The organism is Streptomyces sp. DH41 (assembly GCF_029813785.1).
In the GTDB taxonomy this organism is placed as follows: Bacteria; Actinomycetota; Actinomycetes; order Streptomycetales; family Streptomycetaceae; genus Streptomyces.
In genome coordinates, this window is record NZ_JARVKY010000031.1 from 1 (window position 1) to 57,384 (window position 57,384).

52 protein-coding genes and 1 riboswitch (1 of these 53 only partly in view) are annotated in these 57,384 nt (G+C 72.3%); of the genes, 42 read left to right on the forward strand and 10 right to left on the reverse strand.

From position 1 onward, the window contains the following. Positions 1-61: 61 nt before the first annotated feature. Positions 62-565 (reverse strand): transcriptional regulator BldD, encoded by a 504-nt coding sequence (bldD, locus tag QC283_RS34435; protein WP_279565701.1) that lies wholly within the window; start codon positions 563-565, stop codon positions 62-64. A gap of 296 nt (positions 566-861) precedes the next feature. Between bldD and pyrR the strand changes: the two genes are divergently transcribed. The 14 genes from pyrR (at position 862) to QC283_RS34505 (ending at position 17,544) form a co-directional block, all read left to right on the forward strand. Then, the gene (pyrR, locus tag QC283_RS34440) at positions 862-1,491 is read left to right on the forward strand and encodes a bifunctional pyr operon transcriptional regulator/uracil phosphoribosyltransferase PyrR (RefSeq protein ID WP_279565702.1); all 630 of its coding nucleotides are present in this window, start codon (positions 862-864) and stop codon (positions 1,489-1,491) included. Positions 1,492-1,605: 114 nt separating this feature from the next. Continuing rightward, on the forward strand, positions 1,606-2,586 hold the full coding sequence (locus tag QC283_RS34445) for an aspartate carbamoyltransferase catalytic subunit (protein WP_279565703.1): 981 nt from the start codon (positions 1,606-1,608) through the stop codon (positions 2,584-2,586). A 4-nt stretch (positions 2,587-2,590) separates the two neighbouring features. Beyond that, complete coding sequence (locus QC283_RS34450) at positions 2,591-3,877, forward strand: dihydroorotase (protein ID WP_279565704.1); 1,287 nt, start codon at positions 2,591-2,593, stop codon at positions 3,875-3,877. After that, a complete protein-coding gene (locus QC283_RS34455) occupies positions 3,874-4,440 on the forward strand; it encodes a PH-like domain-containing protein (RefSeq protein ID WP_279565705.1) in 567 nt (188 codons plus the stop codon). The genes QC283_RS34450 and QC283_RS34455 overlap by 4 nt, the downstream gene beginning before the upstream one ends. Next, positions 4,437-5,594, forward strand: coding sequence for a glutamine-hydrolyzing carbamoyl-phosphate synthase small subunit (gene carA / locus QC283_RS34460; protein ID WP_279565706.1), 1,158 nt, complete (start codon positions 4,437-4,439; stop codon positions 5,592-5,594). Before QC283_RS34455 ends, carA begins: the two co-directional genes overlap by 4 nt. Beyond that, positions 5,587-8,895, forward strand: a complete 3,309-nt coding sequence (gene carB, locus QC283_RS34465; protein WP_279565707.1) for a carbamoyl-phosphate synthase large subunit — start codon at positions 5,587-5,589, stop codon at positions 8,893-8,895. The genes carA and carB overlap by 8 nt, the downstream gene beginning before the upstream one ends. Before the next feature lie 79 nt (positions 8,896-8,974). Beyond that, a complete protein-coding gene (locus QC283_RS34470) occupies positions 8,975-10,081 on the forward strand; it encodes a quinone-dependent dihydroorotate dehydrogenase (protein ID WP_279565708.1) in 1,107 nt (368 codons plus the stop codon). Continuing rightward, on the forward strand, positions 10,078-10,932 hold the full coding sequence (pyrF, locus tag QC283_RS34475; protein WP_279565709.1) for an orotidine-5'-phosphate decarboxylase: 855 nt from the start codon (positions 10,078-10,080) through the stop codon (positions 10,930-10,932). The genes QC283_RS34470 and pyrF overlap by 4 nt, the downstream gene beginning before the upstream one ends. Before the next feature lie 223 nt (positions 10,933-11,155). After that, complete coding sequence (locus tag QC283_RS34480) at positions 11,156-11,479, forward strand: integration host factor (RefSeq protein ID WP_003977346.1); 324 nt, start codon at positions 11,156-11,158, stop codon at positions 11,477-11,479. Positions 11,480-11,516: 37 nt separating this feature from the next. Then, positions 11,517-12,110 (forward strand): guanylate kinase, encoded by a 594-nt coding sequence (gene gmk, locus QC283_RS34485; protein ID WP_210961445.1) that lies wholly within the window; start codon positions 11,517-11,519, stop codon positions 12,108-12,110. 81 nt (positions 12,111-12,191) lie between these two features. Beyond that, the gene (gene rpoZ, locus QC283_RS34490) at positions 12,192-12,464 is read left to right on the forward strand and encodes a DNA-directed RNA polymerase subunit omega (protein ID WP_018570191.1); all 273 of its coding nucleotides are present in this window, start codon (positions 12,192-12,194) and stop codon (positions 12,462-12,464) included. Between the two features lie 123 nt (positions 12,465-12,587). Then, positions 12,588-13,790 carry a bifunctional phosphopantothenoylcysteine decarboxylase/phosphopantothenate--cysteine ligase CoaBC gene (gene coaBC / locus QC283_RS34495; protein WP_279565710.1) on the forward strand — a complete coding sequence of 401 codons (1,203 nt, stop codon included), beginning with the start codon at positions 12,588-12,590 and terminating at the stop codon, positions 13,788-13,790. 240 nt (positions 13,791-14,030) lie between these two features. Then, complete coding sequence (gene metK / locus QC283_RS34500; protein ID WP_279565711.1) at positions 14,031-15,239, forward strand: methionine adenosyltransferase; 1,209 nt, start codon at positions 14,031-14,033, stop codon at positions 15,237-15,239. A 154-nt stretch (positions 15,240-15,393) separates the two neighbouring features. Further along, complete coding sequence (locus tag QC283_RS34505) at positions 15,394-17,544, forward strand: primosomal protein N' (RefSeq protein WP_279565712.1); 2,151 nt, start codon at positions 15,394-15,396, stop codon at positions 17,542-17,544. A 180-nt stretch (positions 17,545-17,724) separates the two neighbouring features. Here QC283_RS34505 and QC283_RS34510 read toward each other — a convergent pair whose 3' ends face one another. Continuing rightward, on the reverse strand, positions 17,725-18,276 hold the full coding sequence (locus QC283_RS34510; RefSeq protein ID WP_279565713.1) for a hypothetical protein: 552 nt from the start codon (positions 18,274-18,276) through the stop codon (positions 17,725-17,727). Between the two features lie 304 nt (positions 18,277-18,580). Between QC283_RS34510 and fmt the strand changes: the two genes are divergently transcribed. Together fmt and QC283_RS34520 are read left to right on the forward strand one after the other, a co-directional pair. After that, positions 18,581-19,513, forward strand: a complete 933-nt coding sequence (gene fmt / locus QC283_RS34515) for a methionyl-tRNA formyltransferase (RefSeq protein WP_279565714.1) — start codon at positions 18,581-18,583, stop codon at positions 19,511-19,513. A gap of 110 nt (positions 19,514-19,623) precedes the next feature. Beyond that, positions 19,624-21,051, forward strand: a complete 1,428-nt coding sequence (locus tag QC283_RS34520) for an RsmB/NOP family class I SAM-dependent RNA methyltransferase (RefSeq protein ID WP_279565715.1) — start codon at positions 19,624-19,626, stop codon at positions 21,049-21,051. A gap of 78 nt (positions 21,052-21,129) precedes the next feature. On the opposite strand, the gene QC283_RS34525 is transcribed toward QC283_RS34520, so the two are convergent. Further along, positions 21,130-21,255, reverse strand: coding sequence for a hypothetical protein (locus tag QC283_RS34525; protein ID WP_279565716.1), 126 nt, complete (start codon positions 21,253-21,255; stop codon positions 21,130-21,132). A gap of 77 nt (positions 21,256-21,332) precedes the next feature. Between QC283_RS34525 and QC283_RS34530 the strand changes: the two genes are divergently transcribed. From QC283_RS34530 to QC283_RS34590, 13 genes are all read left to right on the forward strand, one after another. Further along, positions 21,333-23,018, forward strand: a complete 1,686-nt coding sequence (locus QC283_RS34530) for a S1 family peptidase (RefSeq protein ID WP_279565717.1) — start codon at positions 21,333-21,335, stop codon at positions 23,016-23,018. A gap of 317 nt (positions 23,019-23,335) precedes the next feature. Continuing rightward, positions 23,336-25,687, forward strand: coding sequence for a tetratricopeptide repeat protein (locus QC283_RS34535; protein ID WP_279565718.1), 2,352 nt, complete (start codon positions 23,336-23,338; stop codon positions 25,685-25,687). 10 nt (positions 25,688-25,697) lie between these two features. Further along, the gene (locus QC283_RS34540; RefSeq protein WP_279565719.1) at positions 25,698-27,197 is read left to right on the forward strand and encodes a VWA domain-containing protein; all 1,500 of its coding nucleotides are present in this window, start codon (positions 25,698-25,700) and stop codon (positions 27,195-27,197) included. Continuing rightward, complete coding sequence (locus QC283_RS34545) at positions 27,194-28,132, forward strand: hypothetical protein (protein WP_279565720.1); 939 nt, start codon at positions 27,194-27,196, stop codon at positions 28,130-28,132. Before QC283_RS34540 ends, QC283_RS34545 begins: the two co-directional genes overlap by 4 nt. Next, positions 28,129-29,334 (forward strand): ABC transporter substrate-binding protein, encoded by a 1,206-nt coding sequence (locus QC283_RS34550; RefSeq protein ID WP_279565721.1) that lies wholly within the window; start codon positions 28,129-28,131, stop codon positions 29,332-29,334. The genes QC283_RS34545 and QC283_RS34550 overlap by 4 nt, the downstream gene beginning before the upstream one ends. Positions 29,335-29,482: 148 nt before the next feature. Continuing rightward, positions 29,483-30,169, forward strand: a complete 687-nt coding sequence (gene rpe, locus QC283_RS34555) for a ribulose-phosphate 3-epimerase (protein ID WP_055415908.1) — start codon at positions 29,483-29,485, stop codon at positions 30,167-30,169. 78 nt (positions 30,170-30,247) lie between these two features. Beyond that, positions 30,248-31,291 carry a sugar-binding transcriptional regulator gene (locus QC283_RS34560; protein ID WP_279565722.1) on the forward strand — a complete coding sequence of 348 codons (1,044 nt, stop codon included), beginning with the start codon at positions 30,248-30,250 and terminating at the stop codon, positions 31,289-31,291. A gap of 76 nt (positions 31,292-31,367) precedes the next feature. After that, complete coding sequence (locus QC283_RS34565; protein WP_279565723.1) at positions 31,368-31,721, forward strand: barstar family protein; 354 nt, start codon at positions 31,368-31,370, stop codon at positions 31,719-31,721. Positions 31,722-31,829: 108 nt separating this feature from the next. Further along, positions 31,830-33,272 (forward strand): GuaB1 family IMP dehydrogenase-related protein, encoded by a 1,443-nt coding sequence (locus tag QC283_RS34570; protein ID WP_279565724.1) that lies wholly within the window; start codon positions 31,830-31,832, stop codon positions 33,270-33,272. Between the two features lie 66 nt (positions 33,273-33,338). Next, the gene (locus QC283_RS34575; protein ID WP_279565725.1) at positions 33,339-33,599 is read left to right on the forward strand and encodes a hypothetical protein; all 261 of its coding nucleotides are present in this window, start codon (positions 33,339-33,341) and stop codon (positions 33,597-33,599) included. A 300-nt stretch (positions 33,600-33,899) separates the two neighbouring features. Beyond that, entirely contained in the window at positions 33,900-35,378 is a 1,479-nt protein-coding gene (locus QC283_RS34580; protein ID WP_279565726.1) for an amino acid permease, read from the forward strand. A 54-nt stretch (positions 35,379-35,432) separates the two neighbouring features. Further along, positions 35,433-35,885, forward strand: a complete 453-nt coding sequence (locus QC283_RS34585; protein WP_055415902.1) for an Lrp/AsnC family transcriptional regulator — start codon at positions 35,433-35,435, stop codon at positions 35,883-35,885. Positions 35,886-36,240: 355 nt separating this feature from the next. After that, positions 36,241-37,473 (forward strand): MFS transporter, encoded by a 1,233-nt coding sequence (locus tag QC283_RS34590; RefSeq protein WP_279565727.1) that lies wholly within the window; start codon positions 36,241-36,243, stop codon positions 37,471-37,473. Here the strand turns inward: QC283_RS34590 and QC283_RS34595 are convergent. Continuing rightward, positions 37,421-37,966 carry a Repetin gene (locus tag QC283_RS34595; RefSeq protein ID WP_279565728.1) on the reverse strand — a complete coding sequence of 182 codons (546 nt, stop codon included), beginning with the start codon at positions 37,964-37,966 and terminating at the stop codon, positions 37,421-37,423. The genes QC283_RS34590 and QC283_RS34595 overlap by 53 nt on opposite strands. Before the next feature lie 397 nt (positions 37,967-38,363). On the opposite strand from QC283_RS34595, the gene QC283_RS34600 reads away from it, so the two are divergent. Then, positions 38,364-39,152, forward strand: a complete 789-nt coding sequence (locus QC283_RS34600) for a carbon-nitrogen hydrolase family protein (protein WP_279565729.1) — start codon at positions 38,364-38,366, stop codon at positions 39,150-39,152. A 50-nt stretch (positions 39,153-39,202) separates the two neighbouring features. Then, positions 39,203-40,900: a flavin monoamine oxidase family protein gene (locus QC283_RS34605; protein ID WP_279565730.1), complete on the forward strand. Its 1,698-nt coding sequence runs from the start codon at positions 39,203-39,205 to the stop codon at positions 40,898-40,900. 38 nt (positions 40,901-40,938) lie between these two features. Here QC283_RS34605 and QC283_RS34610 read toward each other — a convergent pair whose 3' ends face one another. Both QC283_RS34610 and QC283_RS34615 read right to left on the reverse strand, forming a co-directional pair. Beyond that, a complete protein-coding gene (locus tag QC283_RS34610) occupies positions 40,939-41,865 on the reverse strand; it encodes an LLM class F420-dependent oxidoreductase (protein ID WP_279565731.1) in 927 nt (308 codons plus the stop codon). Between the two features lie 103 nt (positions 41,866-41,968). Next, positions 41,969-42,664, reverse strand: a complete 696-nt coding sequence (locus tag QC283_RS34615; RefSeq protein WP_279565732.1) for a DUF5995 family protein — start codon at positions 42,662-42,664, stop codon at positions 41,969-41,971. 174 nt (positions 42,665-42,838) lie between these two features. Between QC283_RS34615 and QC283_RS34620 the strand changes: the two genes are divergently transcribed. Further along, entirely contained in the window at positions 42,839-43,999 is a 1,161-nt protein-coding gene (locus QC283_RS34620) for a glycoside hydrolase family 6 protein (RefSeq protein WP_279565767.1), read from the forward strand. Here QC283_RS34620 and QC283_RS34625 read toward each other — a convergent pair. Continuing rightward, positions 43,981-45,393 (reverse strand): uracil-xanthine permease family protein, encoded by a 1,413-nt coding sequence (locus QC283_RS34625; RefSeq protein ID WP_279565733.1) that lies wholly within the window; start codon positions 45,391-45,393, stop codon positions 43,981-43,983. The genes QC283_RS34620 and QC283_RS34625 overlap by 19 nt on opposite strands. A 175-nt stretch (positions 45,394-45,568) precedes the next feature. Between QC283_RS34625 and QC283_RS34630 the strand changes: the two genes are divergently transcribed. Then, positions 45,569-46,027 (forward strand): acyl-CoA thioesterase, encoded by a 459-nt coding sequence (locus tag QC283_RS34630; protein ID WP_279565734.1) that lies wholly within the window; start codon positions 45,569-45,571, stop codon positions 46,025-46,027. On the opposite strand, the gene QC283_RS34635 is transcribed toward QC283_RS34630, so the two are convergent. Beyond that, the gene (locus QC283_RS34635) at positions 45,987-47,198 is read right to left on the reverse strand and encodes an MFS transporter (protein WP_279565735.1); all 1,212 of its coding nucleotides are present in this window, start codon (positions 47,196-47,198) and stop codon (positions 45,987-45,989) included. The two genes, QC283_RS34630 and QC283_RS34635, sit on opposite strands and share 41 nt — an antisense overlap. Positions 47,199-47,329: 131 nt before the next feature. Here QC283_RS34635 and QC283_RS34640 point away from each other — a divergent pair, with 131 nt between their 5' ends. Continuing rightward, a complete protein-coding gene (locus QC283_RS34640) occupies positions 47,330-48,541 on the forward strand; it encodes an ROK family transcriptional regulator (protein WP_279565736.1) in 1,212 nt (403 codons plus the stop codon). A gap of 112 nt (positions 48,542-48,653) precedes the next feature. Here the strand turns inward: QC283_RS34640 and QC283_RS34645 are convergent, their stop codons facing one another. Together QC283_RS34645 and QC283_RS34650 are read right to left on the reverse strand one after the other, a co-directional pair. Further along, complete coding sequence (locus tag QC283_RS34645) at positions 48,654-49,088, reverse strand: hypothetical protein (protein ID WP_279565737.1); 435 nt, start codon at positions 49,086-49,088, stop codon at positions 48,654-48,656. Between the two features lie 290 nt (positions 49,089-49,378). Beyond that, on the reverse strand, positions 49,379-51,760 hold the full coding sequence (locus tag QC283_RS34650; protein ID WP_279565738.1) for a chitinase C-terminal domain-containing protein: 2,382 nt from the start codon (positions 51,758-51,760) through the stop codon (positions 49,379-49,381). 216 nt (positions 51,761-51,976) lie between these two features. After that, positions 51,977-52,107, forward strand: a riboswitch (FMN riboswitch). Between the two features lie 151 nt (positions 52,108-52,258). Between QC283_RS34650 and QC283_RS34655 the strand changes: the two genes are divergently transcribed. From QC283_RS34655 to QC283_RS34690, 8 genes are all read left to right on the forward strand, one after another. After that, positions 52,259-52,861 carry a riboflavin synthase gene (locus QC283_RS34655; protein WP_279565739.1) on the forward strand — a complete coding sequence of 201 codons (603 nt, stop codon included), beginning with the start codon at positions 52,259-52,261 and terminating at the stop codon, positions 52,859-52,861. Continuing rightward, complete coding sequence (locus tag QC283_RS34660; protein ID WP_279565740.1) at positions 52,858-53,502, forward strand: nicotinamide mononucleotide transporter family protein; 645 nt, start codon at positions 52,858-52,860, stop codon at positions 53,500-53,502. The genes QC283_RS34655 and QC283_RS34660 overlap by 4 nt, the downstream gene beginning before the upstream one ends. Continuing rightward, positions 53,499-54,788, forward strand: a complete 1,290-nt coding sequence (locus QC283_RS34665; RefSeq protein ID WP_279565741.1) for a bifunctional 3,4-dihydroxy-2-butanone-4-phosphate synthase/GTP cyclohydrolase II — start codon at positions 53,499-53,501, stop codon at positions 54,786-54,788. Before QC283_RS34660 ends, QC283_RS34665 begins: the two co-directional genes overlap by 4 nt. 21 nt (positions 54,789-54,809) lie before the next feature. After that, a complete protein-coding gene (gene ribH, locus QC283_RS34670) occupies positions 54,810-55,295 on the forward strand; it encodes a 6,7-dimethyl-8-ribityllumazine synthase (protein WP_279565742.1) in 486 nt (161 codons plus the stop codon). A 34-nt stretch (positions 55,296-55,329) separates the two neighbouring features. Further along, positions 55,330-55,602: a phosphoribosyl-ATP diphosphatase gene (locus tag QC283_RS34675; protein ID WP_122617146.1), complete on the forward strand. Its 273-nt coding sequence runs from the start codon at positions 55,330-55,332 to the stop codon at positions 55,600-55,602. Between the two features lie 47 nt (positions 55,603-55,649). Continuing rightward, positions 55,650-56,534 (forward strand): ATP phosphoribosyltransferase, encoded by an 885-nt coding sequence (gene hisG, locus QC283_RS34680; RefSeq protein WP_279565743.1) that lies wholly within the window; start codon positions 55,650-55,652, stop codon positions 56,532-56,534. Positions 56,535-56,580: 46 nt separating this feature from the next. Further along, on the forward strand, positions 56,581-57,048 hold the full coding sequence (locus tag QC283_RS34685) for a PH domain-containing protein (protein WP_279565744.1): 468 nt from the start codon (positions 56,581-56,583) through the stop codon (positions 57,046-57,048). Positions 57,049-57,252: 204 nt separating this feature from the next. Beyond that, positions 57,253-57,384, forward strand: partial view of a hemolysin family protein gene (locus QC283_RS34690; RefSeq protein WP_279565745.1) — the 5' end (the start) only. It continues 1,200 nt past the right edge of the window; the window shows 132 of its 1,332 coding nt (coding positions 1-132); its start codon is at positions 57,253-57,255; the stop codon falls past the right edge of the window.

Sequence of the window (57,384 nt, forward strand, 5' to 3'; positions counted from 1 at the left end):
GGCCGGAACCGCTTGGTTCCGGCCACCCCCGGCGGCACGTTTCTGCTGGGGCGGGTGCGCCTCAGGCGTCCTCGTGGGACGCCACCGCGCGGCGCGCGTCCGCGTCCAGCACACCCCAGCTGATCAGCTGCTCGGTGAGGACCGAGGGCGACTGGTCGTAGATGACGGCGAGCGTGCGCAGGTCGTCCTGACGGATCGAGAGCACCTTGCCGTTGTAGTCACCGCGCTGCGACTGGATCGTGGCCGCGTAACGCTGCAGCGGGCCCGCCTTCTCGGCCGGCACCGTGGCCAGCTGCTCCAGGTCCAGGACCAGCTTCGGCGGCGGCTCGGCGGCCCCGCCCGGAGTGGTGCCGGGCAGCAGCTCCTGCACGGGAACGCCGTAGAAATCCGCCAGCTCGGCGAGGCGCTGCACGGTCACGGCACGGTCGCCGCGCTCGTACGAACCGACCACGACGGCCTTCCAGCGGCCCTGGGACTTCTCCTCGACACCGTGGAGGGAAAGGCCCTGCTGGGTGCGGATGGCCCGGAGCTTGGCCCCGAGCTGTTTGGCGTATTCGCTGGACATATGGCTCCCCGGACAAGGTGTCGACGCGGCTGCTGTGTTGCGTGCCGCGCGGCTGGTAACTCACTGTGAGGTTACGCAGCGTTACTCTCCTGCGTCAAGCCGAATGGTCCGCACCGACTCTTCCGTGGTATCCGAGATCGGCTACTCCGAGCGGGTGACGCGGATGCGGCAGAAGAGTGACGGGGGAGTGTCGCGGGCGCCGTCGGAGCGCCTCCGTGAGCCTGATACCGTAGGTGGCGCATATTCGACGTCCTTTAACGTCCGTCCCGTGAGGCGGAGAAGGAGGTCCGTTTCTTATGGACAAGCAGCAGGACGAACAGCAGGACGCGCGACCGAACGCGCTCCAGAGTGATCCGCGGGACACGCGGTCCGACGCGCGGCCCGTTCTCGAAGGGCCCGACATCGCGCGGGTCCTGACCCGTATCGCCCACGAGATCGTCGAACGCGCCAAGGGCGCCGACGACGTGGTGCTCCTCGGCATTCCGACCCGGGGCGTCTTCCTCGCCCGCCGGCTCGCCGACAAGCTCGAGCAGATCACCGAACGCAAGATGCCGGTCGGCTCGCTCGACATCACCATGTACCGCGACGACCTGCGCATGCACCCGCCGCGTGCCCTGGCCCGCACGGAGATCCCCGGTGACGGCATCGACGGCCGCCTGGTCGTCCTCGTCGACGACGTGCTCTTCTCCGGCCGCACCATCCGCGCCGCCCTCGACGCGCTGAACGACATCGGCCGCCCGCGCGCGGTGCAGCTCGCCGTGCTCGTCGACCGGGGCCACCGCGAACTGCCCATCCGCGCCGACTACGTCGGCAAGAACCTCCCGACGTCGCTGCGGGAGACGGTCAAGGTCCAGCTCGCCGAGGAGGACGGTCGCGACACCGTGCTGCTCGGTGCCAAGCCGGCCGCCCCGGGCGCCCACCCCTAGCACCTCGCGTACGCGCCCAGCCGTGCCGTACGCCCGCTCGGTGTGCCCGCACGCACGCCCGGCCGCCCGAATTATCCCGCTCTTCCGCATGAATCGCCCTACGGAGCCTGACAGATGCAGCGTCATCTCATCTCGGCCGCCGACCTCACCCGCGACGACGCCGTCCTGATCCTCGACACCGCCGAGGAGATGGCCCGGGTCGCCGACCGGCCGATCAAGAAACTGCCGACCCTGCGCGGCCGTACCGTCGTCAACCTCTTCTTCGAGGACTCGACGCGGACCCGGATCTCCTTCGAGGCCGCGGAGAAGCGGCTGTCCGCGGACGTCATCAACTTCACCGCCAAGGGATCGAGCGTCTCCAAGGGCGAGTCCCTCAAGGACACCGCCCAGACGCTGGAGGCCATGGGCGTCGACGCCGTCGTCATCCGGCACGGCGCCTCCGGGGCCCCGTACCGGCTGGCCACCTCCGGCTGGATCGACGCCCACGTCATCAACGCCGGCGACGGCACCCACCAGCACCCCACCCAGGCCCTGCTGGACGCCTTCACCATGCGCCGCCGCCTGGTCGGCCGCGACACCGGCCTCGGCAAGGACCTGGACGGGCGCAGGATCACGCTCGTCGGCGACATCCTGCACAGCAGGGTCGCCCGCTCCAACGTCGACCTGCTGCACACCCTGGGTGCCGAGGTGACCCTCGTCGCCCCGCCCACCCTGCTGCCGGTCGGCGTCGAGACCTGGCCCTGCGAGGTCTCCTACGACCTCGACTCGACCCTGACCAAGTCCGACGCGGTGATGCTGCTGCGCGTGCAGCGCGAGCGCATGAACGCCGCGTTCTTCCCGACCGAGCGCGAGTACTCCCGCCGCTACGGCCTCGACGGCGACCGCATGGCGAAGATGCCCGGCCACTCCATCGTGATGCACCCCGGCCCGATGGTCCGCGGCATGGAGATCACCGCCGAGGTCGCCGACTCCGACCGCTGCACCGCCGTCGAGCAGGTCACCAACGGCGTCTCCATCCGGATGGCCGTCCTGTACCTGCTGCTCGGCGGCAACGAACCCGCCGTCTCCCACGCCCGTCCCACCGAGGAGAAGTAAGAACATGAGCAAGACCCTGATCCGCGGTGCGAAGGTGCTCGGCGGCGAGCCGCAGGACGTGCTGATCGACGGGGCCGTCATCGAGGCGGTCGGCCAGAACCTCTCCGCCGAGGGCGCCGAGGTCGTCGAGGCCGACGGCAAGGTGCTGCTGCCCGGCCTGGTCGACCTGCACACCCACCTGCGCGAGCCCGGCCGCGAGGACTCCGAGACCGTCCTCACCGGTACCCGCGCGGCGGCGAGCGGCGGCTACACCAACGTCTTCGCCATGGCCAACACCTTCCCGGTCGCCGACACCGCCGGCGTCGTCGAGCAGGTCTGGCGGCTCGGCAAGGAGTCCGGCTACTGCGACGTGCAGCCCATCGGCGCCGTCACCGTCGGCCTGGAGGGTGCCAAGCTCGCGGAGCTGGGCGCCATGCACGAGTCCGCGGCCGGCGTCACCGTCTTCTCCGACGACGGCAAGTGCGTCCACGACGCCGTGATCATGCGCCGCGCCCTGGAGTACGTGAAGGCCTTCGGCGGCGTCGTCGCCCAGCACGCCCAGGAGCCCCGGCTCACCGAGGGCGCCCAGATGAACGAGGGCGTCGTCTCCGCCGAGCTGGGTCTCGGCGGCTGGCCCGCCGTCGCCGAGGAGTCGGTCATCGCCCGGGACGTGCTGCTCGCCGAGCACGTCGGCTCCCGCGTCCACATCTGCCACCTGTCGACGGCCGGCAGCGTCGAGATCGTCCGCTGGGCCAAGTCCCGCGGCATCGACGTCACCGCCGAGGTCACCCCGCACCACCTGCTCCTCACCGACGAGCTGGTCCGGTCGTACAACCCGGTCTACAAGGTCAACCCGCCGCTGCGCACGGAGCGCGACGTGATGGCGCTGCGCGAGGCGCTCGCCGACGGCACGATCGACATCGTCGCCACCGACCACGCCCCGCACCCGCACGAGGACAAGGACTGCGAGTGGGCCGCCGCCGCCATGGGCATGGTCGGCCTGGAGACCGCGCTGTCGGTGGTGCAGGAGACCATGGTGGACACGGGCCTGCTGGACTGGGCCGGCGTCGCCGACCGGATGTCCTTCAAGCCCGCGCAGATCGGACAGGCCACCGGGCACGGCCGTCCCGTCTCGGCTGGTGAGCCCGCCAACCTCACCCTCGTCGAGGCGGCATACCGTGGTCAGGTGGACCCCGCGGGCTTCGCCTCGCGCAGCCGCAACACCCCCTACGAGGGTCGTGAGCTGCCGGGCCGTGTGACGCACACGTGGCTGCGGGGCAAGGCCACGCTCGTCGACGGGAAGCTCACGTGACACCTTTCATCCTGCTGGCCGCCGAGAAGGAATCGGCGGAAGTGACCGACTGGGCCGCCCGCCTCGGCTGGGTCGTCGGCCTCGGCCTGTTCGTCGCCCTCGTCTACTGGCTGATGCGCGAGGGCTGGAAGTGGCGCAGCACCCTCCAGGGCGACCTGCCGGAGCTGCCCAGCGCGCCGGACGCCCCCGGCCCGCCCAGAATGAGCCTGAGTGGCCGCTATCACGGCTCCACCACCGCCGGACAGTGGCTGGACCGCATCGTGGCGCACGGCCTGGGCACCCGCAGCCGGGTCGAGCTGACACTGACGGACGCGGGACTGGACGTCGTACGCCCCGGCGCGGACGACTTCTTCGTCCCCGTCGCCGCACTGCGCGAGGCCCGGCTCGACAAGGGCATCGCCGGCAAGGTCCTCACCGAGGGCGGCCTCCTGGTCGTCACCTGGGAGCACGGCGACAAGATGATCGACTCCGGCTTCCGCTCCGACCACGCGGCCGAGCACAACGACTGGGTCGAGACCCTGAACGACATGATCAACAAGACGGAAACGGAAGGCGCACGATGACGACCTCCACCCGGGGAGCTGTGAAAACTCCCGCCGTACTCGTCCTGGAGGACGGCCGGATCTTCCGCGGCCGTGCCTACGGGGCCGTGGGGGCCACGTTCGGCGAAGCCGTGTTCTCCACCGGCATGACCGGCTACCAGGAGACCCTCACCGACCCGTCGTACCACCGCCAGGTCGTCGTGATGACCGCCCCGCACGTCGGCAACACCGGCGTCAACGACGAGGACATGGAGTCCAAGAGGATCTGGGTCTCCGGCTACGTCGTGCGCGACCCCGCGCGCGTGCCCTCCAACTGGCGCTCGACGCGCACGCTGGACGAGGAACTGGCCGTCCAGGACGTCGTCGGCATCTCCGGCATCGACACCCGCGCCCTCACCCGCCACCTGCGTGAGCGCGGCGCCATGCGCGTCGGCATCTTCAGCGGCGAGGCCGTCCAGGACGACGCCACGCTGCTGGCACGCGTCAAGGAAGCCCCCGAGATGACCGGCGCCGACCTCTCCGCCGAGGTCGCCACCACCGAGGCGTACGTCGTCCCGGCGATCGGTGAGAAGAAGTACACCGTCGCCGCCATCGACCTCGGCATCAAGGGCATGACCCCGCACCGCATGGCCGAGCGCGGCATAGAGGTGCACGTCCTGCCCGCCACGGCGACCGTCGAGGACGTCTACGCCGTCAACCCCGACGGCGTGTTCTTCTCCAACGGCCCCGGCGACCCCGCCACCGCCGACCACCCGGTCTCGGTCATGCGCGGCGTCCTGGAGCGCGGCACCCCGCTCTTCGGCATCTGCTTCGGCAACCAGATCCTGGGCCGCGCCCTCGGCTTCGGCACCTTCAAGCTGAAGTACGGCCACCGCGGCATCAACCAGCCGGTGCAGGACCGTACGACCGGCAAGGTCGAGGTCACCGCGCACAACCACGGCTTCGCCGTCGACGCCCCGCTCGACAAGGTCTCCGACACCCCCTACGGCCGCGCCGAGGTCTCCCACGTCTGCCTCAACGACAACGTGGTGGAGGGCCTCCAGCTCCTCGACCGGCCGGCCTTCAGCGTCCAGTACCACCCCGAAGCGGCGGCCGGCCCGCACGACGCCGCCTACCTGTTCGACCGCTTCACGTCTTTGATGAGCACAGTCTCGATGGAGGGCCAGCGTGCCTAAGCGCACCGATATCCAGTCCGTCCTGGTCATCGGCTCCGGCCCGATCGTCATCGGCCAGGCCGCCGAGTTCGACTACTCCGGTACCCAGGCGTGCCGCGTGCTCAAGGCCGAGGGCCTGCGCGTCGTCCTGGTGAACTCCAACCCGGCGACGATCATGACCGACCCGGAGATCGCCGACGCCACCTACGTCGAGCCGATCACCCCCGAGTTCGTCGAGAAGATCATCGCCAAGGAGCGGCCCGACGCGCTGCTGCCCACCCTGGGCGGCCAGACAGCCCTGAACACCGCGATCTCCCTGCACGGCAACGGCGTCCTGGAGAAGTACGGCGTCGAGCTGATCGGCGCCAATGTCGAGGCCATCAACAAGGGCGAGGACCGCGACCTCTTCAAGGACGTCGTCGAGGAGGTCCGCAAGAAGATCGGCCACGGCGAGTCGGCCCGCTCCTACATCTGCCACTCCATGGACGACGTCCTCAAGGGCGTCGAGGAGCTCGGCGGCTACCCGGTCGTCGTCCGCCCCTCCTTCACCATGGGCGGCGCGGGCTCCGGCTTCGCCCACGACGAGGAGGAACTGCGCCGCATCGCCGGGCAGGGCCTCACCCTCTCGCCGACCACCGAGGTGCTCCTGGAGGAGTCCATCCTCGGCTGGAAGGAGTACGAGCTGGAGCTGATGCGCGACAAGCACGACAACGTCGTGGTCGTCTGCTCCATCGAGAACTTCGACCCCATGGGCGTCCACACCGGCGACTCGATCACCGTCGCGCCCGCGATGACGCTGACCGACCGCGAGTACCAGGTGCTCCGCGACGTCGGCATCGCGATCATCCGCGAGGTCGGCGTCGACACCGGCGGCTGCAACATCCAGTTCGCGGTGAACCCCGAGGACGGCCGCGTCATCGTCATCGAGATGAACCCGCGCGTGTCGCGCTCCTCGGCCCTCGCCTCCAAGGCGACCGGCTTCCCGATCGCCAAGATCGCCGCCAAGCTGGCCGTCGGCTACACCCTGGACGAGATCCCGAACGACATCACGCAGGAGACCCCGGCCTCCTTCGAGCCGACCCTCGACTACGTGGTCGTCAAGGCCCCGCGGTTCGCCTTCGAGAAGTTCCCGAGCGCGGACTCCACGCTGACCACCACCATGAAGTCGGTCGGCGAGGCCATGGCCATCGGCCGCAACTTCACCGAGGCCTTCCAGAAGGCGCTGCGCTCGCTGGAGAAGAAGGGCAGCCAGTTCACCTTCGTCGGCGAGCCCGGCGACAAGACGGAACTGCTGCGCGAGGCCGTCCGGCCGACCGACGGGCGGATCAACGCCGTCATGCAGGCCATCCGCGCGGGCGCCACCCCCGAGGAGGTCTTCGAGTACACGAAGATCGACCCCTGGTTCGTCGACCAGCTCTTCCTCATCAAGGAGATCGCCGACGAGCTCGCCGAGGCGCCCGAACTGACCGCCGACCTGCTCGCCGAGGCCAAGCGGCACGGCTTCTCCGACCAGCAGCTCGGCGAGATCCGCGGCCTGCGCGAGGACGTCGTCCGAGAGGTCCGGCACGCGCTCGGCATCCGCCCGGTCTACAAGACGGTCGACACCTGCGCCGCCGAGTTCGCCGCGAGGACGCCGTACTTCTACTCCTCCTACGACGAGGAGACCGAGGTCGCGCGCCGCGAGAAGCCGGCCGTCATCATCCTGGGCTCCGGCCCGAACCGCATCGGCCAGGGCATCGAGTTCGACTACTCCTGCGTCCACGCCTCCTTCGCGCTCAGCGACGCCGGGTACGAGACCGTGATGGTCAACTGCAACCCGGAGACCGTCTCCACCGACTACGACACCTCCGACCGGCTGTACTTCGAGCCGCTCACGCTGGAGGACGTCCTGGAGATCGTCCACGCCGAGCAGCAGGCCGGCCCGATCGCGGGTGTGATCGTCCAGCTCGGCGGCCAGACCCCGCTGGGCCTGGCCCAGGCGCTCAAGGACAACGGCGTGCCGGTCGTCGGCACCTCGCCCGAGGCCATCCACGCCGCCGAGGACCGGGGCGCCTTCGGACAGGTCCTCGCGGAGGCCGGCCTGCCGGCCCCCAAGCACGGCACCGCCACCACCTTCGCCGGGGCCAAGGCCATCGCCGACGAGATCGGCTACCCGGTCCTCGTGCGGCCCTCCTACGTCCTCGGCGGACGCGGCATGGAGATCGTCTACGACGAGACCCGCCTGGAGGCGTACATCGCCGAGTCGACCGAGATCAGCCCGTCCCGCCCGGTCCTGGTCGACCGGTTCCTGGACGACGCGATCGAGATCGACGTGGACGCCCTGTACGACGGCGAGGAGCTGTACCTCGGCGGCGTCATGGAGCACATCGAGGAGGCCGGTATCCACTCCGGCGACTCGGCGTGCGCCCTGCCCCCGATCACGCTCGGCGGCTTCGACATCAAGCGGCTGCGCGCCTCCACCGAGGGCATCGCCAAGGGCGTCGGCGTGCGCGGCCTGATCAACATCCAGTTCGCGCTGGCCGGGGACATCCTCTACGTCCTGGAGGCCAACCCGCGCGCCTCGCGCACCGTCCCCTTCACCTCGAAGGCGACCGCGGTGCCGCTGGCCAAGGCCGCCGCCCGCATCTCGCTGGGCGCCACCATCGCCGAGCTGCGCGCCGAGGGCCTGCTCCCGGCAGGCGGCGACGGCGGCGAACTGCCGCTGGACGCGCCGATCTCCGTCAAGGAGGCCGTGATGCCGTGGTCCCGCTTCCGGGACATCCACGGCCGCGGCGTCGACACGGTCCTCGGCCCGGAGATGCGCTCCACCGGCGAGGTCATGGGCATCGACTCGGTCTTCGGCACGGCGTACGCCAAGTCGCAGGCCGGCGCGTACGGGCCGCTGCCGACCAAGGGGCGGGCGTTCATCTCGGTCGCCAACCGCGACAAGCGCTCGATGATCTTCCCGGCCCGCGAGCTGGTCGCCCACGGCTTCGAGCTGATGGCCACCTCCGGCACCGCCGAGGTCCTCAAGCGCAACGGCATCAACGCCACCGTCGTGCGCAAGCAGTCCGAGGGCACCGGTCCGAACGGCGAGAAGACCATCGTCCAGCTGATCCACGACGGCGAGGTCGACCTCATCGTCAACACCCCGTACGGCACCGGCGGCCGCCTCGACGGCTACGACATCCGTACGGCGGCCGTGGCACGCTCCGTGCCGTGCCTGACGACGGTCCAGGCGCTCGCCGCGGCGGTCCAGGGCATCGACGCCCTCACCCACGGAGACGTGGGAGTGCGCTCGCTCCAGGAACACGCGGAGTTCCTGATCGCGGCCCGCGACTAGCAGCCCCGAGGGGGACACCGGAAACGGTGTCCCCCTCTTCATGAGCCCCCCGAGCGTCACAGAGGCTTCACGAGGACACATGTACAAGATCTTCTTCAAGCTCGTCTTCTCCCGCATGGACCCGGAACAGGCCCACCACCTCGCCTTCCGCTGGATCCGTCTCGCCGTCCGCGTCCCCGTGCTGCGCACCTTCGTCGCCGCCGCGCTCGCGCCGCGCCACAAGGAGCTGCGCACCGAGGCCCTGGGCCTGCGCATGCACGGGCCCTTCGGGCTCGCCGCCGGCTTCGACAAGAACGCGGTCGCCGTCGACGGCATGGCGATGCTCGGCTTCGACCACGTCGAGATCGGCACCGTGACGGGGGAGCCGCAGCCCGGCAACCCCAAGAAGCGGCTGTTCCGGCTCGTGGCCGACCGGGCGCTGATCAACCGCATGGGCTTCAACAACGACGGTTCGCTGGCCGTCGCCGCCCGCCTGGCCTCCCGTACGGCCGTCTTCCGGACCGTCGTCGGCGTCAACATCGGCAAGACGAAGGTCGTCCCGGAGGAGGAGGCCGTCGGCGACTACGTGAAGTCCGCCGAACGGCTGGCCCCGCACGCCGACTACCTCGTCGTCAACGTCTCCTCCCCGAACACGCCCGGCCTGCGCAACCTCCAGGCCACCGAGGCGCTGCGTCCGCTGCTGACCGCGGTCCGCGAGGCCGCCGACCGCGCGGTCACCGCGCGGCGCGTCCCCCTCCTGGTGAAGATCGCGCCGGACCTCGCCGACGAGGACGTCGACGCCGTCGCCGACCTGGCCGTGGAGCTGGGCCTGGACGGCATCATCGCCACCAACACCACCATCGCGCGCGAGGGACTCGGCCTGACGTCCTCGCCCGTCCTGGTGCGGGAGACCGGCGGACTGTCCGGCGCCCCCCTCAAGGAGCGGTCCCTGGAGGTGCTGCGCCGCCTCTACGCGCGCGTGGGCGACCGGCTCACCCTGGTGGGCGTCGGCGGCGTCGAGACCGCCGAGGACGCCTGGCAGCGCATCCTGGCCGGGGCCACGCTGGTCCAGGGCTACAGCGCGTTCATCTACGAGGGGCCCTTCTGGAGCCGCGCCGTCCACAAGGGCCTCGCCGCGCGCCTGCGGCAGAGCCCCTACGCCACCCTCGCCGACGCGGTCGGCGCCGATGTGAGGAAGCCCCGATGACCAGCACGACGGCACTCGAGCCCTTCGGCGCCCGGCTGCGCCGCGCGATGGACGAGCGCGGCCCGCTGTGCGTCGGCATCGACCCGCACGCCTCCCTGCTCGCCGAGTGGGGCCTGGACGACGACGTGGCGGGCCTGGAGCGCTTCAGCCGCACCGTCGTCGAGGCGGTGGCCGACCGGGTCGCCGTCCTCAAGCCGCAGAGCGCCTTCTTCGAGCGCTTCGGATCGCGCGGCGTCGCCGTCCTGGAGAAGTCGGTCGAAGAGGCGCGGGCGGCCGGCGCGCTGGTCGTCATGGACGCCAAGCGCGGGGACATCGGTTCGACCATGGCGGCGTACGCCGAGTCCTTCCTGCGCAAGGACGCCCCGCTGTTCTCGGACGCGCTCACCGTCTCGCCGTACCTGGGCTACGGCTCCCTGAAGCCGGCCGTCGACATGGCACGCGAGAGCGGCGCGGGGCTGTTCGTGCTGGCGCTGACCTCCAACCCGGAGGGCGGCGAGGTCCAGCACGCGGTCCGCGCCGACGGACGCGGCGTCGGGGCGACGATGCTGGCACACCTGGCCGCGGAGAACGCGGGGGAGGCGCCGCTGGGTTCCTTCGGCGCGGTGGTCGGCGCCACCCTCGGCGACCTGTCGTCGTACGACCTGGACATCAACGGCCCGCTCCTGGCGCCGGGCATCGGCGCGCAGGGAGCCACCCCGGCGGATCTGCCGCGGGTCTTCGGCGCCGCGGTGCGCAACGTCGTTCCCAACGTCAGCCGGGGTGTTCTGCGTCACGGCCCCGATGAGCCGGCGTTGCGGAGGGCCGCGGACCGTTTCGCGGAGGAGATCAGGACCGCGGTCACGGCGGCCTGATGCTGAATACATCCTCAAATCCGAGGCAATATGTCCTAAATGTCAGGCCTGGCGGAGGCTGACCAGGACTTTTCCGCTGTTCTCGCTGACTCTGGCGGACATGACCGCTAGTCTCCGACAGGAGTCAACGGGCGAGCGTGTTGCTCGTGGCTCCCCAGGTGTGGGGCGACTAGGTTCCTCACCGGTCCGTATCCGACAGTTCGACATCCGAGGTGACGTAGGCGTGGCTCTTCCGCCCCTTACCCCTGAACAGCGCGCAGCCGCGCTCGAAAAGGCCGCCGCGGCTCGCCGGGAGCGGGCCGAGGTCAAGAATCGACTCAAGCACTCCGGCGCCTCCCTCCACGAGGTCATCAAGCAGGGCCAGGAGAACGACGTCATCGGCAAGATGAAGGTCTCCGCCCTCCTCGAGTCCCTGCCGGGCGTGGGCAAGGTCCGCGCCAAGCAGATCATGGAGCGACTGGGCATCTCCGAGAGCCGCCGTGTGCGTGGGCTCGGTTCCAACCAGATCGCCTCCCTGGAGCGCGAGTTCGGCAGCACCGGCAGCTGAGTCCGGAGCACTCCGGGATTGCTGGAATAATCGCTGCATGGCTGCAACACCCCGGGGGACGTCCCCCGTACCCCCGGACGCACGTCCGCGGCTGACCGTGCTCTCCGGCCCCTCGGGGGTCGGCAAGAGCACGGTCGTCGCCCATATGCGCAAGGAACACCCCGAGGTCTGGCTGTCGGTCTCGGCGACGACCCGCAGACCCCGCCCCGGCGAGCAGCACGGCGTCCACTACTTCTTCGTCACCGACGAGGAGATGGACAAGCTGATCGCCAACGGCGAGCTGCTGGAGTGGGCCGAGTTCGCCGGCAACCGCTACGGCACGCCGCGTGCCGCCGTACTGGAGCGCCTGGAGGCCGGTGAGCCGGTGCTCCTGGAGATCGACCTCCAGGGCGCGCGGCAGGTCCGCGAGTCCATGCCCGAGGCCCAGCTGGTGTTCCTGGCCCCGCCCTCCTGGGAGGAGCTGGTGCGCAGGCTCACCGGCCGGGGCACCGAGCCGCCGGAGGTGATCGAGCGCCGCCTCGCCGCCGCCAAGGTCGAGCTGGCGGCCGAGCCCGAGTTCGACCAGACCCTGGTCAACACCTCCGTCGAGGACGTGGCGCGCGAGCTGCTAGCCTTGACGAACGTCGTGTGATCGCGACTGGTCTGCTGATCCCGACCGATCAGCCGGCCGATTCACTCGACTGAATCTTTCCCATCCATCGGAAGGTAGAGCGTGTCCTCTTCCATCTCCGCGCCCGAGGGCATCATCAACCCGCCGATCGACGAGCTCCTCGAGGCCACGGACTCGAAGTACAGCCTCGTGATCTACGCGGCCAAGCGGGCCCGCCAGATCAACGCGTACTACTCGCAGCTCGGTGAAGGCCTCCTCGAGTACGTCGGTCCCCTCGTCGACACCCACGTCCACGAGAAGCCGCTCTCGATCGCCCTGCGCGAGATCAACGCGGGGCTGCTGACCTCCGAGGCCATCGACGGTCCGGCGCAGTAGTACCGGCAGCAATGGCGGTAGTATCCTCAGCCTGAAGCTGACTTTTCCACAGGCCCGGCAGCGCGACTGCCGGGCCTGTGGTGTGTGATGGGTCGAACGCGTTTTCCGAGTCGGGGAGAGACGGTGGACAAGCCCAAGGTCGTTCTGGGGGTCAGCGGCGGTATCGCCGCGTACAAAGCCTGTGAGCTGCTGCGCAGATTCACCGAGTCGGGGCACGAGGTCCGGGTCGTCCCCACCGCCTCCGCCCTGCACTTCGTCGGTGCCGCCACCTGGTCCGCCCTCTCCGGCCACCCCGTGTCGACCGAGGTGTGGGACGACGTCCACGAGGTCCCGCACGTGCGCATCGGCCAGCACGCCGACCTGGTCGTCGTCGCCCCGGCCACCGCGGACATGCTCGCCAAGGCGGCCCACGGCCTCGCCGACGACCTCCTCACCAACACGCTGCTCACGGCCCGCTGCCCGGTCGTCTTCGCCCCCGCCATGCACACCGAGATGTGGGAGCACCCGGCCACCCAGGAGAACGTGGCGACGCTGCGCCGCCGCGGCGCGGTCGTCGTCGAGCCCGCCGTCGGCCGCCTCACCGGCGTCGACACCGGCAAGGGCCGGCTGCCCGACCCGGGCGAGATCTTCGAGGTCTGCCGCCGGGTGCTCGCCCGCGACGCGGCCGAGCCCGATCTCGCCGGACGCCATGTCGTCGTCAGCGCCGGCGGCACCCGAGAGCCCCTCGACCCGGTCCGCTTCCTCGGCAACCGCTCCTCCGGCAAGCAGGGCTACGCCCTCGCCCGCACCGCCGCCGCCCGGGGCGCCCGCGTCACGCTGGTCGCGGCGAACGCGTCGCTGCCGGACCCGGCCGGCGTGGACGTGGTCCCGGTGGGCACGGCCGTGGAACTGCGCGAGGCGATGCTGCGTGCCGCGGCGGACGCCGACGCCGTCGTCATGGCCGCCGCGGTCGCGGACTTCCGGCCGGCGACGTACGCCGCCGGGAAGATCAAGAAGAAGGACGACCAGGAGCCCGCGCCGATCACCCTGGTGCGCAACCCGGACATCCTCGCGGAGATCTCCGCGGACCGGGCCCGCTCCGGTCAGGTGGTCGTGGGTTTCGCCGCCGAGACCGACGACGTCCTCGCCAACGGCCGGGCCAAGCTGAAGCGCAAGGGCTGCGACCTCCTCGTGGTCAACGAGGTGGGGGAGCGCAAGACCTTCGGATCCGAGGAGAACGAAGCCGTCGTCCTCGGCGCCGACGGCAGCGAGACCCCGGTGGCGCACGGCCCGAAGGAAGCCCTGGCCGAAACCGTGTGGGACCTCGTGGCCCGACGGCTCGGCTGAATGACCCAATCACTCCACCCGGCTCGCGAACCCCGGGCATTGGAGCGTGGCGACCCTGGCCAAGGGTGCTCCGTTCCGGGCAGAATGCCCGTGCCGCAGGTCACAGCCCTTCCGACAGCCGAGACGGGTGGACCCGTGGCGAAGCGCGACCGATAAACTGTTCTCGGACGTCGCCGGGTGCAGCTCCCCGTGCCGTCCACCAATGATCAGCCAGCAGCCGCTGCAACCCCAGGGAGCGTTGTGTCCCGTCGCCTGTTCACCTCGGAGTCCGTGACCGAGGGTCACCCCGACAAGATCGCTGACCAGATCAGCGACACCATTCTCGACGCGCTTCTGCGTGAGGACCCGGCCTCCCGGGTCGCCGTCGAAACCCTGATCACCACCGGCCTGGTGCACGTGGCCGGAGAGGTCACGACCAAGGCCTACGCGGACATCGCCACGCTGGTCCGCGGCAAGATCCTGGAGATCGGCTACGACTCCTCGAAGAAGGGCTTCGACGGCGCCTCCTGCGGTGTCTCGGTCTCGATCGGCGCGCAGTCCCCGGACATCGCGCAGGGCGTCGACACGGCGTACGAGAACCGGGTCGAGGGCGATGAGGACGAGCTGGACCGGCAGGGCGCCGGTGACCAGGGCCTGATGTTCGGCTACGCGTCCGACGAGACGCCGACCCTGATGCCGCTGCCGGTCTTCCTGGCGCACCGCCTGTCCAAGCGCCTGTCGGACGTCCGCAAGAACGGCACGATCCCCTACCTGCGCCCGGACGGCAAGACGCAGGTCACCATCGAGTACGACGGCGACAAGGCCGTCCGCCTCGACACGGTCGTCGTCTCCTCCCAGCACGCCAGCGACATCGACCTGGAGTCCCTGCTCGCTCCCGACATCAAGGAATTCGTCGTCGAGCCGGAGCTGAAGGCGCTGCTCGAGGACGGCATCAAGCTCGACACGGAGAACTACCGCCTCCTGGTGAACCCCACCGGCCGCTTCGAGATCGGCGGCCCGATGGGCGACGCCGGCCTGACCGGCCGCAAGATCATCATCGACACCTACGGCGGCATGGCCCGCCACGGCGGTGGCGCCTTCTCCGGCAAGGACCCGTCCAAGGTCGACCGCTCCGCCGCCTACGCGATGCGCTGGGTCGCCAAGAACGTCGTCGCCGCGGGCCTCGCCGCCCGCTGCGAGGTCCAGGTCGCCTACGCCATCGGCAAGGCCGAGCCGGTCGGCCTCTTCGTGGAGACCTTCGGCACCGCCAAGATCGACACCGAGAAGATCGAGAAGGCGATCGACGAGGTCTTCGACCTCCGCCCGGCCGCCATCATCCGCGACCTCGACCTGCTCCGCCCGATCTACGCCCAGACCGCGGCGTACGGCCACTTCGGCCGTGAGCTGCCCGACTTCACGTGGGAGCGCACCGACCGCGTGGACGCGCTGCGGCAGGCGGCGGGACTGTAGGGCATCCGAGGCCCGACGGCACGTCACGAGGCCCGGTGTCCCCGGTGGGGGCGCCGGGCCTCGGCGTGTCCGCGGGCGGGCAGGGCAGGCATGGGGCGCGGGGTGCGCGCCCGGGCACCGTCGTTTGTCAGTGGTCTTTGGTAGGAATGCAGGTGTGAGCAGCGAGAACGAACCGGCGGAGGGTGGCGCTCAGGACGCGCCGCCCGAGCAGCTCGCGCTCATCCGGGAGAGCGTGCGCAAGGCCAGGACACCGCGGGCCAAGCCGCGGACCTGGCGTGGAGCCGCGCTCGCCAAGGAATTGCCCGTCGCCCGGGTCCTGGTCGACAAGGGTGTCCTCCACCTCGACCGGTACTTCGACTACGCCGTGCCCGAGGAGCTCGACGCCGACGCCCAGCCCGGTGTGCGGGTGCGGGTGCGGTTCGGGGCCGGGCGGCACCGGGTGCGGGACGGGCGGCGCGAGGGCGGGGGACTCATCGACGGGTTCCTCGTCGAGCGGCTCGCCGAGTCCGACTACTCGGGCCCGCTGGCCGCGCTGGCCCAGGTCGTCTCGCCGGAGCGGGTCCTCGACCAGGAGCTGCTGGGACTCGTGCGGGCGGTCGCCGACCGCTACGCGGGCAGCCTCGCCGACGTACTCCAGCTCGCCGTACCACCGCGCAACGCGCGCGCCGAGAAGCGGACGTCACCGGAGCCGCTGCCGGTGCCTCCGGTGCCCGAGCCGGGGTCCTGGACGCGGTACGAGCAGGGGGCCGCGTTCGTGGCGGCCCTCGCCTCGGGGGGTGCGCCGCGTGCGGTGTGGAACGCGTTGCCCGGCCCGGGGTGGAGCGAGGAGCTGGCGCGGGCCGTGGCGGCGACGCTGGCCTCCGGCCGGGGCGCGCTCGTCGTCCTCCCGGACGGGCGGGCCGTCGCCCGCGCGGACGCGGCGCTGACCGCCCTGCTGGGCGAGGGGCGGCACGCGGTGCTCACCGCGGACGCCGGGCCGGAGAAGCGGTACGCGCAGTGGCTCGCGGTACGCCGGGGGGCCGTACGGGCCGCCATCGGGACCCGGGCCGCCATGTTCGCGCCGGTGCGGGACCTCGGGCTGGTCGCCCTCTGGGACGACGGTGACGACAGTCACAGCGAGCTTCACGCCCCGCAGCCCCACGCGCGCGAGGTACTGCTGCTGCGTGCCGCCCAGGACAGGTGCGCCTTCCTGCTGGGCGGCTGGAACTGCACCGTGGAGGCCGCCCAGCTCGTGGAGACCGGCTGGGCCCGGCCGCTGGTCGCCGCGCGGGAGCAGGTGCGGGCCGCCGCTCCGCTCGTACGGACCGTGGGGGACCAGGACCTGGCCCGGGACGAGGCCGCCCGGGCCGCGCGGCTGCCGACCCTCGCCTGGCAGGTCGTCCGGGACGGGCTGCGGCAGGGGCCGGTGCTCGTGCAGGTGCCCCGGCGGGGCTACGTACCGCGGATGGCGTGCGCCGCGTGCCGGACGCCCGCGCGGTGCCGGCACTGCTCCGGGCCGTTGGAGGGCCAGGAGTCCCGGGCCGCGCTGCGGTGCGGGTGGTGCGGGCGGGAGGAGGGCGGCTGGCACTGCCCGGAGTGCGGGGCCTTCCGGCTGCGCGCGCAGATCGTGGGGGCGCGGCGCACCGCCGAGGAACTGGGGCGCGCCTTCCCGGCGGTGCCGGTGCGCACCTCCGGGCGCGAGCATGTGCTGGACACCGTGTCCGAGGCCCCCGCGCTGGTCGTGAGCACCCCGGGCGCCGAGCCCGTCGCCGAGGGCGGCTACGCGGCCGCCCTGCTGCTCGACGGCTGGGCGATGCTCGGCCGGCCCGACCTGCGCGCCGGCGAGGACGCGCTGCGGCGCTGGCTGGCCGCCGCCGCCCTGGTGCGCCCGCAGAGCGCCGGGGGGACGGTCGTCGCGGTCGCCGAGCCCACTCTGCGGCCGGTGCAGGCGCTGGTGCGCTGGGACCCCGTCGGCCACGCGGTGCGGGAACTGGCCGAGCGGGCCGAACTGGGCTTCCCGCCGGTGTCGCGGATGGCGGCCGTGGCGGGACCGGCGGAGGCGGTGACCGGGTTCCTCCGTGCCGTCGAGTTGCCGCCCGAGGCCGAGGTGCTCGGCCCGGTGCCGTTGCCGGTCACGGCGGCGGGGCGTCCGCGACGGGTGGGGGCGCCGCCGCCCGGGGAGCACTGGGAGCGGGCGCTGGTCCGGGTGCCACCGGGGCGCGGGGCGGCGTTGGCCGGTGCGCTGAAGGCCGCTCAGGCGGCGCGGATGGCGCGGGGGAGCGAGGGCGCGGTATGGGTGCGGATCGATCCGCCCGACATCGGGTGAAACGGGTGCAGGGGTGCGCGGAGGTGTGCACGCGCGTGGACGCGTACACATGCGCGGAGGTGTGGCGGAGTCGTACACGCGGAAGCCCGCTGTCGTCCCGCGTGCACCGGGAGGACAGCGGGCTGGGGGGAGTCCTTGTGACCAGTCGCGGTGGCCGGTCGCTGTGGTCAGCCGTTGTGGTCAGCCGTTGCGCGGGCCGGGGAAGGCGGTCGGCCGGACGTCGTCGCGCAGGGCCGGACTGCCCGCCGTCGGCTGGGTCGGCATGGAACGGGCCGCCGGGACCGTGGGTACGACGGGGAGGCCGGAGCCCACGTCGACCGGGCGGGTGTCCGCCGGCTCCGGTGCGTGCTCGGGGGTCTCGGCGGCGGGCGCGGACTGGGCCGCGGCGCGACGCGAGCCGTAGCGGCGGTGCACCGCCTGCTTGGTGACGCCGAGTGCGGAGCCCACCGCGTCCCACGAGAAGCCGAGCGAACGGTCGAAGTCCACGGCTGCCGTGACCAGGGTCTCGACACTGTCCCGCAGTTCCTGGGCGAGACGGACCGTCGGGGCGGGAGCACGTCCGTAGACGACGAAGCCCGCGGAGGGGCCGGAGCGGCGCGGGCGGTAGACGTTGCCCAGCTGGGCGGTGAGGGTGCGCAGTGCGTCCACCTGCCGGCGGACCCGCTCGATGTCCCGCACCAGCAAGTGCAGGCTGGCCCGAGCCTGGGCGTCGTGGGTTGCGTGGTCGGCCATGAACAAGCCTCTCGAACCGGCGTTGAAAGGAATCGGGCCGCGCGGGCGGCTCGGTGGTCAACTCTTTCTTGACCAACGCGTGGGCGCTCCGCTGGTCACGGGGTGGGGGCGTGCGGGTGCACGCGTGCGCCCCTCGGCCTGCGGCCTCGGGGTTTCCCACCCGCGCGCCACTCGTTCGAAGTCGGCCGGGAGGCCGGGCTCTCCCGTGAGGGTGCCGCGCCGTCGGCGGCTTTCCGTCCGGGGCGGGCTCGTAGACTGGTGCGCTGCCCAGCATCCGCCCCCGCCCGAGAGGCCCGTCCCACCCATGAAGCTCGTCTTCGCCGGCACCCCCGAGGTCGCCGTTCCCGCCCTGGACGCCCTGATCGCCTCCGAGCGCCACGAGGTGGCCGCCGTCGTCACGCGGCCCGACGCCCCGGCCGGGCGCGGGCGCCGGCTGGTCGCCTCTCCCGTGGCCGAGCGGGCGCAGGAGGCCGGGGTCGAGGTGCTCAGGCCCGCGAAGCCGCGCGACCCCGAGTTCCTGGAACGGCTGCGCGAGATCGCGCCCGACTGCTGTCCGGTCGTCGCCTACGGAGCCCTGCTGCCCCGCGTCGCCCTGGACGTCCCCGCCCGCGGCTGGGTCAACCTGCACTTCTCACTGCTGCCCGCCTGGCGCGGCGCCGCTCCCGTCCAGCACGCGCTCATGGCGGGCGACGAGATCACCGGGGCGTCCACCTTCCTGATCGAGGAGGGCCTGGACTCCGGCCCCGTCTACGGGACGGTCACCGAGACCGTCCGCCCCACCGACACCAGCGGCGACCTGCTGACCCGGCTCGCTCTCGCCGGTGCCGGGCTGCTCGCCGCCACCATGGACGGCATCGAGGACGGCAGCCTGGAGGCCGTTGCGCAGCCGGCGGACGGCATCACCCTCGCCCCGAAGATCACCGTCGAGGACGCCCGGGTCGACTGGGCGGCCCCGGCGCTGCGCGTCGACCGGGTGGTGCGCGGCTGCACCCCGGCCCCCGGCGCCTGGACCACCTTCCGCGGTGAGCGGCTCAAGCTCGTGCAGGCCCACCCCGTCGCCGACCGGACGGATCTCGCCCCCGGGCAGCTCGCCGCCGGCAAGAACAACGTGTACGTCGGCACCGGCTCGTACGCGGTCGAGCTGCTGTGGGTGCAGGCCCAGGGCAAGAAGCCGATGCGGGCCGCGGACTGGGCGCGCGGCGCGCGGATCGGCGAGGGCGAGTCGCTCGGCGCCTGACCTGCGCCTCCGCATCACCGCTCACCGGCCCGGCGTACGCTGGTGAGCGCACTTCACGCGTGGTGAGCGCACTTCACGCGTACGTCACCCCACACCCGGAGCACCTTTTCGTGAGCGAGCAGCCTCGTCGTCCCCGCAAGCCCGGCAAGCCGTACCGCAGGCCCCAGAAGGACCCCGTCCGCCTCCTCGCCTTCGAGGCGCTCAGGGCCGTGGACGAGCGGGACGCGTACGCCAACCTGGTGCTGCCCCCGTTGCTGCGCAAGGCGCGGGAGAAGGAGGGGCCCGAGAAGTTCGACGCCCGGGACGCGGCCCTCGCGACGGAGCTGGTGTACGGGACGCTGCGCCGGCAGGGGACGTACGACGCGGTCATCGCCGACTGCGTCGACCGGCCGCTGCGGGAGGTCGACCCGCCGGTGCTGGACGTGCTCAGCCTCGGTGTCCACCAACTGCTCGGGACCCGCATCCCGACCCACGCCGCGGTGTCCGCCTCCGTGGAACTGGCCCGGGTCGTGCTCGGCGACGGGCGGGCCAAGTTCGTCAACGCCGTGCTGCGCAAGGTGGCGCGGGACGACCTCGACGGGTGGCTGGAGCGGGTCGCCCCGCCCTGGGACGAGGACCCCGAGGACCACCTCGCCGTCGTGCACTCGCACCCGCGCTGGGTCGTCTCCGCGCTGTGGGACTCGCTCGGCGGCGGCCGGGCCGGCATCGAGGAACTGCTGGCCGCCGACAACGAGCGGCCCGCGGTCACCCTGGTCGCCCGCCCCGGACGGGCCACGGCCGACGAGCTGCTGGGCGAGGAGGCCGCCGTACCGGGACGCTGGTCGCCGTACGCCGTGCGGCTGAGTGAGGGCGGCGAGCCCGGGGCCGTGGAGGCCGTACGGGAGAACCGGGCCGGCGTGCAGGACGAGGGCAGTCAGCTCGTCGCCCTCGCGCTGGCGAACGCGCCCCTGGACGGGCCGGACCGGCGCTGGCTGGACGGATGTGCCGGGCCGGGCGGCAAGGCCGCGCTCCTCGGCGCGCTGGCCGCCGAGCGGGGTGCCTTCCTGCTCGCCTCCGAGAAGCAGCCGCACCGGGCCGGGCTGGTGGCCAGGGCGCTGGACGGAAACCCGGGGCCGTACCAGGTGATCGCGGCCGACGGGACCCGCCCGGCGTGGCGGCCCGGCAGCTTCGACCGCGTCCTGGTCGACGTGCCGTGCACCGGACTCGGCGCCCTGCGCCGCCGCCCCGAGGCGCGCTGGCGGCGCCGACCCGAGGACCTCGACGGATTCGCCCCGCTCCAGCGGGGGCTGCTGCGCAGTGCCCTGGAGGCCGTACGGATCGGCGGCGTCGTCGGCTACGCGACCTGCTCCCCGCACCTGGCGGAGACCCGGGCCGTCGTCGCCGACGTGCTCAAGCAGTTCCCCGACACCGAACTGCTCGACGCCCGGCCGCTGCTGCCCGGCGTACCGGACCTGGGCGACGGACCCGACATCCAGCTGTGGCCGCACCTGCACGGAACCGACGCCATGTATCTGGCGCTCGTCCGCCGGACCGGGTGACGCACGACGGGCGGCGGGTCAGGAACAAGGGAGGACGGTCGCGGTCGACGGGTGCGCGATGGACCCGCACGGTGAAGGTCAGGCCCACGTTCTCCAGGTGAGGCCGAGGGTCCGGCCCGACGCCTCGGCGCGGGCCTCCGCCAGCTCGCCCCGGACCTGACGGATCACCTCGGCCAGTCCCACGAACCCCGGTTCGTCCGTCAATTCTCCGCCGTACAAGGCCCGTTCACCTCTTGTCGCACCAGTATGCGACAGGAGCACACGCCCGTATAGTTCCGTTCATGGCTGCTGGCGGGGGAGTCCAGGCCGCCTCGTTGATGCGCACCCCGAGCTGGGCGGTGCGGATCCGGGGAGCGGACGGCGAGATCGCGGGGGCCGGCATTCTGCTGAGCCCCGACCAGGTGCTCACCTGTGCCCATGTGGTGGACCGCGCGGCGGCCACGATCACCGCGGAGTTCGTCGGCGCGGCCGATCGCCGCGTGCCCGCGATTCGCGCCCGGGTGGACGGTGACGCCTACGTGCCGGAAACGCGGGACGCCGACGGCGACCCCAGCGGGGACGTGGCGCTGCTGAGGCTGGAGCGTCCCCGGCCCGCCGAGGAGGCGGTACGGCTCCGCCGGCTGTCCACGTCCAACCGCGACGTGCGGATGTACGGCTTCCCGTACGACCACAACGGCGGCGTCTGGTTCCGTGCCACCGTCGTCGGTGGCTGTGGACGCGACGGGCAGGTGCAGCTGAGCCCGGCCACCCCCGGTGAACTGGCCAGCGCCGGATGCAGCGGCGCGGGCGTCGCCGACAGCGTGACCGGCGAGGTCATCGGCATGGTGCTCAGCGGCCAGCGCGACCAGCACGGCAACCGCTTCTCCTTCATGAGTCCCGCCGAGACCATCGCCGGTCACCTGCGCCAGGTCAAAGCCCGCACCTCGGGGCTCAGCGCCGTCGACCCCGAACTGCGGTCCACCGGCGACGACGCCTCTCAGGGCCTGCTCGACGAGCCGTTCGCCCAGCGCCTCGCGGCCTGGCTGCGCGACGACGGCAGCCAGGTGAAGATCAGTGTCGTCCGGCGCGACGACGCCGTGCGCGACGCCACCCTGCGCCGGGCCATCACCCTCGCCGACCGTGAGTTACGCACCCCGGTCTCCGTCAGCCGTGCCGCCCAGGACCCGCCCGGCACGGTCCCGTCGGCCGGCGGCCACGACCTGGCCGTGCACGCGGGCGGGCGGAGCTCCGCCTGGATCGCCGAGCGGATCGCCTTACGCGTGGGGCTGTGGCAGCATCCGGACGAATCCCCGATCGACCGCATCCGGGCCGCGAAGGCCACCCTCAATCTGGTCGTCGTCGGCGTCGACGAGGCGCTCGACCCGCTGGTCCTGCTGGATCTGCTGGACGCGCTGCGCGCCGGAGGAAGCCGCCTGCTGCTGGTCTTCCGCACGGCCGGCGACTGCCACCGCCGCGCCCGCGACCAACTGCTGACCCGGCCCGCGCAGGAGCGCCGCGCCCGGCTCGTCGAGCGGCTGCGGGAGATCACCGGACCGCTCGCCGAGGCCCTGAACGAACGCCGCGAGGCCGTGGTGCCGCAGGGCGTGCGGCCCCTCGACGCGGAACTGGTGGCCGCGCACGCCGCACTCGCCGACCTGCTGCGCGCGCGGGAGCCGGACCCCGGCCACGGCCCGGACCCGGCCCGGTACGAGCGGCTGGCCGACCGGGTCGCCGCCCGGCTGGTGACGAGCGTGGAGCGGCTCGACCGGCTCCGCGACCGGCGCGACGAACTCACCGGCCGCCTGCGCAGCTACCACGTTCTGCACCAGCACGCCACGCGGGGCGCGGAGGACCCGGCGGTGGACGCCCTCTACCTCCGGGCCCACGACCTGCTCCGGGCAAGGCCGTGCGACGTGCGCGCGGCGGAAGCGGCGGTGGACGCGTACACCCGCCGCGTCGACGACCACGGCGGAGGAGACACGCGATGACGCCGAGACCGAGGACACCGAGAACACCGAAGACACCGAAGACACCGAGAACACCGAAGACACCGGGAAGACCGAGTCCACCGAGAACGCCCGGACGGTCCCACGGCCCGACGGGAGCTCCCGGCACGAGTGAGACGGCCTGCGGCAGACCCGGCTGCGACGGCCACATCATGGTCACCGGCTTCTGCGACACCTGTTCCCGCCGCCCCCTCGCACCCGAGCCCGCCCCGGCACGGCCCGCCGCCGAGCCTGCCGCCGAGCCCGCCGGCTCCGCCGCACCGGTGCCTCCCGTGCCTCCTGTTCCTCCCGTACCTCCAGTGCCTCCCGTCCAGCGCGCCGCCGCCGCGCCCGTCGGTGAGCTGGACCGCGACGGGCTGCTGGTCCTGCCCGACCTTCCCTCACCCGACCCGTCCGAGACCGCCGACACCACCGCCCGTCCCCCCACCGGCGGCCGGCGCTGCGGTGTCGACAACTGCGCCGGCACCATCGGTGTCTCGTACGACGACGGCCCGCCGCCCGACCACGGATACTGCCCGGCGTGCGGCACGGAGTACTCCTTCCGGCCGAGGCTGCGTCCCGGTGACCGGGTCGGCGGCCACTACGAGGTGCTCGGCTACCTCGCTGTCGGCGGTCACGGCTGGGTCTACCTGGCCGAGGACACCCGGGTGCCCGGTCTGCACGTCGTCCTCAAGGGAGTGATCAACTCCGGGGACGCCATGGCCAGGAGGGCCGCCGTCGAGGAGCGCCGCTCGCTCACCACGCTGCACCACCGGGACATCGTCCGCATCGTCACCCACGTCCAGCACCAGGCGCCCGGCGATGCCGAACCGACCGGCTACATCGTGATGGAGTACGTCGGCGGCCGTTCCCTCTCCTGGATACGGTTCGCCCCCGAGGAGGAGCTGGCACGGCTGTTCGGCGCCGGCGGATTCGAGTTCGGGCACGTCATCACGTACGGCTGCAAGATCCTCGGCGCCCTGGAGTACCTGCACGACCAGGGCCTGCTCTACTGCGACATGAAGCCCGAGAACGTCATCCACTACGGCCGCGAGATCAAGGTCATCGACCTGGGGGCCACCCGCCGGACCGACGACCGTTCCTCCGGGCTCGTCCACACCCTCGGCTACTCCCCGCCGAAGAAGGAACGCGACGAACGCGGTTTCCACGTCGACAGCGACCTGTACACCGTGGGCCGGACCCTGAAGGTGCTCGCCGAGCGGGCCTCGCCGCCCGCCGGGCTGGCCGCCCGTTCCTTCGACGCGCTGATCCGCCGTGCCACCCACACGGAGCCCGCCGCCCGGTTCCGCTCCGCGGCGGAGATGTCCCGTCAGCTGTGGGAGGTGCTGCGTGAGCACCAGGCGCTCGGCGGGAACGAGCCGTATCCGGAGCGCTCCACCCGGTTCGAGCCGACCGCGGCGGTCTTCGGCGCCGCACTCGGCACGGTCCCGGGGCTGGAGAGGTGGACGCACGGCTTCGGCACGGGGGCGCCGGTACTGCCGGCCGGTGCCCCGGACCCCCGGGCGGCGGCCCGCGCACTGCCGGTCCCTCTCCCCGACGCCTCGGACCCGGCGGCCGTACTGCTCGGCGGACTCGCCGCCGACACTCCCGACCGCATCGCCGACCGGGCGGAGGGCGACCCCGCGCTGCGCACCGTGGAGACCGCGCTGTGGCTGTGCCGCGCCTACCTGGAAGCCGGGGACACCGCCGGGGCCGAGGCATGGGTGGCCCGGGCCAAGGGATGGAGCGGCGACTACGACTGGCGGATCTTCTGGCACCAGGGCCTGGTCTGTCTCGTGCACGGCGCGGTGAAGGAGGCGGAGGGCGAGTTCGCCGCCACCTACGACGCGCTGCCCGGCGAGGCGGCGCCCAAGCTGGCGCTCGGATACTGCGCCGAGTACCTGGCCGAGCGATTGCGCGAGCCGGACGTGGCCGAGCGGTCACGTGAGCCCGACGCAGTCGAGCGGCTGCGCGAGCCCGCCGCACGGGAGGCCCCCGTACGCGAGCCCGTCATGCGCGAGCCCGCCGCACGGGAGGCGGGCCCGGCGGACGCCGGGGCGGCGCCGGGCCGGACCCAGGGCGCCGAGCGGCAGCGGGCGGAGCGGGCGCAGGCCCGCGAGTCGCAGGCCGAGGAGTACTACGAGGCCGTCCGGCGGCGCGATCCGACCCAGGGCAGCGCCGCCTTCGGAATGGCCCGCATCAGGCTGCGCCGTGGCAGCCGGAGCAAGGCCGTGGCCGTACTGGACGAGGTGCCGACCACATCCCGGCACTACGACGCCGCGCGCGTCGCGGCGGTGCGGGTGCTGGCCGGCCGGCTGCCCGGCGGGTCCGGGCCGCGGGCCGCCGAGCTGAGCGAGGCCGCCGAACGGCTGACCGGGCTCCAGCTGGACGGCAGCGGGGCCTGGGACAGGCTGGTCGCCGAGCTGCGGGAGCACGCGCTCGCCTGCCGCCCGCCCGAAGGCTGGGGGAGCGGCTTCCCCGCCGGTGAGCTGTTCGGCCCGCAGGACACCGAGGAGGCACTGCGCAGGCTGCTGTCCCGGTCGCTGAAGCGGCTCGCCGACCAGGCGGGCAGCGTCGGCGAGCGCGGTGACCTGCTGGACCGGGCGTACGCGGTGCTCCCGGAACCGGCCGGTCCCCGGGAACTGCTGCGGGGGTGGCGGCGTACGGCGTGAGTACGCGGCGATGCGGAAGAGCGACGACCAGGCCGAGGGGGGCACGGAGAGCGTGGAGACAGGAACGCCCCGGGCGGGCGAGAAGACCGGGCGGATCACCGCCGAGCTGAACATCGACCAGTTGAAGTACCTGTCCAGCGATGCGGACGACCCGCGGATGCACGCCATTCTCAGCGTGCGAGTGGACGGCACCGGGGGCGTCGGACGCCCGGACGGCCCGGTGCTGGCGCAGGTCCTCGCGGTGGACTGCTCCAGCTCGATGACCTGGCCGGTGGAGAAGCTGCACGCCGCCCAGCAGGCGGCGGTCGCGGCGATCCGCAAACTGCCGGACGGCACTCCGTTCGCGGTGGTCCGGGGCAGTGAGCGGGCGGACATGGTGTACCCGGACACCCCGCGCATGGCCCAGGCCTCCGCCCGCACCCGGGCGCGGGCGGAGCGGGCCGTGCAGGGGCTGGTCGCGGGCGGGGGCACCTGCATCGGCGCCTGGCTGGACCTGAGCCGCCGGCTGCTGACGGAACAGGACGCGCCCATCGGGCATGTGCTGCTGCTCACCGACGGCAAGAACCAGCACGACGAGGAGATGCCGCTCGCACGGGTGCTGGAGAACTGCGCGGGCCGGTTCGTCTGCGACGCCTGGGGCATCGGTGACGGCTGGGACGGCCAGGAACTGCTGCGCATCACCCGCCGCCTGCACGGCACCGCCTCCTCGGTGCGCGAGGAGGCGGCCCTGCCGGCGGAGTACGAGCAGGTGATGAGTCGTCTCCTCACCAAGACCGTTCCCGAAGTGGTGATCTCCGTGACGCCCATGCCCGGGGGTGCGGTGCGCTATCTCAAGCAGGTCTTCCCCACCGAGGCGGAGCTGACCGCGCAGGAGGGCACCGGCCGGTTCGTCACCCGGGCCTGGGGCGACGAGACCCGCCGCTACCAGCTGTGCCTGTCCGCCGACCCGGTCGGCCGGCCGCACGGGGAGGACCTCCAGCTCGCCGTGGTGGCCGTCGACGTGCCCGGCGGCGAGGTGCGGCTGCCACCGCCGCAGCCCTGCCTGGTGCACTGGACCGACAATCCGGCCCTGTCCCAGCACACCGACGCCCAGGTCGACCACTTCGAGCGGCATCGGCGGCTCGGTGAGGCCATCGCCGCCGCCGCCGACGCCCACCGGCGCGGGCAGCGCGAACTGGCCGAGCACCAGCTGGGCCGGGCCGCGCAACTCGCCCACGCCATGGGCGCCGCCGAGCAGCTCCGTCGCCTGGCCCGGCTGGTGCGGATCGACGACGCGGAGGCCGGCCGGGTCGCCCTGCTCCCCGAGGTGGCACCCGTCGACTTCGAACATCTGATCGCCGCGAGCAGCCGCAGCACCTTCGGCCCCGAGTCCGGCTCCGGTGCCGACGGCGCGGCGGGTGCCGAACCGGGCGGCGGGGCCACCGTGGCGTGCCCGGCCTGCCGGGCCAAGGCGCCGCAGGCCGCCCGGTTCTGCCCGGCCTGCCGCCACCCCTTCGAGGAGCGGCGGTGAGCGCCACCGGCCGGGACCTGACCCGAAGACTCAGGCTGCTGCTGGTCCTCGGGACCGCCACCACCCTCGTGCTGTTCTTCGCCTACCGGGGCGTACACGACGACACCGTGCCGCTGTCGACGGCGAGCACGCCCGGCATCCTCGCCGTCGACACCGCGCAGAACGCGATGCGCGAGGCGCACCAGGTGGTCCGCGAGAGCGGTACCGAAGGCGACATCAGCGGCGAGTTCCACACCCAGATCTCGGTCGCCCAGCAGAGCCTCGCCCTGGCCGCGTCCGAGAACGTCACCGGCCTGGCGGGGCGGCACGACCTGCAGACCGTCACCGGGCTGATCGCCGTCTACTCGGCCTGGGTGGAGCGCCGGGGCCGCGAGCCGGACGACTCACCGCTGCGCGCCGCCTACCTCCACTACGCCGAGAAGGTCCTCGGCCTGAAGGCCGAACCGGGGACCGACGGCGACATAGAGAGCCGGCTCGACGCCCTGCGCGCCGAACAGCTGGCCGAGGCCCGGCGGCAGGCCGCCTTCCCCTGGCAGCTGTGGCTGGGCTGGGGCACGGTCGCGGTGCTGTACGCGCTGCTGTGCGGGGCGCTGCTGGAGACCCAGCGGTTCCTGCGGCGCCGCTTCCGGCGGCCCGTGCAGCTGCGGCTGCTGGCCGCCACCGCGGTGTGCGCGATCGGCGTGCCGGTGCTGGCCTGGTACACGGTCTCGGCGCACCGTGCGATGACCGGCTCCCTCGCCGACGTACGGGCGCCGCGTGACGACCCGGACACCATTCCCGACGTGGCCGACGAGGTGGAGGGCGCGCTCGCGGACGCCGGATTCTGGGCCTCGCTGTCCGACTGGGTGTTGCTGGGAGGAGCCGTGGTGGTGGCGTTGACGGTGTGGGGATTGTGGCCGCGTATAGCCGAGTACCGGTTCCGGGGGGCGCGATGAGCCGCCCCGGGGCCCGCACGCTCGGCATCCTCGGTGTCTGTCTGGTCCTGCTCGGCGCCGGTGTGTTCGCCGGGGTGCGCTGGGCGCGCGACTGGCAGGGCTCCGTCACGCTGCTCGCCAACTGGAGCGGCGCGGAGCGGGACCAGTTCGAGGAGCACGTCATCGAGCCGTTCGAGGAGAAGTACCGGATCGACGTCGTCTACCAGGGCAGCTCCGCGCTCAGCCAGGTGCTGGCCGCCGACATAGCGGCCGGCAACCCGCCCGACGTGGCGGTGCTGCCCGGGCCCGGCGAACTGCTCGCCTACGCCGCGGAAGGCCGGCTCCATCCGCTGGACGGTTTGTTCGACGCCGGGCACTACGACCGGTTCTGGGCGCCCGAGGTCACCGTGCCGGGGCAGGAGGCCCACACGTACTGGCTGCCCGTGAAGACCGGCCTGAAGAGCATGGTGTGGTACACCGGACAGCCACCCACGGCGGAATCGGTGAACCGTCCCGGCCGGTGGTGCCTCGGCATGGAGTCCGGCGCGACCTCCGGCTGGCCCGGCACCGACTGGGTGGAGGACATCCTGCTCCAGCAGGCCGGGCCGCGGGTGTACGAGGAGTGGGCCAACGGCCGGCTGCCCTGGACCGACGACGCCGTACGCAAGGCCTGGACGACCTGGGCCGACCTGGTCGGCGCGGGCACCGGCGCGGGTGTCGAGCAGGCGCTGACCACCGGGTTCGGGGCGGACTGCGCGCCGGGCCGCCTGGAGCACCAGGGGTCCTTCCGCGCCGGGCACTGGCAGCGGGCGGGCGGCGACTACGTCCACTTCTCCGAGGTCGTCCCGGGGCCCGGTCCGGACGCCGGCGCCTGGGAGGTCTCCGGCGACCTCGCGGCCCTGCTGAACCCGACGCCGCAGGCGGAGCAACTGATCCGTTATCTGGCCGACCCCGGCACCGACCTGCCGGAGTACACGGCGAACAAGGCGGCGCCGGCGGACGGCGGACGCGACGCTACCGAGCGGGGGATCGGGGCCGTCCTGCGCGAGCCCGGCCGGGCCCGCTGCTGGGACGCCTCCGACGCGATGCCCCGGACCACCCGGGACGCCTTCCACCAGGCGGTGCTGCGCCTCTTCGCCGCTCCGGACGGACTCGACGAACGGCTGGCGGAGCTGGAACGCCTCCGGAAGCCGCAGGATCTGCCGGTGTGCGGTGCGCACTGAACGCCTCCCGAAGGGCCGCGGGAGCCGTGCGTCTCGCGGCCGCGCCGCGGGGGCGCGAGCGACCCCGCGCCACCCGCGGCCGACGGAGGACCGGATCCACCCGAGGACCGATGCCCCCCACCCCTCGAGGGCATGGCAGTCTTGGGGCATGGCCGCGCAGATCAACCCCAGCATCCTGTCCGCCGACTTCGCCCGCCTCGCGGACGAGGCCAAGGCGGTCGGGGGAGCCGACTGGCTCCACGTCGACGTCATGGACAACCACTTCGTACCGAACCTCACGCTCGGCGTGCCGGTCGTGGAGTCCCTGGCCAGGGCGACGGACACCCCGCTGGACTGCCACCTGATGATCGAGGCCCCCGACCGCTGGGCGCCGCAGTACGTGGAGGCGGGCGCCGGTTCCGTCACCTTCCACGTCGAGGCGGCCGCCGCTCCGGTGCGCCTCGCGCGGGAGATCCGGGCGAAGGGCGCCCGCGCGTCCATGGCGCTGCGGCCCGCGACGCCCATCGAGCCGTACGAGGATCTGCTCCCCGAACTCGACATGCTGCTGATCATGACGGTTGAACCGGGCTTCGGTGGGCAGGCGTTCCTCGACATCATGCTCCCGAAGATCCGGCGCACCCGTGAGTTGATCAAGAAGCACGGTCTGGAGCTGTGGCTCCAGGTCGACGGCGGGGTGTCGGCATCGACGATCGAGCAGTGCGCCGACGCCGGCGCGGACGTCTTCGTCGCGGGTTCCGCCGTGTACGGGGCGTCCGACCCGGCCGAAGCGGTACGTGCATTGCGCACGCAGGCCGAGGCGGCGACCGCCAAGGCGTCCTGGGCGTGCGACCACTGAGGTACGAGAACGTGAACGGCTCCCATCAGGGCTGATCAAGTGCGCCGAATCTGCGAGGATGAACGGCGAATCCAGAGTGTGAACAGCAGTGAGGAGATCGCCGTGTCGGGTATGTCGGCGGGCCGTTCAGCCATGCGGATGGGACCCGCTGAGCTGGTCCAGGCGGCGGCCATGGCCCGCCGCTTCTACCTCGAGGGCAAGTCCAAGATCCAGATCGCGGAGGAGTTCGGCGTCAGCCGCTTCAAGGTGGCCCGGGTCCTTGAGACCGCCCTCGAGCGGGACCTTGTCCGAATCGAGATCCGGGTGCCGGCCGAGCTGGACGCCGAGCGCTCCGACGCCCTGCGGGCGCGCTACGGCCTCAGGCACGCCGTCGTCGTGGAGTCCCCGGCCGACGCCGAGGAGACACCCGACCCGGAGAACCTGGGAGAGGTGGCCGCCGACCTGCTCGGTGAGCTGGTCAACGAGGGCGACGTGCTGGGCCTGGCCTGGGGCCGGTCCACCATCCACATGGCGGCGGCGCTCGACAAGCTGCCGCCGTGCACGGTGGTGCAGCTGACCGGCGTGTACGACGCCGGGACAGCCGAGCGCGGCTCGGTGGAGGCAGTCCGCCGTGCCGCCCAGGTGTCGGGCGGCGACGCCCACCCCATCTACGCGCCGATGCTGCTGCCGGACGCGGCCACCGCGCAGGCGCTGCGCCACCAGACCGGGATCGCCCGGGCCTTCGAGTACTTCGACAAGGTCACGGTCGCCTGCGTCTCCATCGGCTCCTGGGAGCCGGGCATCTCGACGGTGCACGACATGCTCAGCGACGAGGAGCGCGCGCACTACGCCTCGCTCGGCGTCGCCGCCGAGATGTCCGCGCACCTCTTCGACGCCGAGGGGCGCCGGGTCGGGCGGGACCTGGGGGAGCGCTGCATCACGGTCAAGGCCGACCAGCTCCGCCGTATCCCCGAGGTCGTGGCGATCGCGGGAGGGGCGCGCAAGGCGGCGGCCATCGACGCGGTGCTGCGCTCCGGTCTTGTCACCAGCCTGGTGACGGACACCTCGGCCGCGGACTACCTGATGACGGTGGGCTCGGCGCCGAAGTCGACGCTCAACCGGACCGACCCGGACGGCGTCTGACGGCCGGTCGGGAAGGCACGGGCAGGGGGAAAGGCACGGGCAAGGGAAAAGACACGGGCGAGGGAAGAGGCGCGAGATGACCGAGGACCCCGCGGGACGGCTCGTGGTCACGCTGGACCTCGACGGGGTCACGGACAAGGCGGCCCTGATGGACCGCTGCGCCCGTGACCTGGCGCTGCCCGACTGGTTCGGCCGCAACTGGGACGCGCTCGCCGACTCCCTCGCCGACCCCTCCGTCTGGCCCGAGGAAGCGGTGGAGCGGGGGCTGGTGCTCGTCGTACGGGGCTGGCGGGGGTACGCCGAGACCCGGCCGGACGAGTGGGCGGTCGCCGAGGAGGTCTTCGCCGAGGCGACGGACCGCGGCCCGGGGCTCTTCGTGACCCTGGGCCCTGGAGGATCCTCCAAGGAGGTCGCTGACCAGCCTGGATGATCTGCCCGGGGGTTGTCGGCCATCAGCCATGGGAGAATGAAGTACGTGCTCTTTCCCCCTGGCTGACCTGTCCGGGGGCCACCTCTGATCGACTGGGATGTGCAGCACGTGCGTTTCCTGAATGACATCCAGCCCTCGTACGACCTGACGTACGACGACGTGTTCATGGTGCCGAGCCGTTCCGCCGTCGGCTCCCGGCAGGGCGTGGACCTCGGCGCCCCGGACGGCACGGGCACCACCATTCCGCTCGTCGTCGCCAACATGACCGCCATCGCGGGGCGCCGCATGGCCGAGACGGTGGCCCGGCGCGGGGGCCTGGTGGTCATCCCGCAGGACATCCCGATCGAGGTCGTCACCGACGTCGTCTCCTGGGTGAAGAGCCGCCACCACGTCCTGGACACCCCGATCGTGCTGGCCCCGCACCAGACCGTCGCCGACGCGCTGTCCCTGCTCCCCAAGCGCGCGCACAACGCCGGTGTCGTCGTCGACGAGGACAACAGGCCCGTCGGCGTGGTCACGGACACCGACCTGACCGGCGTGGACCGCTTCACCCAGCTCGAGGAGGTCATGTCCAAGGACCTGATCCTCATCGACGCGGACATGGACCCGCGCGAGGCCTTCAACACCCTCGACGCCGCCAACCGCCGCTACGCGCCCGCCGTCGACAAGGACGGCCGCCTCGCCGGCATCCTCACCCGCAAGGGCGCCCTGCGCGCCACCCTGTACACCCCGGCCACCGACGCGCGGGGCCGGCTCCGCATCGCCGCCGCCGTCGGTATCAACGGCGACGTGGCCGGCAAGGCCGAGCAGCTGCTGGACGCGGGCGTGGACACGCTCGTCATCGACACCGCGCACGGCCACCAGGAGTCGATGATCAGCGCCGTCAAGGTGGTGCGCGACCTCGACCCGCAGGTTCCGATCGTCGCGGGCAACATCGTCTCCGCCGAGGGCGTGCGCGACCTGATCGAGGCGGGCGCCGACATCATCAAGGTCGGCGTCGGCCCCGGCGCGATGTGCACCACCCGCATGATGACCGGCGTCGGCCGGCCGCAGTTCTCCGCGGTCCTGGAGTGCGCCGCCGAGGCGAAGAAGTACGGCAAGCACGTATGGGCCGACGGCGGTATCCGCCACCCGCGCGACGTGGCGATGGCCCTCGCGGCCGGCGCGTCCAACGTGATGGTCGGCTCCTGGTTCGCCGGGACCTACGAGTCCCCGGGCGACCTCCAGCACGACGCCAACGGCCGCCCCTACAAGGAGTCGTTCGGCATGGCCTCCGCGCGCGCGGTGCGCAACCGCACCTCTGAGGAGTCGGCGTACGACCGGGCCCGCAAGGGGCTCTTCGAGGAGGGCATCTCCACCTCCCGGATGTTCCTCGACCCGACCCGCCCCGGCGTCGAGGACCTGATCGACTCGATCATCGCCGGCGTCCGCTCCTCCTGCACCTACGCCGGTGCCGCCTCCCTGGAGGAGTTCGCCGAGAAGGCCGTCGTCGGCATCCAGAGCGCCGCCGGCTACGCCGAGGGCAAGCCGCTGCACGCCAGCTGGAGCTGACCGCGCCCGAACCCAGTCCCGTCAGGCAGGCCTGGCGTCAAGCCTGCCTGACGGAACGCTGGACGGATGACGACACCGCAGAGCGTCGAGCCGCAGCACACCCCGCTGACCGCCGTGGCCCGCCTCGACGAACTGCGCACCCGTGAGTCCCCGGCCGGGGACGGCGGCGACGCGGAGGCCCTCGACCGCACCCAGCTCCTCGAACAGCTCGCCCTGAGCGAGGTGGTGGCCCGCAAGGCCGCCCGGGGCCAGCCCGGTCAGATCGGGTTCGACGCCGCCGAGGCGGCCGAGGCCCGAGCGGTCGCGGGCGAGCCCGACGGCCGCTGACCAGGGGCGATCCACACCCGCCGCCCCTGCGTACGCAGCGCTCCACAGCCTCCGCGCAACGAAAACGCGCCCCGCGCCGGTGAACGCAACGATCGTGCCGGGACGCGCAAGGTTGCTCCATTACCGGGGCACCGCCCCCCTCGTAGTGTTCTGCGCTGTACGTGGCGTGGCGGGGACCCCGCTCGGTGGGTTCCCGCTCTTCAATGGGGGTTGTCCGCCGGTCCCCGCCGCTCCAGAAGCCCGCCGGGAGCCCGCCCGCTCACCACCGGCGGCGACCGGCAGCGACAAAGGAGTCAACGCGTGCTCGACCCAGGCGCACCACCGCACCGCGACGCATCGGCCACCCCCTCGTCCCCGGGCCTGGCCGCGCGCCTCATGCGCCGCAAGCCCGTGGAACGGCTGGTCGCGGAAGGCGGCCAGGGCGAGGGCGGCAGCCTGCGCCGTTCCCTCGGCCTGTGGCAGCTCACGATGATCAGCATCGGCGCCACCCTCGGCACCGGCATCTTCGTCGTCCTCGGTGAAGCCGTCCCCAAGGCCGGCCCGGCCGTCACCCTCTCCTTCGTCATCGCCGGCCTCACGGCACTCTTCTCGGCCCTCTCCTACGCCGAGCTGGCGGGCACCATCCCGGTCGCCGGATCCTCGTACTCGTACGCCTACGCGACGATGGGCGAGCTGGTCGCCTGGGTCTGCGGCTGGTGCCTGGTCCTGGAGTACGGCGTGTCGGTGGCCGCCGTCGCCGTCGGCTGGGGCGAGTACCTCAACGAACTCCTCGACGGCACCATCGGCGTCACCCTCCCGGCCGCCCTGTCGGCTCCGCCCGGCGACGGCGGCGTCTTCAACCTGCCCGCGCTGATCGTGGTGCTCCTCGCCATGACCTTCCTGCTGGGCGGTGCCCGCGAGTCCGCCCGGGCCAACACCGTCATGGTCGTCGTCAAGATCGCCGCACTGGTGCTGTTCTGCGCGATCGGCGTGCAGGGCTTCCGCTCCGGCAACTACGAGAACTTCATGCCGCTCGGCATGGCCGGCGTCAGCGCGGCCGGCGCGACGCTCTTCTTCTCGTACATCGGCTTCGACGCCGCCTCCACGGCCGGAGAGGAGGCTAAGAACGCCCAGCGCGACCTGCCCCGCGCGATCATGCTGTCCCTCGTCATCGTCACGGTGCTGTACGTCCTCGTCGCGGCCGTCGCCGTCGGTGCCAGGCCCTGGCGGACCTTCACCGACTCGGAGGCCTCCCTCGCCCAGATCATGACCGACGTCACCGGCCAGGACTTCTGGGGCACCCTGCTGGCGTTCTGCGCCGTCGTCGCCATCGCCAGCGTCGTCCTGACCGTGCTCTACGGCCAGACCCGCGTCCTGTTCGCCATGTCCCGCGACGGGCTGGTGCCCAGGGTGTTCTCCCGGGTCCACCCGAAGACCGGCGCGCCCCGCGCCAACACGCTGATCGTGTCCCTGTTCTGCGGAGTCCTCGCCGCCGCCGTCCCGCTCGGGCAGCTCGCCGACGCCACCAGCATCGGCACCCTCTTCGCCTTCGCCCTGGTCAACGTGGCCGTCGTGGTGCTGCGCCGGACCCGCCCGGACATGCGCCGCACCTTCCGGGTGCCGCTGTCGCCGGTCCTGCCGGCCCTGGGCCTCGCTTTCTGCCTCTGGATGATGGCCAGCCTGTCCACCGTCACCTGGGTGGTCTTCGGTGTCTGGATGGCGGTCGGGCTCGTGTTCTACTTCGTATACGGCCATCGCCGCTCCCGGCTCGCCACGGAGGACACCCCGGAAGCCCGGTAGCTCCAGAAGTCGCAAAAGCCACAGAAGCTCCAGAAGTGAAGTGAACCACCCGCAGTGCTCAACGATCTCGACGAACGCATCGTGCACGCCCTCGCCGAGGACGCCCGCCGCTCCTACGCGGACATCGGGCAGTCGGTCGGCCTGTCCGCGCCCGCCGTGAAACGGCGCGTGGACCGGCTGCGCGCCACCGGAGCCATCACCGGATTCACCGTACGGGTCGACCCGGCCGCGCTCGGCTGGGAGACCGAGGGGTTCGTCGAGATCTTCTGCCGCCGCAACACCTCGCCGGAGACCATCCAGCGGGGCCTGGAGCGCTACCAGGAGGTCGTGGCCGCGTCCACCGTCACCGGGGACGCGGACGCGGTCGCCCAGGTCTTCGCCTCCGACATGCGGCACTTCGAACGGGTCCTGGAGCGCATCGCCGGGGAGCCGTTCGTGGAGCGGACCAGGTCGGTGCTGGTGCTCTCGCCGCTGCTGCGCCGCTTCTCGTCGGGGTCGCCCACGTAATCCCGTGGGCAGGACGGGACGCGACGTCTAGGGGTGTCGTTTGGATCAGGTCGGCTCCGGGCAACGGTGCCTTGCAGCGGAGCCGAGCGGGGTCTGGTGCGTGCGGCTGCAAGGCGGAGGAGGGCGACAGGGCGGAGCCCTGGCAACCGACGACAACGCCGCTGGGGGCACCTCCCACGCCCTTCAGGCAGTGGGGGAGTGCGTGCCAGACCCCGCGACCCCGGCAAGATCCAAACGACATCCCGTAGCATCGGTGTCATGACCTGGCGACATTGATCCACCAGCCGTGCCACCTCCCGAGGGCCGCCTCGGACGCCGTACCCCGGTGTCCGATCCGCCCCCTCGGGAAGGCCTCATGACTCCCACACCCACGTGTGTGCCCGCCGCCGCCTACCGGCGGCTGACGACGACGCTGTACGGCTACTCGTTCCTCGACGAGTTCATCCTGCTCTACCCGGTGTACGCGCTGCTCTTCAGCGACACCGGCCTGTCCGTCTGGCAGCTGTCCTCCCTGTTCGCCGTGTGGTCGGTGACCGGAGTGCTGCTGGAGATCCCCTCCGGTGCCTGGGCCGACGCCGTCTCCCGGCGGCGCCTGCTGTGGCTCGGCCCGCTGCTCACCGCCGCTGGCTTCGCCCTGTGGGTGCTCATGCCGTCCTACGGCGCCTTCGCCCTGGGCTTCGTGCTGTGGGGAGCCGGGGGAGCGCTCGGATCAGGCGCGCTGGAGGCCCTGGTCCACGACGAACTCGACCGGATCGGCGCGGCCCACCGGTACGCCCGTGTCATGGGCCGGGCCCGCTCGGCCGGGCTGGTCGCCGTGATGGCCGCGATGGGCCTCGCCGGACCCGTGTTCGCCTGGGGCGGCTACGCCGCGGTGGGCGCCGCGAGCGTCCTGGTCTGCCTGCTGACGGCGGCCCTCGCGACCCGGTTTCCCGAGCACCGTACGCCGGTGACCGGCGGCGACGGCTGGGCCACGACCCTGCGGGCCGGGCTCGCCGAGGCACGCGCCGACCGGTCCGTACGCGGCGCGCTGCTCCTCGTCCCGGCCGTGACGGCCGTGTGGGGCGCCCTCGACGAGTACACGCCGCTCCTGGTGCTCGGCACCGGAGTGGCACAGTCGACCGTGCCCTGGCTGCTCCTGCTGATCTGGGGCGGCGCGACGGCCGGCGGCCTGCTGGCCGGGGCCGGTGAACGCCTGGGCCGGGCCCCTCTCGCCGGGCTGCTCGCGGGCTCCGCCCTCGCACTGGCCGCGGGCGCCGCCTTCGGCACGCCGGCCGGGCTGCTGCTGGTCGCCGTCGCCTTCGGCGGCTTCCAGCTGTCGAGCGTGCTGGCCGACGCCCGGCTCCAGCGGCGTATCGACGCGACGGGCCGGGCGACCCTGACGTCGGTGGCCGGCCTCGGCACGGAGCTGGCCACGGTCGCGGTGCTGGGCGGGTACGCCGTGATCGGGACGTCGGCCGGGCACGCCACCGCGTTCGCGTGGTCCGCGGTGCCGTACCTGCTGACGGCGGTGGTGCTGGTCGCCGCCCGGACGGGCGCTACAGCTTCGGCCGCCAGGGCACGACCTCGAAGTCGCCGGTCCCCTTCTTGACCTTCTCGAAGGGGGCCGATGCCACGCACCGGGGCAGGTCCCCGCCCTCCACGGGGCTGCCCGTCGCGGCCCAGCTGTAGCCGAGCCGGTCGTGGCGGCCCCGGTCGTGGACCGTGATGCCCACCCGCCTGCCCTCGGCGCCGGGCAGGTCGGAGTCGGTGATGACGCCGGAGACGACGGCCACGTCACCCCCGGTCAGCAGACAGTCGACGTCGGCCTTCGCCCGGGCGCCCTCGCCGTCCAGATAGTGGCTGAACTCGAACGTCCCCGTGGCCTTGAGCGGGTCGTCGTTGTCCTCGGCCGCCAGGTGGGCGTCGAAGGTGAAGGTGATGTCGTCCCCGGCCGACCGGTACAGCTCGGCGCTGCCGGTGAGCGCGGCGGCCTCCCTCGGGGGCCGTTCCTCGTGCGGCCCGGAGGCGACGGCGGCGCCGGTGGTGACGGCGGTGAGCAACAGGGCGGCGCAGAGCGCGGCGGTCGTCGTACGGCGTTTCATGGCGGTCCTTCCCGCAGGCGGAAACCAGTGAACGGAACTGAACGGAACCGAGCCGGACGGGCCGGGCCAGGCCGGACGGGCCAGGCCGGTCCGGGACTGGACTGGACTGGACGGATCCGAACGGTCACCACTGTCCCGGCACCGCGCCCCCGCCACATCGCACCCCGGGAGGGAGCGCCCTCCGCCGTGCGGCGGGGGAGGACGGGCACGGTCCGGTCCCCGAGAAGGAGCCGGGGTACGACCCGCGGGCGCGGGGGCGCAACGAATCGCCGGGAGGTGACCGGCGAACGCAACGATCCGCTCACCGGCGCGCAACGGCTCCTTCTTGTCCGGCCGAGTCCGGCGACCGTACCGTCTATCTGGCCCCCCGACCCCCTCCCACCGGTGAGGAACACGCATGCGCACCGCCCTGCTCCAGAGCTCCGGCCGACCCGGCTCCACCGTCGAGAACCTCAGGGTCCTCGACGAGGCCGCGGGCCGTGCCGCCGCCGGGGGTGCCGGGCTGCTCGTCACCTCCGAGCTGTTCCTGACCGGGTACGCGATCGGCGACGACATCGGCCGCCTCGCCGAGCCCGCCGACGGCGACGCGGCCGGCGCGGTCGCGAAGACCGCCACGCGGCACGGCCTCGCCGTCGCCTACGGCTACCCCGAGCGGGCCGGCGAGAGCGTCTTCAACTCCGTGCAGCTGATCTCCGCCGACGGTGCCCGCCTGGCCAACTACCGCAAGACCCACCTCTTCGGCTGCTTCGAGCACGACCACTTCGTCCCCGGCGAGCAGCCGGTCGTGCAGGCCGAGCTGAACGGTCTCACCGTCGGCCTGATGATCTGCTACGACGTCGAGTTCCCGGAGAACGTGCGCGCCCACGCCCTGGCCGGCACCGACCTGCTGCTCGTGCCGACCGCGCAGATGCACCCGTTCCAGTTCGTCGCCGAGTCCGTCGTGCCCGTGCGGGCCTTCGAGAACCAGATGTACGTGGCGTACGTCAACCGCGTCGGCCGGGAGGGCGAGTTCGAGTTCGTCGGGCTGTCCGTCCTCGCCGGCCCCGACGGCACCGCCCGCGCCCGGGCGGGACGCGCGGAGGAACTGGTCCTCGCCGATGCCGACCCGGCCTTCCTCGCCGCCTCCCGCGAGGCCAACCCGTACCTGAAGGACCGCCGCCCCGGCCTCTACGGGTCCCTGGCCTGACCCCCCGCCGCCACCTCCCCCGTTCCACCCGTGCAAGGAGCCCGTACCCCATGACGTCCACCGTGCCCAACGCGATCGAGCACGCAGACGAGCAGCAGCCGCCGATCACCATGTTCGGGCCGGACTTCCCGTACGCGTACGACGACTTCCTCGCCCACCCGGCGGGCCTCGGCCAGATACCGGCGACCGAGCACGGCACCGAGGTCGCGGTCATCGGCGGCGGCCTGTCCGGCATCGTGGCCGCCTACGAGCTGATGAAGATGGGCCTCAAGCCCGTCGTCTACGAGGCCGACCGGATCGGCGGCCGGCTGCGGACCGTCGGCTTCGACGGCTGCGACGAGTCGCTGACCGCCGAGATGGGCGCGATGCGCTTCCCGCCGTCCTCCACCGCTCTCCAGCACTACATCGACCTGGTGGGGCTCGAGACGCGCCCGTTCCCCAACCCCCTCGCCGAGGCGACGCCCTCGACCGTCGTCGACCTCAAGGGCGAGTCGCACTACGCCGAGACGCTCGACGACCTGCCCCAGGTCTACCGCGACGTCGCCGACGCCTGGGCGAAGTGCCTCGAGGAGGGCGCCGACTTCTCCGACATGAACCGCGCCCTGCGCGAGCGCGACGTCCCGCGCATCCGCGAGATCTGGGCGAAGCTGGTCGAGAAGTTCGACAACCAGACCTTCTACGGCTTCCTCTGCGACTCGGAGGCCTTCAGGTCCTTCCGCCACCGGGAGATCTTCGGCCAGGTCGGCTTCGGCACCGGCGGCTGGGACACCGACTTCCCCAACTCCATCCTGGAGATCCTCCGCGTCGTCTACACCGAGGCCGACGACCACCACCGCGGCATCGTCGGCGGCTCCCAGCAACTGCCGCTCAGGCTCTGGGAGCGCGAGCCGGAGAAGACCGTCCACTGGCCGTACGGCACCTCGCTGAAGTCCCTGCACACGGACGGCGAGCCGCGCCCGGCGGTGACCCGGCTCACCCGCACCGCCGGCAACCGCATCACCGTGACCGACGCCGACGGCGACATCCGCACGTACCAGGCGGCGATCTTCACCGCCCAGTCCTGGATGCTGCTCTCGAAGATCGCGTGCGACGACTCGCTCTTCCCGATCGACCACTGGACGGCGATCGAGCGGACCCACTACATGGAGAGTTCCAAGCTCTTCGTGCCGGTGGACCGCCCCTTCTGGCTGGACAAGGACGAGGACACGGGGCGGGACGTCATGTCGATGACGCTCACCGACCGCATGACCCGCGGCACCTACCTGCTGGACGACGGCCCCGGCAAGCCCGCCGTCATCTGCCTCTCCTACACCTGGTGCGACGACAGCCTGAAGTGGCTGCCGCTGTCCGCGAACGAGCGGATGGAGGTCATGCTGAAGTCGCTGGGCGAGATCTACCCGAAGGTCGACATCCGGAAGCACGTCATCGGCAACCCGGTGACGGTCTCCTGGGAGAACGAGCCGTACTTCATGGGCGCGTTCAAGGCCAACCTCCCCGGTCACTACCGCTACCAGCGGCGCCTGTTCACACACTTCGTGCAGGACGAGCTGCCCGAGGACAAGCGGGGCATCTTCCTCGCCGGCGACGACATCTCCTGGACGGCCGGCTGGGCCGAGGGCGCCGTCCAGACCGCGCTGAACGCGGTCTGGGGCGTCATGCACCACTTCGGCGGGCAGACCGACGCGGCCAACCCGGGCCCGGGTGACGTCTACGACGAGATCGCGCCGGTCGAGCTTCCCGAGGACTGAACCTCCCGGCTGAGGGGGCCGCTGAGCCGGACGGCCCCCTAGACCCCGGCCGCGCGAGCCTTCTCGTACACCTCGGCGGCCAGATCCTTCAGCTCCCCGGCGTCCCGTGCGGAGCCCTGGAGGTCGATGAGGATCTCGTCGAGGCCGATCCCGGCGTGCGCGGCGAGATCCTCGACGATCTGGTCGACGCTGCCGTGGAAGGGGCGGCGGTCGGTGCCCCCTCGACCCGACGCGCGGTACCGGGTGTTGACCCGCAGCACCGTGCGGATCGGCTCCGTGCGGCCCCGCTCGGCGGCCAGGTCCTGAAGCCGCCGCAACTGTCCGGCCACGGTCTCGGCGCCGATGCCGTTCGGCAGCCAGCCGTCGGCGTGGTCGACCAGCCGGCGCCGGGCCCGGCCGCTGCCGGCCGCCAGCAGGATCGGGATCGGCCGGGCGGGCTTGGGGCCGACCACGGCGGACGCGATCCTCGTGACGTCACCCTCGTACACCACCGGGTCCGGGCCCCAGACCGCGCGGCACACCTCGATCAGCTCGTCCAGGGCCCGGCCGCGCTCGGCGAACGGCCGCCCGGACGCCGCGTACTCGTCGTGGGACCAGCCCGTGCCGAAGCCGGCGACGACCCGGCCGCCGCTCGCCGCGTCGAGCGTGGCCAGCGTCCTGGCCAGCTGGAACGGGACGTGCAACGGGGCGACCAGGACGCTGCTGCCCAACTCCGCCCGCTCGGTGGCCGCGGCGGCGAGGGTCAGGGTGACCAGCGGCTCCGCCACGCTCCGGTACTCGTCCGGCCAGGGCAGGCCCTCGATGCCGTACAGCCCCTGGGTGGCGGGCTCGGGGAACAGGGCCCGCTCGAAGACCCACAGGCTCTCGTAGCCCGTCCGTTCCGCCGCGCGGGCCACGTCGGGGACGTCCTTGCCGAGGTCGTACTGCCGCATCTGGGGGAGGCCGAGTCCGAGCCGGGTCGTCATGCCTGGGTGCTCCTTCGCAGTCGGGGTGCGATGTCGCCCGAGGTTTCAACGTACAGCGATCTCACGGCGGTTCCGGGAGCGCGCACCGGGCACCGGGGTCGGATCAGTCCGGCAGCGGGGTGAGCAGCATGCGTCCCGCGAAGCCCACCGCGGAGTCCAGCCGCTCGGTGAACTCCCCGGCGACATCGGGCAGCCGGCGCAGCGCCCACAGCGCGCGGGCCGCCGTCCAGGTGGCGTCGCGGGCGCGCTCCAGACTCCAGGCGCCGAGCAGATGGGTCAGCGGATCGGCGACCTGGAGGACGTCCGGACCCGGCATCAGCTCGTCGCGGACGCGCTCCTCCAGCGACACGAGGAGATCGCCCACCCGGTCGAACTCGTCCTCCAGCTCGACGGGTTCGCAGCCGAGCGTACGACAGGTGGCCACCACGGCCAGCGCGAGATCGTGGCCGATGTGCGCGTTGATGCCCGCCAGCGCGAACTGCAACGGCCGTACGCCGGGGTGGCGGCGGAACTGGAACAGGGGCCGCCAGCACGCGGGCGGACGGCGTCCCTCCTCGAGCGCGTCGACGGCGGCCAGGTAGCGCTCCGCGAACCGCACGTCCAGCGCGATCGCCGCCCGCGCGTCCCCGAGACGACCGCTGTCGATGTGCCGGTCGACCGCCTCGGTGACGGCCAGGTAGACGCGGTTGAAGACCGCCACCCCGTCCCGGGCGGGCAGCGTCGTGTCGAGGGCACGCATCCGGGAGAGGACGGCGTCCACCGTTTGGACGTCCGCCGTGACTTGTTCGCAGTACGCCATGGCGGCAGCGTGGCACCTTTAGGCTGACGGAAGTGCCGGCGGGCCCGACGCTTCCCCAGAACGGGGGAACGCGCCCGTCGCGCGGGGGAGGGGGAACCCTACGTGTCAGGCCTTCGTGCCCGGCGCCTGGCCGCTCGCAGGGCCGAGCGCAGGCGTGCCGCCCGCCGCAGCGCGATGGTCGCGGCGGCGTCCGTCGTGGTCGCGGTGGGCACCGCGACCGGAATGCTGTCCGCGCTCGGTGACGACGGCGGCGGTATGGACGAGGCCCGTCCAAAGGTGACGCGGTCGCCGCTGTTGCGGTCCCTGCCCGTAGTGCCGTCCCCGTCCGTGTCGGCGACGCCGTCGGTCTCCGCCTCGGCCTCGCCCTCCGCCTCGGCGAGGAGGACGAGCCCCGGCCCCTCGCCGAAGCCGAAGAGGAAGTCCGGGACGTCGGAGAAGTCCGACGCGCAGGAGTCCCGGACCTCCCCGGCCTCCACCCGCCTCTACCGGCACCCCGAATCGCAGGTCCTCGACTGGGTCCGGGCCCACCCCGACGACCCGCGCCAGGACGTCATCCGGTCCCGCATAGCCGACCACCCGGCCGCCGTGTGGTTCGCCGACTACACGCCCGGGACCATCACCTCCCGGGTCCGCGCCGTCACGTCGGGCGGTGCCGAGGCGGGCCGGGTGCCCGTGGTGGTGCCGTACGCGATACCCGACCGGGACTGCGGCGGCCACTCCCAGGGCGGGGCGCCCGACCTCGACGCCTACGACGACTGGATCGACCGCTTCGCCGCCGGGCTCGGCTCCGGTGACGTCATCGTCGTCCTGGAGCCCGACTCGGTCGCCCAGGCGGAGTGCATGTCCGCGGATGAGCGCGCCGACCGCTTCGCCTCCCTGGCCCGGGCCGGCCGGGTCCTGAAGGACGCCAACCCGAACGCCCGGGTCTACTTCGACGCGGGGCACTCCGGCTGGCACGCGCCCGCCAAGCAGGCGGGCTGGCTGAGGCAGGCGGGCGCCGCCTCGGCCGACTCCTCCGACGGCATCTTCAGCAACGTGTCCAACTTCCACACCACCGCCGACGAGGTCACCTACGACCGCGCGGTCCTCGACGCCCTCGGCGGCCCCCCGAGCCTGGGCGCCGTCATCGACACCAGCCGCAACGGCAACGGCGCCCCGGCCGACGGCGAGTGGTGCGACCCGGCCGGCCGCGAGATCGGCCGCGCGCCGACCCTGAGCACCGGCATGGGGCGCGTCGACGCCTACCTGTGGGTCAAGCTGCCCGGGGAGTCGGACGGCTGCAAGGGCAAACCGGGCACGTTCACGCCGTCCTACGCCTACGACTTGGCACGCTGAGACCCGTCACCGCCGTCCTTGGCCTTCTCGTCGTACGACGACGTGCCCTCGTCCAGCAGCGGCCCCTGCGTCTTGAGGTGGGCCGGGGCGAAGGCCCGCAGCGCGTGGTAGCCGGTGATGACGACCACGGTGCCGAGCGCGATGCCGCTGAGCGAGAAGGTGTCGGTGAACTCCATGCTGACGTTGCCGACGCCGATGATGATGCCCGCGGCGGCCGGCACCAGGTTCAGCGGATTGCGCAGGTCCACCTTGGCGTTGATCCAGATCTGCGCGCCGAGCAGGCCGATCATGCCGTAGAGGATGACCGTGATGCCGCCCAGCACACCGCCGGGGATCGCGGCCACGACCGCGCCGAACTTCGGACAGAGACCGAAGAGGAGGGCGAAGCCCGCGGCGGCCCAGTAGGCGGCCGTCGAGTAGACCCGGGTCGCGGCCATCACACCGATGTTCTCGGAGTACGTCGTGTTCGGCGGGCCGCCGACCGCGGTGGACAGCATCGAGCCGACGCCGTCCGCGGAGATCGCCGTGCCGAGCTTGTCGTCGAGGTTGTCGCCGGTCATCTCGCCGACCGCCTTGACGTGCCCGGCGTTCTCCGCGACCAGCGCGATGACGACCGGCAGGGCGACCAGGATCGCCGACCACTCGAAGCTCGGCCCGTGGAAGGACGGCAGCCCGATCCAGTCGGCCTGGCCCACGGCGGAGAAGTCCAGCCGCCAGTGGTCGGTGAGCTTCCCGCTGCCGTCCACCGAGTGGATCTTCCCGAAGACCTGGTCGAGGACCCAGGAGAGGACGTATCCGAAGACCAGCCCCAGGAAGATCGCGATCCGGGACCAGAAACCGCGCAGGCAGACCACGGCCAGACCGGTGAACAGCATCACCAGCAGCGCCGTCCACTGGTCCTGCGGCCAGTAGGTGGAGGCGGTGACGGGGGCCAGGTTGAAGCCGATCAGCATCACCACCGCGCCGGTGACGATCGGCGGCATCGCGGCGTGGATGATCCGTGCCCCGAACCGCTGCACGGCGAGCCCCACCAGGAACAGCGCGGCACCGACGACGAGAACCGCGCCGGTCACCGTGGCGCTGGTGCCGCCCTGGGCCCGGATGACGGCGGCGACGCCGACGAAGGAGAGCGAGCAGCCGAGGTAGCTGGGCACCCGGCCGCGGGTGGCGAGCAGGAAGATGACGGTCGCCACGCCCGACATCATGATCGCGAGGTTGGGGTCCAGGCCCATCAGGACCGGAGCCACGAAGGACGCCCCGAACATGGCCACCACATGCTGGGCGCCGAGCCCGGCCGTGCGGGGCCACGAGAGCCGTTCGTCGGGGCGGACCACCGCTCCGGGGGCGGGTACCTTTCCGTCCCCGTGCAGCTTCCAGCGCACGCCGAGGTCCATGGTGAGGTTTCGCTTTCTCTGTACGTGAGGACTGTCCGGACCATTGTCAGGGGTGCCGCGTGGTCCCACGTCCCGCGCCCCCGGCTGACCAGCACCTTCCTGGTCATCGATACTGAGCGACCGCTTAGGATGGAGTGGATCCGCCGTACGTGAGACAAGACCAGGAGTCCCGCCCGTGACCGCCGAAGCCCCCGCCGCCCCCGTTCTCTCCTACGGCCGGCTCGTCCCCGTCACCGTCCACTTCGACGACCTGGACGCGCTCGGCCTGCTGCACAACGCCCGCTACCCGGTGATGGTCGAACGGGCCTGGGCCGAGCTGTGGACCGAGCACGGCTTCCGGTTCGAGGGCGACTGGGCGGCGGCCGGTGACGCCTGCAACGCGGTCAAGGAACTGACGATCACCTACGAGGCGCCCGTCACCCGGCCGGGCGCGTACGCCGTCCACCTCTGGCTGGACCGGCTCGGCACGACCGGGCTGACGTACGGCTTCCGCTTCTGCTCCGCGGACGGCGCCACCACCTACGCCCGCGGCACCCGCGTGCTGGTCCGGCTGGACTCCGGGACGCTGCGCCCGGCGCCGTGGAGCGACACCTTCAGGACTGCCGGTCGGGCACTGCTGCGTTCGGCGGACTGACCTTCCGGCGCTCCCGGTCCCCGGCGCGCAGCACCTTCGCGAACACCACCAGGCAGAAGGCCAGCGCCGTCACCAGACCGAACGACACCACCAGGCTGGTCGCCTGGGCCAGACCGCCGATCGCGCTCGGGGCGACCAGACCGGAGGTGTACGTGATGGTGGCGACGCCCGCGATGGCCAGGCTGGGGTTGGAGCCGGCGCGGCCGGCCGCGGCGAAGCACAGCGGGATGACGACGGCGATGCCGAGACCCATCAGCGCGAAGCCGGTCATCGCCACCGCCGGATGGCCCCCGGCGACGATGAGCAGACCGCCCAGGGTGGCCAGCACACCGCTCACCCGGACCGTGCGCACCGCGCCGAACCGGTCCACCACCTTGTCCCCGGCGAACCGGGCCAGCGCCATGGTCAGCGTGAAGCCCGTCGTGCACGCCGCCGCCAGACCGGCCGAGGCCTCCAGCTGGTCCCGCAGGTAGACCGCCGACCAGTCCAGGCTCGCGCCCTCGGCGAACACCGCGCAGAACCCGACCGCGCCGATCAGCAACGCCGACCTGGGCGGCAGCGCGAACCTCGGCGGCGGATCCTCGTCCTCGGCGGGCTGGAGGTCCAGCACCCGGGAGCAGGCCACCAGGCCCGCCACCGTCAGCACCGCGGCGGCCAGGGCGTGGTGCAGCCGGGCGTCCGCGCCCAGGTGGGCGGCGAGCGTGCCGGCCGCCGAGCCGATCAGGGCGCCCGCGCTCCACATACCGTGCAGGCCCGACATGATCGACTTGTCGAGCCGGTTCTCGATCTCGACACCGAGCGCGTTCATCGCCACGTCCGACATGCCCGCCGTGGCGCCGTAGACGAACAGGGCGAGACACAGGGTGAGCAGGTTCGGCGAGAGGGACGGCAGGACGAGGGCCAGCGTCCACAGGGCCAGCAGGCCCCGCAGGGCGGTGCGGGCACCGAAGCGGTGGCTGACGCGGCCTGCCAGCGGCATGGCGACCGACGCGCCGAGCGCCGGGAAGGCGAGCGCTAGGCCCAACTGGCCCGCGCTCACCCCGGCATGGTCCTGGATCCACGGCACGCGCGTCGCGAACGAGCCGGTGACGGCCCCGTGCACGGCGAAAACGGCCGCCACGGCGTACCGGGCGCTCCTCACCTCGCGTCGCTCGTAGACCACTGTGCTCATTCTCCGGCCCTCCGTCGGGTCTGCCGTACTGCCTGCCTCCACTGCGTCGCGTAAACTATCAGGGTCCCTTCCTGATAGATAGGGGATTACCGGCGCGGACCCCCGCGCCGCCGATCTGGAAGGATCCCGGCATGCCCGCATCTCCGCGCACCGCCCGGGCCATCAACGACCGGCTCGCACTGGACCTGCTCCAGCGGGAGGGTCCGTTGACGGCAGGGCGGTTGAAGCAGCTGACCGGCCTGTCCCGGCCCACCGTCGCCGACCTCGTCGAACGCCTCACCGTCTCCGGTCTGATCGAGGTGGCGGGGGAGTCCGGCGAGCAGCGCCGCGGCCCCAACGCCAAGCTGTACGGCATCGTCGCCGGGCGCGCCCATCTCGCCGCCCTCGACGTGCGCACCGAGGGCGTCGCCGTACTGGTCTCCGACCTGCTCGGCCGGGTGCTGGCCGAGGCGTCCGTGCCGATCGGCGACGGCACCGGGACGGGCCCCGCGGTGGAGCAGGCGGTGGGCCTGGTCGAGCGCGCGGCGAAGGGGGCCGGCGCCGAGCGGCTGCACACCGTCGGCATCGGCGTGCCCGGCCTGATCGACCCGGCCGGCGGTGAACTCCGCGATTCCGGCGGTCTGCCCGAGTGGCACCGCCGGCTGATGGCCGCGTTGCAGGAGAGGTATCCCGAGGCGCGGGTCGGCGTCGAGAACGAGACCAACCTCGCCGCCCTGGCCGAGCAGCGCGACGGGGCGGCCCGGGACCGGGACACGTTCGTCCTGCTCTGGCTCGGCCTCGGCATCGGCGCCGCGGTCGTCCTCGACGGCACCCTGCGGCGGGGTGTCTCCGGCGGCGCGGGCGAGATCGGCTTCCTGCCGGTACCGGGCACCTCCGGCCTGCCGTCGGCCACCGACTGCGACGGCGGGTTCCACTCCGTGGCCGGGGCGGCGGCGGTGGCCGCCCTCGCGGCGCGGCACGGCGTGACGGCGGTGCCCGAGGGGCTCGAGCCGCACGCCGCCGCGCTGGTACGGGAGGCGGTGCGCAGGTCGTCGACGGACCGGGGAGGGCAACCGGATCCGGCCGCGGAGCGGTTCCTCGACGAGCTCGCCGACCGGGTCGCCGTCGGCGCCGCGGCCGTCGTGTCCGTGCTGGACCCCGGCTGCCTGGTACTGGCCGGCGAGGTCGGCCGGGCCGGCGCCGGCACGCTCGCTGCCCGCGTCCAGCACCGCCTCACCCGGATGTCACCGCTCGCCACCGAGGTACGGCCCAGCACGCTGGGCGGCGGTGCCGTACTGCGCGGGGCACTGCTCACCGCCCGCGACCGGGCCCAGGACGTGCTGTTCGCCCCGCCGGAGCGTTAGCTCGATCTTCAACCTGTGCGGCGTGGGCGGCTCACCGGCAGCCGCGCGCGGCCGCCCCCGCACCGGGCCGTACGGAACTGGTGGCCGACCGGCCCTCTCGTCGCCCGCCCTCTCAGGGCGCCGGCCGCCGCGCCGTGTGGCCGGACTCCCGGAAGGCACCCCCGTCCGCCGCCGCCCACAGCAGGACCGCCGGCAGCAGCACCGCCGCTCCCAGCAGCACCATGAATCCCGCGCCGCTCGCCGCCGACAGGGGCTCCAGATGCCGGGCGTGGAAGAGGAGATGGACGACGGAGGACACCAGGTAGGCCACCAGGGCGGTGACCACCAGCCGCCGTTCCATCGCCGCCACCGCCGCGCACAGCACCACGGCGAGAGCCAGGCTGGCCCCGCCGAAGTCCCGCAGCAGGTGCTCGTTGTAGGGCGGCAGGTGCGACACCCAGGGCCACTTCCAGAACAGCTCGGGCAGCAGCAGGACCCACAGCCCCAGCACCACCTGCGCGCCGGCCAGCAGCCCCAGGCCCGTCCGCAGCCACGCCCGTCCGCTCATCCGCTCCGCCTCCGAGTCCCACCGTCGAACCGCACCGACGGACACTCCCTGAACGCCCCCGGCCGGGGCGCGAGGTGTCCGCCCGTGCGGAGACCCGGGTAAGTCTTCCCCGCGAGCGGCACCTTCACCGGTGGGCCGGCCCGGACGGCGACGAACGGGTCCGGTGGCGCTCGGACTCCTCGGCGATCACGGTCGTCACATCCTCACCCCAGGCGTCCGGCGAAGGCGTATGGAGAGACCCGGCGGCGGGCAAGGGCTCCGTCACCGCCGCCGGGCCGGTCTTGCCGGGGTCAGCAGGCGCCGAGGTCCTGCCAGACGCCCCACTCACCGGTGGTGCCGGGCTCCTCGCCCTTCGTCCACCATTTGGACTTCCACGAGTGCCCCTCGTGGGACACCGTGCTGCCACTGCCGTATTCCGCGGCCGCCGCCCAGGCCGGTGCCGCGCACTGCCCGGCGCCGTCCGTCGGGCTCGGGCTGGGGCTCGGGCCCGGCGACTGAGTGCCCGTGGGCGTGGGGGTCGGTGCCGGAGTCTGAGCCCCGGGGTCGACCACGGTCGTGCCCCGGGCCAGGTCGCCCGCCAGGGCGTACGTCTTCCCGCCGAACGCCACCGTCCAGTTCGACGGCGTCGACACCGGCAGGTAGTAGACGAAGTCCACCGTCGTGGACGCGCCCGGCGCCAGCGACTGCCAGGCCGGCAGCTTCAGCGACACCCGGTGGTAGTCGCCCTTCAGCCCGCCCGCGTTGCCGCCCGTGTGGTCGCTGCGGATCACCGACGTGCCCCAGCCGGACTGGTCCTTGGCGTTGCCGGGCGCGGAGGTGGCGTAGTCGAACCGGAACTCCGTACCGCCGGGCAGCGCCGTCTTCGTGTTGTTGGTGATCTTCAGCTTGGGGCTGATCGGGTAGTTGGAGTCGCCGAGCGGGAACTCCCCGAACTCCACGTCGATGTCGAGCGCCTCGGCCGGCATGTCGATCGTGGCGCGCTCGGCACCGTAGGGGGAGGCGTTCTTGAACGTGTCGTACATCGTGTCGGTCAGCGTCGAGCCGGGCACGTACTGACCCTTGCCCGCGTCCCAGGCGTAGTCGCCCGCGAGCTCCCACACCATCGTGCCGCCGATGCCGCGGTCGACGACGTAGTCGGCCTTGGCCTGGACCGACTGCTCGTCCTCGGTGGACAGGAAGACCTTCTTCTCGGCGTTCCACAGCCAGGGCGCGACCAGCGTGGAGTCGTACTTGCGGGCGTACGTGCCGGTCAGCTTCGTGTCGGCCGGGAAGCCGTAGTCGGTGACGTAGTCGCCGACGACGCCCTTCTCCAGGTTCTTCGCGTGCCACATCGGGTTGGAGCCCGCGGGCGACTCGTCGCCGTCGGTGTCCAGGTCGTGCCACAGGTTGTCGATGCCGACCGCGCCGTCACCGCACTTGGTCAGGCCGGAGCCGGCCGGGCAGTCCGTGGAGGGTGCCTTGCCCCAGAGCCCGTCGGTGCCGCCGGTGACGTTCTTGAAGCCCCGCGTGTAGTAGGGCAGCCCGATGTTGATGCGCCCGGCCGGCATCGAGCCGCGGAAGTAGTGGTACGCCCAGTCGGTGTTGAGGTACCCGATACCGCCGTACTGGGAGGTGGAGTACACGCCCCCGGCGGCGAGTTCGGGGTCCTTGCCGTCGTCGAAGAGGGAGGCGTTCGGGCCGACGTACTCGTTCCAGGCGCCGTGCAGGTCGTACGACATGATGTTGACGTAGTCCAGGTACTTCTGGACCTGGAAGGTCTCCATGCCGCGCAGCAGGTATCCGGAGGACGGCGCGGCGACGGAGAGGAGGTAGTGCCTGCCGTCCGCGGCGCCCGCGCGGTCGAGCTTCTCGCGCAGCGTCTTCATCAGGGCCGCGTAGCCCTCGACCAGCCCGGCCCGGCGGCCGTTCGCGAAGGACCAGTCGAGCGGGTTGCCCGCGTCCTTCATCGTCGTCGGGTACTCGTAGTCGATGTCCACGCCGTTGAAGCCGTACTTCCGGACGAAGTCGACCGCGGAGTCCGCGAAGGTCTCGATGCCGGCCTGGTTGACCGAGCCGTCGGCGTTGGTGGCCATCGAGTAGAAGCCGCCCGAGTCCACGCGCGTGCCGTCGTCGGCGAAGTAGCCGCCCGTCTCCGCCCAGCCGCCCACCGAGATCATCGTCTTGACGTCCGGGTGCTGCTTCTTGAACTTGGTCAGCTGGTTGAAGTGGCCCTTGTAGGGGAGGGCCGGGTCCATCTCGGCGCCCTCGACCCCCGGCCACGTCATGCCGGTCGCCGGGTTCTTCTCGCTGTCCGGGCCCACGGAGAGCTTGTTCTCGCCGTCGACGTGGGCGAAGGCGTAGTTGATGTGGGTGATCTTGTCCCACGGGATGTCGGAGGCGAGATAGGCGGGCTTGCCGTCCTTGCCGGTGCGCCAGCTCGTGAAGTAGCCGATCACGCGGCGCGGGTGGTCGGCGCCCATCCTCTCCCGGCCCGCAAAGTCGTAGACCGAGCAGTAGGGGACGTCGACGCCGGGGGTCCGGTAGAGCCCGTCGGGGCGACAGGTCTCCTGGTCGGCGGCTTGCGAGGCGGTCGCCGGAAGGCCGGCGAGCAGCAGGCCGGCGACGGCGGCGGCAGCCGCGAACAGGGCCGGCCCCGCTCTGTGGCGGGATCTGGAGCGTGACGGGGAAGGCACAGTCGGTTCCTCTCCACGGAAGTTGCGCAGACCCTAGAGAGGACTAGACCAGTCAGTCAATAGGTATGGACCAATTGCAAGGTGGGGTGGGAGAAGCCCAGTTGAGGACGGTCGCGGCACGGCCGGGTCCGCCGTGGCAGCGTTCTGTGAGCCACTCCACACACTCCGTCCGCATGGACGGCGATCAGGCGTGGCACACTGGCCCTGTACCAGAAGCAGCGCACTCCGGGGTCGGTGAAAGTCCGAACCGGCGGTTACAGTCCGCGACCCGGTCGCTTCCAGCGGCCGGTTGACCAGGTGAAATTCCTGGACCGACGGTTAAAGTCCGGATGGGAGGCAGTGCGCGGCGGGCGAGCACACGTGCGCGCCGCCGACCTCTGGGCTCGCCCGTTGCCGGGCGGGTCCCGTCCGGCGTCGTTCCCGGTGTTCTCGCTCGCGATATCTGTCGTTCCCGACAGCCCCGGAGTCCGTGCCCGAAGAGGCAGGAGGACCCGGGAAGTGTTCACCGGAATCGTCGAAGAGCTGGGCGAGATCACCGCCGTCGAGACCCTCGACGACGCCTGTCGCTTCCGCCTGCGCGGCCCCGTGGTCACCGAAGGCGCACGGCACGGCGACTCGATCGCCGTCAACGGCGTCTGCCTCACGGTCGTCGACCACGAGGGCGACGAGTTCACCGCGGACGTGATGGCGGAGACCCTGCACCGCTCCAGCCTGGGCGTCCTCACCACCGGCTCCCGCGTCAACCTGGAGCGGCCCACCGCCGTCGGCGCCCGCCTCGGCGGGCACATCGTGCAGGGCCATGTCGACGGCACCGGCGAGATCCTGGAGCGCAAGCCCTCCGAGCACTGGGAGCTCGTGAGGATCTCCCTGCCCGAGGACCTTGCCCGCTACGTCGTGGAGAAGGGCTCCATCACCGTCGACGGCATCAGCCTCACCGTCGTCGACGCCGGCCCCGACTTCTTCACCGTCAGCCTCATCCCCACCACCCTCGCCCTGACCACGCTCGGCCTGAAGCAGCCCGGCGACCCGGTCAACCTCGAGGTGGACGTCATCGCCAAGTACGTCGAGCGCCTGCTCGGCACCCAGGGGGGCACCCGGTGAACTGGCTCAACTCCGAGGCGTTCACGCTCTTCGACCAGCACATCAAGTGGTCGGACATGATCGGCAACGTGATCGGCCTGCTCGGCCTCGCGCTCGGCTGGCGGCGCTCCCTCTGGACCTGGCCCGTGCAGTTCGTCTCCGGACTCGTCCTCTTCACGGCCTTCGCCACCGCCCACCTCTCCGGCAGCGCGGGCAAGCAGATCGTCGTCATGGTCGTCGCCGCCTGGGGCTTCTGGCAGTGGAACCGCGGCCGGCAGCAGACGCAGGACGGGTCCATCGCCGTCCGGTTCGCCACCTGGCGCGAGCGCGGCGCCCTGCTCGCCGCCGCCGCGGTCGGCACCCTCGCGGTCGGCGGCCTGTTCACCGCCTTCCCGACCCTGTCCTGGGACCCCTGGCCGGACGCGTACATCTTCGTCGGCACCGTCGTCGCCATGTACGCCCAGGCACGCGGCATGGTCGAGTTCTGGTTCGCCTGGCTGCTGGTCGACCTGGTCGGCGTCCCGCTGAACTTCGCCAACGGCTTCGCCTTCTCCGGCTTCGTCTACGTCATCTACGGCGCGCTCGTCCTGTGGGGCCTGCGCGACTGGTGGCTGCGCTCCCGCACCGCGGCGCGGCCCGTCCCGGAAGGAGCGCCCGCATGAGTACGGCACCCATCCTCTACAGCACCGACGGCCTCGACGACCTGGCCCTCGACCCGATCGAACAGGCCATCGCGGACATCGCCGCCGGCCGCCCGGTCGTGGTCGTCGACGACGAGGACCGCGAGAACGAGGGCGACCTCGTCATCGCCGCCGAGAAGGCGACCGAGGAGATCGTCGCCTTCATGATGAGCGAGTGCCGCGGCCTGATCTGCGCCCCCATGGAGGGCGACGAACTGGACCGGCTCCGCCTCCCGCAGATGGTCGACGACAACACCGAGTCGATGAAGACCGCCTTCACCGTCTCCGTGGACGCCACCGCCGCGCACGGCGTCAGCACCGGCATCTCCGCCTCCGACCGCGCCACCACCCTCCAGCTCCTGGCGAGCGGCGCCGCCGAGCCCACCGACCTGGTCCGGCCCGGCCACATCTTCCCGCTGCGCGCCCGCTCCGGCGGCGTGCTCGTCCGAGGCGGCCACACCGAGGCCGCCGTCGACCTCGCCCGCCTCGCGGGCCTGCGCCCGGCCGGCGCCATCGTCGAGATCGCCGGCGAGGACGGGCGCATGCTGCGGCTGCCCGAGCTGATCCCGTTCGCCCGTAAGCACGGCCTGACGATCATCTCCATCGAGGACCTCATCGCCTACCGCCGCAGCGAGGAGCCCACCGTCCGCCGCGAGGCCGAGGTCCGCCTGCCCACCCGGCACGGCGAGTTCACCGCGTACGGCTACCGCTCCACCGTCGACGGCGTCGAGCACGTCGCCCTCGTGCACGGGGACATCGGTGAGGGGAAGGACGTCCTGGTCCGCATTCACTCCGAGTGCCTCACCGGCGACGTCTTCGGCTCCCAGCGCTGCGACTGCGGCCCCCAGCTGGACGCCTCCCTGGACCGCATCCAGGCCGAGGGCAGGGGCGTCGTGGTCTACCTGCGCGGTCACGAGGGACGCGGCATCGGCCTGATGTCCAAGCTGCGCGCCTACGAGCTCCAGGAGCGCGGCCGGGACACCCTCGACGCCAACCTGGAACTCGGCCTGCCCGCCGACGCCCGTGACTACGGCGCCGGCGCCCAGATCCTGACCGACCTCGGCGTGCGCGCCGTGCGCCTGATGACCAACAACCCGGACAAGAGCGACGCCCTCGAACGGCACGGCATCGAGGTCACCGGCCGCGAGCCGATGCCCGTCCAGGCCGGCGAGCACAACCTCCGCTACCTGCGCACCAAGCGGGACCGGATGGGACACGACCTGCCCTGGCTGGACACGACGCCCGTGTCCACCTGCGGCAACCAGTAAGCAAGCAACGCGAGGAGAGACGTGAGCGGCAAGGGTGCACCGGAGCTGTCCGTACGCAACGTGGGCGACCTGCGGGTCGCCGTCGTCGCGGCGCAGTGGCACGACAAGGTGATGGACGGACTGGTGGACGGCGCCCTGCGCGCCCTGCGTGAGCTGGGCATCGACGAGCCGACCCTGCTCAGGGTCCCCGGCAGCTTCGAGCTCCCGGTCGTCGCCAAGGTCCTCGCCGGGCGCGGCTACGACGCGATCGTCGCCCTCGGCGTCGTCATCCGCGGCGGGACCCCCCACTTCGACTACGTGTGCCAGGGGGTGACCCAGGGGCTCACCCAGGTCTCGGTCGACACCGGTGTCCCCATCGGCTTCGGCGTGCTCACCTGCGACACCGAGGAGCAGGCCCTGGACCGGGCCGGCATCGAGGGCTCCCGCGAGGACAAGGGACACGAGGCGGTGACCGCGGCCGTCGCCACGGCGGCCACGCTCCGCTCAGTATCCGAACCGTGGCGTTAGGCCGGTCGGCACTACGCGTAAAGTGGGCGCCACCATGTCCAATAAGACTTTCGAGGAGCTCTTCACCGAGCTCCAGCACAAGGCCGCGAACGGCGACCCCGCCACCTCCCGCACCGCCGAGCTGGTGGACAAGGGGGTCCATGCCATCGGCAAGAAGGTCGTCGAGGAGGCCGCCGAGGTCTGGATGGCCGCCGAGTACGAGGGCAAGGAGGCGGCGGCCGAGGAGATCTCCCAGCTGCTGTACCACGTCCAGGTGATGATGGTCGCCCGCGGGATCTCCCTGGACGACGTCTACGCCCACCTGTAAAGCCGAACCCCTTTCTTCAACCCCTTCACACAAAGGAAGCCGACCTCATGCTGCGCATCGCCGTCCCCAACAAGGGTTCCCTGTCAGGCCCCGCGGGGGACATGCTGCATGAGGCCGGCTACCAGCAGCGCCGCGAGTCCAAGGAACTGCGCGTCGTCGACCCGACGAACGAAGTCGAGTTCTTCTACCTCCGCCCCCGGGACATCGCGATCTACGTCTCCTCCGGCAAGCTCGACATCGGCATCACCGGCCGGGACCTGCTGATCGACTCCGGCGCCGAAGCCGAGGAGATCCTCCCGCTCGGCTTCGCCCGCTCCACCTTCCGCTTCGCCGGCAAGCCGGGCACCGCGAACGGCATCGAGGACCTGGGGGGCCGGACCGTCGCCACCTCCTACGAGGGCATCGTCGCGGCGCACCTGGCCGACCGGGGCGTCGACGCCTCCGTCGTCCACCTCGACGGCGCCGTCGAGACCGCCATCGAGCTCGGTGTCGCCGAGGTCATCGCGGACGTCGTCGAGACCGGGACCTCCCTGCGCAACGCGGGCCTGGAGGTCTTCGGCGAGCCCATCATGAAGTCCGAGGCCATCGTGATCGTCCCCCAGACTTCGTCCGGGGGTGCCCCCAGCTCGGGCGCGGAGCCCGACGAGACGACCGAACCCAAGGTGCAGCAGTTCCTGCGCCGCCTCCAGGGCGTCCTGGTGGCCCGGACGTACGTGATGATGGACTACGACTGCCGCGTGGAGCAGCTGGAGAAGGCCGTCGCGCTCACCCCCGGCCTGGAGTCCCCGACCGTCTCCCCGCTGCACAACGAGGGCTGGGTCGCCGTCCGCGCGATGGTCCCGGCCAAGGAGGCCCAGCGGATCATGGACGACCTGTACGAGATCGGTGCCCGGGCCATCCTGACCACGGCCATCCACGCCTGCCGCCTCTGAACGGCCGTCCACGCCGCCGCCTCTGAGCACCACCCGGAGCAACGTCATGCCCGACACCACGCCGGACCTGCCCGCCCTGCCCGTCACCTTCCGCCCGGGGCGCACCCGTGTGGTCCTGTCCGTCCTCGCAGTCGGCACATTCGTGACCATCTCGGCGGTCGGCATGCTGCTGGACGGCCTCGGCATGGGGGAGCGCCTCAGCTTCGCGCTGACGGCGCTCGTCCTCGCCGGGGTCCTGTTCCTGCTGGCCAGGCCCCGGGTCACCGCCGACGACGCGGGCGTCACCGTCGTCAACCTCACCACCAAGCGGCGCCTCGCCTGGGCCGAGATCCTCCGGGTCAACCTCCGGCAGGGCGACCCCTGGGCCTTCCTGGACCTCAGCGACGGCACCAGCCTGCCCGCGCTCGGCATCCAGCCGGGCATCGCACGGCAGCGCGCCATCCAGGACGCGCGCGCTCTGCGCGCCCTCGCCGAGGCCCGGTCCGGCGCCGCCCCCGAGGCGCCCCGCGGCTGACGCGCGGACGGCGCCCCTGCCGCGGGCACCCTTTTCGTGATTAATCTGGGAACGAGGACGCGGCCGTCGCGTCCTCGCCCCTGTCGCTCCGCCCGGTGCGCGGGGGTTCCCGCTACCCGAGGAGTGACTCCCTCCGGCGATGGACGGACCGTCCTGCAGTACCTGCGCCGCCCCCTGCTGTGACTCCCCACAGGCGGCGGCAACATGACCACCCCCCTGCTGCTTCTCGCGGCCGCGTTCCTGCTGATCCTCGCCAACGGCTTCTTCGTGGCGGCCGAGTTCGGCCTGGTGACCGTCGAACGACCGGACGCCGAGCAGGCCGCCGCCGACGGCGAC

Bases quoted from the DNA above. Each gene is read 5' to 3' on its own strand.
- bldD (WP_279565701.1), bottom strand. From the start codon at position 565: ATGTCCAGCGAATACGCCAAACAGCTCGGGGCCAAGCTCCGGGCCATC.
- pyrR (WP_279565702.1), top strand. From the start codon at position 862: ATGGACAAGCAGCAGGACGAACAGCAGGACGCGCGACCGAACGCGCTC.
- QC283_RS34445 (WP_279565703.1), top strand. From the start codon at position 1,606: ATGCAGCGTCATCTCATCTCGGCCGCCGACCTCACCCGCGACGACGCC.
- QC283_RS34450 (WP_279565704.1), top strand. From the start codon at position 2,591: ATGAGCAAGACCCTGATCCGCGGTGCGAAGGTGCTCGGCGGCGAGCCG.
- carA (WP_279565706.1), top strand. From the start codon at position 4,437: ATGACGACCTCCACCCGGGGAGCTGTGAAAACTCCCGCCGTACTCGTC.
- QC283_RS34470 (WP_279565708.1), top strand. From the start codon at position 8,975: ATGTACAAGATCTTCTTCAAGCTCGTCTTCTCCCGCATGGACCCGGAA.
- pyrF (WP_279565709.1), top strand. From the start codon at position 10,078: ATGACCAGCACGACGGCACTCGAGCCCTTCGGCGCCCGGCTGCGCCGC.
- gmk (WP_210961445.1), top strand. From the start codon at position 11,517: ATGGCTGCAACACCCCGGGGGACGTCCCCCGTACCCCCGGACGCACGT.
- QC283_RS34510 (WP_279565713.1), bottom strand. From the start codon at position 18,276: ATGGCCGACCACGCAACCCACGACGCCCAGGCTCGGGCCAGCCTGCAC.
- fmt (WP_279565714.1), top strand. From the start codon at position 18,581: ATGAAGCTCGTCTTCGCCGGCACCCCCGAGGTCGCCGTTCCCGCCCTG.
- QC283_RS34530 (WP_279565717.1), top strand. From the start codon at position 21,333: ATGGCTGCTGGCGGGGGAGTCCAGGCCGCCTCGTTGATGCGCACCCCG.
- QC283_RS34540 (WP_279565719.1), top strand. From the start codon at position 25,698: ATGCGGAAGAGCGACGACCAGGCCGAGGGGGGCACGGAGAGCGTGGAG.
- QC283_RS34550 (WP_279565721.1), top strand. From the start codon at position 28,129: ATGAGCCGCCCCGGGGCCCGCACGCTCGGCATCCTCGGTGTCTGTCTG.
- rpe (WP_055415908.1), top strand. From the start codon at position 29,483: ATGGCCGCGCAGATCAACCCCAGCATCCTGTCCGCCGACTTCGCCCGC.
- QC283_RS34565 (WP_279565723.1), top strand. From the start codon at position 31,368: ATGACCGAGGACCCCGCGGGACGGCTCGTGGTCACGCTGGACCTCGAC.
- QC283_RS34575 (WP_279565725.1), top strand. From the start codon at position 33,339: ATGACGACACCGCAGAGCGTCGAGCCGCAGCACACCCCGCTGACCGCC.
- QC283_RS34590 (WP_279565727.1), top strand. From the start codon at position 36,241: ATGACTCCCACACCCACGTGTGTGCCCGCCGCCGCCTACCGGCGGCTG.
- QC283_RS34595 (WP_279565728.1), bottom strand. From the start codon at position 37,966: ATGAAACGCCGTACGACGACCGCCGCGCTCTGCGCCGCCCTGTTGCTC.
- QC283_RS34600 (WP_279565729.1), top strand. From the start codon at position 38,364: ATGCGCACCGCCCTGCTCCAGAGCTCCGGCCGACCCGGCTCCACCGTC.
- QC283_RS34605 (WP_279565730.1), top strand. From the start codon at position 39,203: ATGACGTCCACCGTGCCCAACGCGATCGAGCACGCAGACGAGCAGCAG.
- QC283_RS34610 (WP_279565731.1), bottom strand. From the start codon at position 41,865: ATGACGACCCGGCTCGGACTCGGCCTCCCCCAGATGCGGCAGTACGAC.
- QC283_RS34615 (WP_279565732.1), bottom strand. From the start codon at position 42,664: ATGGCGTACTGCGAACAAGTCACGGCGGACGTCCAAACGGTGGACGCC.
- QC283_RS34620 (WP_279565767.1), top strand. From the start codon at position 42,839: ATGGTCGCGGCGGCGTCCGTCGTGGTCGCGGTGGGCACCGCGACCGGA.
- QC283_RS34625 (WP_279565733.1), bottom strand. From the start codon at position 45,393: ATGGACCTCGGCGTGCGCTGGAAGCTGCACGGGGACGGAAAGGTACCC.
- QC283_RS34635 (WP_279565735.1), bottom strand. From the start codon at position 47,198: ATGAGCACAGTGGTCTACGAGCGACGCGAGGTGAGGAGCGCCCGGTAC.
- QC283_RS34640 (WP_279565736.1), top strand. From the start codon at position 47,330: ATGCCCGCATCTCCGCGCACCGCCCGGGCCATCAACGACCGGCTCGCA.
- QC283_RS34645 (WP_279565737.1), bottom strand. From the start codon at position 49,088: ATGAGCGGACGGGCGTGGCTGCGGACGGGCCTGGGGCTGCTGGCCGGC.
- QC283_RS34665 (WP_279565741.1), top strand. From the start codon at position 53,499: ATGAGTACGGCACCCATCCTCTACAGCACCGACGGCCTCGACGACCTG.
- QC283_RS34675 (WP_122617146.1), top strand. From the start codon at position 55,330: ATGTCCAATAAGACTTTCGAGGAGCTCTTCACCGAGCTCCAGCACAAG.
- hisG (WP_279565743.1), top strand. From the start codon at position 55,650: ATGCTGCGCATCGCCGTCCCCAACAAGGGTTCCCTGTCAGGCCCCGCG.
- QC283_RS34685 (WP_279565744.1), top strand. From the start codon at position 56,581: ATGCCCGACACCACGCCGGACCTGCCCGCCCTGCCCGTCACCTTCCGC.